This window comes from Streptomyces nogalater (assembly GCF_039532885.1).
In the GTDB taxonomy this organism is placed as follows: Bacteria; Actinomycetota; Actinomycetes; order Streptomycetales; family Streptomycetaceae; genus Streptomyces; species Streptomyces nogalater.
This window is the reverse complement of sequence record NZ_BAAASM010000036.1, coordinates 281,448-328,776: the sequence shown is the minus strand read 5'-3', so window position 1 is coordinate 328,776 and position 47,329 is coordinate 281,448. Positions and strand designations below refer to the sequence as shown.

The 47,329-nt window shown below is 71.2% G+C and carries 41 protein-coding genes and 1 tRNA gene (1 of these 42 running past the window's edge); 8 read left to right on the top strand and 34 right to left on the bottom strand.

The genetic code is table 11. The features are described from left to right. Positions 1–224: 224 nt before the first annotated feature. The 6 genes from ABD350_RS24910 to ABD350_RS24885 form a co-directional block, all read right to left on the bottom strand. Positions 225–1,064: a shikimate dehydrogenase gene (locus ABD350_RS24910; RefSeq protein WP_344350549.1), complete on the bottom strand. Its 840-nt coding sequence runs from the start codon at positions 1,062–1,064 to the stop codon at positions 225–227. Continuing rightward, positions 1,045–2,700 (bottom strand): endolytic transglycosylase MltG, encoded by a 1,656-nt coding sequence (gene mltG, locus ABD350_RS24905; protein ID WP_344350548.1) that lies wholly within the window; start codon positions 2,698–2,700, stop codon positions 1,045–1,047. Before mltG ends, ABD350_RS24910 begins: the two co-directional genes overlap by 20 nt. A 122-nt stretch (positions 2,701–2,822) precedes the next feature. After that, positions 2,823–3,287, bottom strand: coding sequence for a Holliday junction resolvase RuvX (gene ruvX, locus ABD350_RS24900; RefSeq protein WP_344350547.1), 465 nt, complete (start codon positions 3,285–3,287; stop codon positions 2,823–2,825). 16 nt (positions 3,288–3,303) lie between these two features. Then, positions 3,304–5,976: an alanine--tRNA ligase gene (gene alaS / locus ABD350_RS24895; RefSeq protein ID WP_344350546.1), complete on the bottom strand. Its 2,673-nt coding sequence runs from the start codon at positions 5,974–5,976 to the stop codon at positions 3,304–3,306. Next, positions 5,976–6,335 (bottom strand): hypothetical protein, encoded by a 360-nt coding sequence (locus ABD350_RS24890; RefSeq protein WP_344350545.1) that lies wholly within the window; start codon positions 6,333–6,335, stop codon positions 5,976–5,978. The genes alaS and ABD350_RS24890 overlap by 1 nt, the downstream gene beginning before the upstream one ends. Positions 6,336–6,351: 16 nt before the next feature. After that, entirely contained in the window at positions 6,352–6,789 is a 438-nt protein-coding gene (locus ABD350_RS24885; RefSeq protein ID WP_106980632.1) for a DUF948 domain-containing protein, read from the bottom strand. 153 nt (positions 6,790–6,942) lie between these two features. Between ABD350_RS24885 and ABD350_RS24880 the strand changes: the two genes are divergently transcribed. Continuing rightward, complete coding sequence (locus ABD350_RS24880) at positions 6,943–9,117, top strand: ATP-binding protein (RefSeq protein ID WP_344350544.1); 2,175 nt, start codon at positions 6,943–6,945, stop codon at positions 9,115–9,117. 20 nt (positions 9,118–9,137) lie between these two features. On the opposite strand, the gene rpsD is transcribed toward ABD350_RS24880, so the two are convergent. From rpsD to ABD350_RS24855, 5 genes are all read right to left on the bottom strand, one after another. Beyond that, complete coding sequence (gene rpsD, locus ABD350_RS24875) at positions 9,138–9,752, bottom strand: 30S ribosomal protein S4 (RefSeq protein WP_344350542.1); 615 nt, start codon at positions 9,750–9,752, stop codon at positions 9,138–9,140. 303 nt (positions 9,753–10,055) lie between these two features. Next, entirely contained in the window at positions 10,056–11,411 is a 1,356-nt protein-coding gene (locus ABD350_RS24870) for a replication-associated recombination protein A (RefSeq protein ID WP_344350540.1), read from the bottom strand. A gap of 43 nt (positions 11,412–11,454) precedes the next feature. Further along, complete coding sequence (locus tag ABD350_RS24865) at positions 11,455–12,111, bottom strand: vitamin K epoxide reductase family protein (protein WP_344350539.1); 657 nt, start codon at positions 12,109–12,111, stop codon at positions 11,455–11,457. 203 nt (positions 12,112–12,314) lie between these two features. After that, positions 12,315–13,577 (bottom strand): histidine--tRNA ligase, encoded by a 1,263-nt coding sequence (hisS, locus tag ABD350_RS24860; RefSeq protein ID WP_344350538.1) that lies wholly within the window; start codon positions 13,575–13,577, stop codon positions 12,315–12,317. A 13-nt stretch (positions 13,578–13,590) separates the two neighbouring features. Beyond that, on the bottom strand, positions 13,591–14,298 hold the full coding sequence (locus ABD350_RS24855; protein ID WP_344350537.1) for an MBL fold metallo-hydrolase: 708 nt from the start codon (positions 14,296–14,298) through the stop codon (positions 13,591–13,593). A gap of 169 nt (positions 14,299–14,467) precedes the next feature. Between ABD350_RS24855 and ABD350_RS24850 the strand changes: the two genes are divergently transcribed. From ABD350_RS24850 to ABD350_RS24835, 4 genes are all read left to right on the top strand, one after another. Continuing rightward, a complete protein-coding gene (locus tag ABD350_RS24850) occupies positions 14,468–15,319 on the top strand; it encodes a peptidylprolyl isomerase (RefSeq protein ID WP_344350536.1) in 852 nt (283 codons plus the stop codon). Between the two features lie 155 nt (positions 15,320–15,474). After that, positions 15,475–16,704: a DUF349 domain-containing protein gene (locus ABD350_RS24845; RefSeq protein WP_344350535.1), complete on the top strand. Its 1,230-nt coding sequence runs from the start codon at positions 15,475–15,477 to the stop codon at positions 16,702–16,704. 202 nt (positions 16,705–16,906) lie between these two features. Next, entirely contained in the window at positions 16,907–17,392 is a 486-nt protein-coding gene (locus ABD350_RS24840) for a hypothetical protein (RefSeq protein WP_344350534.1), read from the top strand. Positions 17,393–17,418: 26 nt separating this feature from the next. Beyond that, positions 17,419–17,604: a hypothetical protein gene (locus ABD350_RS24835; protein WP_344350533.1), complete on the top strand. Its 186-nt coding sequence runs from the start codon at positions 17,419–17,421 to the stop codon at positions 17,602–17,604. Between the two features lie 92 nt (positions 17,605–17,696). Here the strand turns inward: ABD350_RS24835 and relA are convergent, their stop codons facing one another. The 15 genes from relA to pgsA all read right to left on the bottom strand — a co-directional run bounded on the left by relA (position 17,697) and on the right by pgsA (position 33,178). Next, complete coding sequence (gene relA, locus ABD350_RS24830) at positions 17,697–20,234, bottom strand: GTP pyrophosphokinase (protein ID WP_344350532.1); 2,538 nt, start codon at positions 20,232–20,234, stop codon at positions 17,697–17,699. A 358-nt stretch (positions 20,235–20,592) separates the two neighbouring features. Then, positions 20,593–21,132: an adenine phosphoribosyltransferase gene (locus ABD350_RS24825; protein ID WP_344350531.1), complete on the bottom strand. Its 540-nt coding sequence runs from the start codon at positions 21,130–21,132 to the stop codon at positions 20,593–20,595. Continuing rightward, positions 21,129–22,235 (bottom strand): protein translocase subunit SecF, encoded by a 1,107-nt coding sequence (gene secF, locus ABD350_RS24820; protein WP_344350530.1) that lies wholly within the window; start codon positions 22,233–22,235, stop codon positions 21,129–21,131. The genes ABD350_RS24825 and secF overlap by 4 nt, the downstream gene beginning before the upstream one ends. Positions 22,236–22,238: 3 nt before the next feature. Then, the gene (gene secD / locus ABD350_RS24815; RefSeq protein WP_344350529.1) at positions 22,239–24,053 is read right to left on the bottom strand and encodes a protein translocase subunit SecD; all 1,815 of its coding nucleotides are present in this window, start codon (positions 24,051–24,053) and stop codon (positions 22,239–22,241) included. Between the two features lie 143 nt (positions 24,054–24,196). Further along, positions 24,197–24,673 (bottom strand): preprotein translocase subunit YajC, encoded by a 477-nt coding sequence (gene yajC, locus ABD350_RS24810; RefSeq protein WP_344350528.1) that lies wholly within the window; start codon positions 24,671–24,673, stop codon positions 24,197–24,199. A gap of 177 nt (positions 24,674–24,850) precedes the next feature. Continuing rightward, entirely contained in the window at positions 24,851–25,921 is a 1,071-nt protein-coding gene (gene ruvB, locus ABD350_RS24805; protein ID WP_344350526.1) for a Holliday junction branch migration DNA helicase RuvB, read from the bottom strand. 27 nt (positions 25,922–25,948) lie between these two features. Further along, the gene (ruvA, locus tag ABD350_RS24800) at positions 25,949–26,554 is read right to left on the bottom strand and encodes a Holliday junction branch migration protein RuvA (RefSeq protein ID WP_344350525.1); all 606 of its coding nucleotides are present in this window, start codon (positions 26,552–26,554) and stop codon (positions 25,949–25,951) included. Then, positions 26,551–27,090 carry a crossover junction endodeoxyribonuclease RuvC gene (gene ruvC / locus ABD350_RS24795; RefSeq protein ID WP_344350524.1) on the bottom strand — a complete coding sequence of 180 codons (540 nt, stop codon included), beginning with the start codon at positions 27,088–27,090 and terminating at the stop codon, positions 26,551–26,553. The genes ruvA and ruvC overlap by 4 nt, the downstream gene beginning before the upstream one ends. Before the next feature lie 122 nt (positions 27,091–27,212). Then, positions 27,213–27,965, bottom strand: a complete 753-nt coding sequence (locus ABD350_RS24790; RefSeq protein ID WP_344350522.1) for a YebC/PmpR family DNA-binding transcriptional regulator — start codon at positions 27,963–27,965, stop codon at positions 27,213–27,215. A 75-nt stretch (positions 27,966–28,040) separates the two neighbouring features. Beyond that, positions 28,041–28,646 carry a pyridoxal 5'-phosphate synthase glutaminase subunit PdxT gene (pdxT, locus tag ABD350_RS24785; protein WP_344350521.1) on the bottom strand — a complete coding sequence of 202 codons (606 nt, stop codon included), beginning with the start codon at positions 28,644–28,646 and terminating at the stop codon, positions 28,041–28,043. Positions 28,647–28,668: 22 nt separating this feature from the next. Further along, positions 28,669–29,574, bottom strand: a complete 906-nt coding sequence (pdxS, locus tag ABD350_RS24780; RefSeq protein WP_344350520.1) for a pyridoxal 5'-phosphate synthase lyase subunit PdxS — start codon at positions 29,572–29,574, stop codon at positions 28,669–28,671. 114 nt (positions 29,575–29,688) lie between these two features. Then, positions 29,689–30,231: a LemA family protein gene (locus tag ABD350_RS24775; protein WP_344350519.1), complete on the bottom strand. Its 543-nt coding sequence runs from the start codon at positions 30,229–30,231 to the stop codon at positions 29,689–29,691. 216 nt (positions 30,232–30,447) lie between these two features. Further along, on the bottom strand, positions 30,448–31,611 hold the full coding sequence (locus ABD350_RS24770; protein ID WP_344350518.1) for a glycosyltransferase family 4 protein: 1,164 nt from the start codon (positions 31,609–31,611) through the stop codon (positions 30,448–30,450). Then, complete coding sequence (locus ABD350_RS24765; RefSeq protein ID WP_344350517.1) at positions 31,608–32,516, bottom strand: phosphatidylinositol mannoside acyltransferase; 909 nt, start codon at positions 32,514–32,516, stop codon at positions 31,608–31,610. Before ABD350_RS24765 ends, ABD350_RS24770 begins: the two co-directional genes overlap by 4 nt. After that, positions 32,513–33,178, bottom strand: coding sequence for a phosphatidylinositol phosphate synthase (pgsA, locus tag ABD350_RS24760; RefSeq protein ID WP_382466903.1), 666 nt, complete (start codon positions 33,176–33,178; stop codon positions 32,513–32,515). Before pgsA ends, ABD350_RS24765 begins: the two co-directional genes overlap by 4 nt. A gap of 307 nt (positions 33,179–33,485) precedes the next feature. Here pgsA and ABD350_RS24755 point away from each other — a divergent pair, with 307 nt between their 5' ends. Together ABD350_RS24755 and ABD350_RS24750 are read left to right on the top strand one after the other, a co-directional pair. Next, positions 33,486–35,687 carry an elongation factor G-like protein EF-G2 gene (locus ABD350_RS24755; RefSeq protein WP_344350516.1) on the top strand — a complete coding sequence of 734 codons (2,202 nt, stop codon included), beginning with the start codon at positions 33,486–33,488 and terminating at the stop codon, positions 35,685–35,687. A 200-nt stretch (positions 35,688–35,887) separates the two neighbouring features. After that, on the top strand, positions 35,888–37,534 hold the full coding sequence (locus tag ABD350_RS24750; protein WP_344350515.1) for a hypothetical protein: 1,647 nt from the start codon (positions 35,888–35,890) through the stop codon (positions 37,532–37,534). 42 nt (positions 37,535–37,576) lie between these two features. On the opposite strand, the gene ABD350_RS24745 is transcribed toward ABD350_RS24750, so the two are convergent. Both ABD350_RS24745 and thrS read right to left on the bottom strand, forming a co-directional pair. After that, the gene (locus tag ABD350_RS24745) at positions 37,577–38,134 is read right to left on the bottom strand and encodes an HIT family protein (RefSeq protein ID WP_344350514.1); all 558 of its coding nucleotides are present in this window, start codon (positions 38,132–38,134) and stop codon (positions 37,577–37,579) included. 107 nt (positions 38,135–38,241) lie between these two features. Continuing rightward, complete coding sequence (gene thrS, locus ABD350_RS24740) at positions 38,242–40,218, bottom strand: threonine--tRNA ligase (protein ID WP_344350513.1); 1,977 nt, start codon at positions 40,216–40,218, stop codon at positions 38,242–38,244. Between the two features lie 452 nt (positions 40,219–40,670). On the opposite strand from thrS, the gene ABD350_RS24735 reads away from it, so the two are divergent. Beyond that, the gene (locus ABD350_RS24735; protein ID WP_344350511.1) at positions 40,671–41,396 is read left to right on the top strand and encodes a 3'-5' exonuclease; all 726 of its coding nucleotides are present in this window, start codon (positions 40,671–40,673) and stop codon (positions 41,394–41,396) included. 90 nt (positions 41,397–41,486) lie between these two features. Here ABD350_RS24735 and ABD350_RS24730 read toward each other — a convergent pair. The 6 genes from ABD350_RS24730 to ABD350_RS24705 all read right to left on the bottom strand — a co-directional run. Then, positions 41,487–41,558: transfer RNA gene (locus ABD350_RS24730), tRNA-Val, on the bottom strand. A gap of 39 nt (positions 41,559–41,597) precedes the next feature. Continuing rightward, complete coding sequence (locus ABD350_RS24725) at positions 41,598–42,044, bottom strand: SRPBCC family protein (RefSeq protein WP_344350510.1); 447 nt, start codon at positions 42,042–42,044, stop codon at positions 41,598–41,600. Positions 42,045–42,171: 127 nt separating this feature from the next. Continuing rightward, positions 42,172–44,907 carry an exo-rhamnogalacturonan lyase family protein gene (locus ABD350_RS24720; RefSeq protein ID WP_344350509.1) on the bottom strand — a complete coding sequence of 912 codons (2,736 nt, stop codon included), beginning with the start codon at positions 44,905–44,907 and terminating at the stop codon, positions 42,172–42,174. Between the two features lie 402 nt (positions 44,908–45,309). Continuing rightward, positions 45,310–45,900: a hypothetical protein gene (locus ABD350_RS24715; protein ID WP_344350508.1), complete on the bottom strand. Its 591-nt coding sequence runs from the start codon at positions 45,898–45,900 to the stop codon at positions 45,310–45,312. Between the two features lie 3 nt (positions 45,901–45,903). After that, a complete protein-coding gene (locus ABD350_RS24710; RefSeq protein ID WP_344350507.1) occupies positions 45,904–46,803 on the bottom strand; it encodes a carbohydrate ABC transporter permease in 900 nt (299 codons plus the stop codon). Next, positions 46,800–47,329: the 3' portion of a carbohydrate ABC transporter permease gene (locus tag ABD350_RS24705; protein ID WP_382466904.1), read on the bottom strand. 442 nt of this gene lie beyond the right edge of the window; the window shows 530 of its 972 coding nt (coding positions 443–972); its start codon lies beyond the right edge, outside the window; it ends in the stop codon at positions 46,800–46,802. Before ABD350_RS24705 ends, ABD350_RS24710 begins: the two co-directional genes overlap by 4 nt.

Here is a 47,329-nt window from a genome sequence, read left to right as displayed (position 1 = left end):
AGCGTCGCGACAAGTGCGGGACCGTGCGATTCCCCCGCGGTCAGCCAACGCAGCCTGCTCAACGATGCTCCTCAGTGCTCGCGCCCGGTACTGCCCGGCGTACGCGTCCTCGCGCACGGCGACGGCGTCACCGGGTGCGCGACCCCGGCACGCCACCTCCGATCCTCCCACGTCCGCGGGGTCGTGCGGCCGCCGGTCCAGCAGACGGACGCCCCGCGGGAGCGTCAGCGGCCGGCGAGTGCCTTCTCCCCGGCCTGCCGCATGGCGTCCAGCGGGCCCGGGGTCTGCCCGGTCATCTGCTCGAACTGGAGCACGGCCTGGTGCACCAGCAGGTCGAGGCCGCCGACCACGGCGCCGCCGAACATGGACCAGCGGGCCGCCAGTTCGGTGGGCCAGGGGTCGTAGAGTACGTCGAAGAGGACGGCGGGGCGTTCGGGTACGGCGGTGGCGAGGGCGTCGGTCGTCCCGGCGGGCGTGGTGGCGATCACCAGCGGGGCGCTCAGCGCCTGGGCGGCGTCGGCCCAGTCCGCCGTGCGGACGTCCATGCCGAGCCGTTCGCCCCACTGCCGCATCTCGGCGGCGCGGGCCTCGCTGCGGACGTAGGCGACGACCTCCCCGGTGCAGATCCGGGCCAGCGCGGCGAGCGCGGAGGAGGCGGTGGCACCGGCGCCCAGGATCGCGGCGGAGCCGACCTCCTCGATGCCGTGCTCGCCCAGGGCGGCCACCATGCCCGGGATGTCGGTGTTGTCGCCGACCCGGCGTCCGTCCTCGGTGAAGACCAGCGTGTTGACCGCGTCGACCGAGGCCGCGGTGTCACTGACCTCGTCCAGCAGCCCGATGACGGCCCGCTTCAGCGGCATGGTCAGCGACAGCCCGGCCCACTCGGGCCCGAGCCGGTCCAGGAAGCCGGGCAGCGCGGCCTCGTCGACGTCGAAACTGTCGTACGACCAGCCGGTGAGCCCGGCCGCTTCGTACGCCGCCCGGTGCAGCACCGGGGAGAGGGAGTGGGCGATCGGAGAGCCGAGCACGGCGGCGCGGCGGCCGTCAGTTGCCCGTGTTGGCATTGAACTTGTCCTTGAGCTCTAGGAATTCCGCGTACGTCTTGGCGAACTCGGTGTTGCTCATGCCGTCGGTCGCCACGAAGTAGACCCAGCCGTCGTGCGTCGGGTTCAGCATCGCCTTCAGCGCGTCCTCGCCGGGGTTGCCGATCGGGCCGGGCGGAAGCCCCGGGTGCTTGTACGTGTTGTACGGGCTCGGGTTGCTGTTGATCTCCTCCTCGGAGATGTGGATGTTGCTCTTGCCGAGGAGGTAGTTGTACGTCGAGTCGAACTGCAGCTTGCGGTTGGTCTCGGTGTTGTCGGGCTTGAGGCGGTTGTAGACCACCTCGGCCATCTTGCGGAAGTCGTCGTGGGTCTTGCCCTCGGCCTGGACCAGGCTCGCGACCGTGACCAGCTCGTACGCGCTGCCCAGGTCGAATTCCCTGGCCTTCTCGTTCAGGCCGTAGGCGGCGTACTTCTGCTTGGCCTGGCTGACCATCTGCTGCAGGATGGCCTCCGGCTTCATGCCCTTGGCGGCCGGATAGGTGCCGGGGAAGAGGAAGCCCTCCAGCGGGTCCTTGACGTCGGCGTGGTTCTGCGCCCACGCCGGCAGGCCGAAGTCCTTGTACTGCTTCTCGGCGACCTTCTTGGTCGTGCCCGAGGACAGTTCCAGCTTCTTGTCGATGGCCGCGTAGACGCCCGAGTTGCGCTCACCGGGGGTGACGACCACGTTGTTCTGGCTGCGCGGGTCCAGCATCAGCCGGACGGCGCTGGCGGCGGACATCTCCTTCTTCAGGAGATAGGCACCGGCCTGGATGCCGTCGGCGCCCGGGGTGTTGGTCTGGGCGTGGACGAACGCCTCGGCGCTCTTGACCACCCCGGCCTCCTTCAGGCGGCGGCCGATCTCCCAGCCGCCCGCGCCCTTGGGGATCTCGACGGTGACCGTCTCGCCGCTGCCGTCGCCCGCGTAGTCCGGAGCCGTGCCGAAACGATTTTGGTAGAACTGGTACCCGAAATACCCGACTCCGCCGAGGCCGCCGCCGAACACCAGGACGACGACCATGCAGGCGCAGCCGGTGCGCCGCTTCTTGCTCTTGGCCGGTCCCCGGCCCTTGCCGCGCCGCTCCCGCCGGCTCGGGAGCCCGTGCTCCCCGTCGTCGCCCGCGCCGCCGCCGGCCACCGCCGGGGCGTGCTCCTCGTCGTCGGCCGCCTCCGCTTCCGGGCCGGGCTCGGGGCGTCTGCGGCCGGGCGGCTCCGGCGGCGGGTAGGCGTCCTCGGTGCCGTAGAGGTCGGGCTGCTCCCCGCCGTAGGCCACGGGCTGCTGACCGTAGGGATCGCCGGGGTCGGCGGCGTAGGGCACCTGGCCGTGGGTGCCGGTCGCGTCCCAGCCGCCCTGGTGGAACTGGTGCTGAGTGTGGCCGGCGAGCTGCTGGTCGTACGGCCGGCCGTCGTGGTGCGGGTGCTGCTGTCCCTCGTGTCCGGGCTGCTGCGGCTCCTGGCTCCAGTCGCCGTACTGCGGCGCCTGCGGATGGTGCTGCGGCCGGCCGCCGTACGGCGACTGCGAGCCCTCCTGGGCCTGCTGTCCGCCCCATCCGCCGTCCCCGTACAACGGGTCCTCCGGATTCCACGGTTCGGAGCCTTGGCCCCGGCCATACTCAGTCATCGATCCCCTAGAGCCGCGAGGCCTACGGTCCCGCGGCCCGTCGGCCGGATCCCGTTCCGCCTCTTGCTGTGCCCCGGCTGTTCGAACACCGGCGCATCGCGCGGAACGTTACCGTATCGCGATCAGATGACCACCTCGACGCCCTCACCGGGTGGTTTACCTGACACCCGTTCGGATTCCAGGGCCTGCTGCAGGATGATGACGGCCGCCGCCTGGTCGATGACCGAACGGCCCTTCTTGGACTTCACGCCGGAGGCGCGCAGTCCCTGGCCGGCCGTCACGGTCGTCATCCGCTCGTCCAGCAGGCGCACCGGCACCGGCTGGATCCCCCTGGCCAGTTCCTGCGCGAAGGCGCGGACCTTGACCGCGGCCGGGCCCTCGCCCCCCTTGAGGGAGCGAGGGAGGCCGACGACGACCTCGATCGGTTCGTACTCCTCCACCAGTTGACCAAGGCGGCGGTGGGCGGCGGGGACGTCCCGGCCGGGGACGGTCTCCACCGGGGTGGCGAGGATCCCGTCGGGGTCGCACGAGGCGACCCCGATCCGGGCGTCCCCGACGTCGATCGCGAGCCGACGTCCTCTGCGCATCTGCTTCGACCGTTCCCTACTTGGCGGTCTCGGCGACGAGCCGCTCGACGGCCTCGACGGCCTCGCCGACGGCGGCCGGGTTCTGACCGCCGCCCTGGGCCACGTCCGGCTTGCCGCCACCGCCGCCGCCGAGGGTCTTGGCGGCCGTACGGACCAGGTCACCGGCCTTGAGGCCGCGGTCGCGGGCGGCGTCGTTGGTGGCGATGACCGTCAGCGGCTTGCCGTTGTTGACGGTGAACAGCGCCACCACGGCGGCCCGGCCGCCCTGGATGCGGCCACGCACGTCCAGGACCAGCTTGCGCAGGTCGTCGGGCGTCGTGCCGTCCGGCACCTGACCGGTGACCACGGCGACACCGCGCACGTCCTTGGCGGACTCGGCGAGGCCGGCGGCGGCCTGGAGGACCTTCTCGGCGCGGAACCGCTCGATCTCCTTCTCGGCGTCCTTCAGCTTGCCGAGCATGGCGGAGACCTTCTCGGGCAGCTCCTCCGCGCGGCCCTTGAGCAGCTCGGTCAGCTGGTTGACGACCGTGTGCTCACGGGCGAGGAAGGTGTAGGCGTCCACGCCCACCAGGGCCTCGATACGGCGCACACCGGAGCCGATGGAGGACTCGCCGAGCAGCTTCACCAGGCCCAGCTGGGCGGTGTTGTGCACGTGCGTGCCGCCGCACAGCTCCTTGGAGAAGTCGCCGATGGTCACGACGCGCACCCGCTCGCCGTACTTCTCGCCGAACTCGGCGATGGCGCCCTGCTTCTTGGCCTCGTCGATGGCCATGACCTCGGCGTGCACGTCCAGGTCGCGGGCGAGCACCTCGTTGATCTTCTGCTCGACGTCGGTCATCACGGCCGTCGGAACGGCGGACGGGGACCCGAAGTCGAAGCGGAAGCGGCCGGGCTGGTTCTCCGAACCGGCCTGGGCGGCCGTCGGGCCGAGAGCGTCGCGCAGGGCCTGGTGGGTCAGGTGGGTGGCCGAGTGGGCGCGGGCGATGGCCTTGCGGCGGCGGACGTCGATCGAGGCGTGGGCCTTGGCGCCGACGGTCACCTCACCGACCTGGACGACGCCCTTGTGGACGTACACGCCCGGGACCGGCTTCTGGCAGTCGCGGACCTCGATGACGGCACCGGAGTCCACCTTGATGCGGCCGGTGTCGCCGATCTGGCCGCCGCCCTCGGCGTAGAACGGGGTGCGGTCCAGGACGATCTCGACCTCGTCGCCCTCGGTGGCGGCCGGGGAGGAGGCGCCGTCGACCAGGATGCCGACGATCGTGGACTCGCCCTCGGTGTCGGTGTAGCCGATGAAGTCGGTCTCGCCGGCGCTGTCGGCGATCTCGCGGTAGGCGCCCAGGTCGGCGTGGCCGGTCTTCTTGGCCTGGGCGTCGGCCTTGGCGCGCTCCCGCTGCTCCTTCATCAGGCGGCGGAAGCCCTCCTCGTCCACGGTCAGGCCCTGCTCGGCGGCCATCTCCAGGGTGAGGTCGATCGGGAAGCCCCAGGTGTCGTGGAGCAGGAACGCCTTGTCGCCGGAGAGGACGGTGCCGCCGGAGGCCTTGGTCTCGGTGACGGCGGTGTCCAGGATGTTGGTGCCGGCCTTCAGCGTCTTGAGGAAGGCGTTCTCCTCGGCGAGGGCGACCTTCTCGATGCGCTCGCGGTCGGTGATCAGCTCCGGGTACTGCTGCCCCATCATGCCGATCACGGTGTCGATCAGGTCCTTGACGACCGGACCGGTGGCGCCGAGCAGCCGCATGTTGCGGATGGCGCGGCGCATGATGCGGCGCAGGACGTAGCCGCGGCCCTCGTTGCCGGGGGTGACGCCGTCGCCGATGAGCATGGTGGCGGTGCGCATGTGGTCGGTGACCACGCGCAGGGACACGTCCGAGTCGTGGGCGTCGCCGTAGCGCACGCCGGTCAGCTCGGTGGCCTTGTCGATGACGGCCATGGAGGTGTCGATCTCGTACATGTTCTGCACGCCCTGCAGAATCATGGCGAGCCGCTCCAGGCCGAGGCCCGTGTCGATGTTCTTGCTCGGCAGGTCCCCGAGGATCTCGAAGTTGTCCTTGCCGATGCCCTCGCCCCGCTCGTACTGCATGAAGACGAGGTTCCAGATCTCCACGTACCGCTCGTCGTTGACGGCGGGGCCGCCCTCGACGCCGAACTCGGGGCCGCGGTCGTAGTTGATCTCGGAGCAGGGGCCGCACGGGCCGGGCACGCCCATGGACCAGAAGTTGTCCTTCATGCCCAGGCGCTGGATGCGCTCCTTGGGCACGCCGACGACCTCGTGCCAGATCCGCTCCGCCTCGTCGTCGTCCTGGTAGACGGTGATCCACAGGCGCTCGGGGTCGAGGCCGTAACCGCCCTTGTCCCGGGGCGAGGTCAGCAGCTCCCAGGCGAGCTTGATGGCGCCTTCCTTGAAGTAGTCGCCGAAGGAGAAGTTGCCGCACATCTGGAAGAACGTGCCGTGCCGCGTGGTCTTGCCGACCTCTTCGATGTCGGGCGTGCGCACGCACTTCTGCACGCTGGTGGCGCGCGGGAACGGCGGCTTGACCTCACCCAGGAAGTAGGGCTTGAAGGGCACCATGCCGGCGGGGACGAGGAGCAGAGTCGGGTCGTCCGCGATGAGCGACGCCGAAGGGACGACGGTGTGCCCGCGCTCCTCGAAGAAGCTCAGCCAGCGGCGGCGAATCTCGGCCGACTCCATCAGTGGTCCTCATTCCGGTTGTACGAGTACATCGGGGCTTCGATGTACTTCGGTGTGCTGCGGTTGTCGCTGTGGTCGTTCTCGATGGCGGTGTACCGCCGGGGCGCGGGGAGCTCGGGGTCCTCGTGGATGCCGAGGGCCTCCTCCAGCTCGGCCTCCCGCCGGGCCATGTTGTCGCGGACGTCGAACGCGAAGCCGACCGCGCGGTCCTTCAGGCGCTGACCGGTCTCCAGGGCCTTGTTCGCCGCGGTGGCGGCCAGGCTCTCCGGGGTCAGCTGCCTGATCTTGCGGTTGACCTTGGTGGTGGCCCACACACCGGCGGCGACACCGGTGGAGAACCAGAACGTACGGCGGAACATCGCTCGGTCTCAGTCCTTACTTCCGCTTGCGTCGTGCGGCGGGGACCGTCCGGCCCACGATCACGGTACGCCGGGCCGACTTGGCGGGCACGTCCTCCCCCTTGCGGCCGCCCAGCGCCCGGCGGACGCCGTAGCCGAAGGCCGCGACCTTGACCAGCGGGCCGCCGAAGGTGGAGGCGACGGTGGTCGACAGCGCGGAGGCGTTGGAGGTGACCTCCTGGACGTCGGAGGCGATCGCGTCGACCCGGTCGATCTGGGTCTGCGCGGAGCGCACCGCCTGGGAGGCGTCGGCGAGCAGCGGGACGGCCTGGTCGGTCACGTCCGCGACGAGCTTGGTGGTCGCCTTGAGCGTCTGGGCCAGCCTCGCCAGCGCGACCGCGAGGAAGGAGACCAGGATCGCCCAGAAGACGGCCACCAGGATCCCGGCCACCTCTGTACCGGACACTGTGCGCACCCGCTCCCTGAAACGTGCCTGAGCATCGGAAAAGTCGTGCCCCGAGCCTATCGCGCCGGGGCCGCGGCTCCGTACCGGATTCCCCGGTGGGACGGGCGCACTCGCGCCGGGTGATTGTACGCAGTGAACACGGTTCAGTACGCTCCGTGTCCCATGCGAGATCCTCATGGTCCCGGCCCCTGGGCGGGTGGCGCCCCGCCCCTCGAACTCACCGCTTTCGTCGGGCGCTCGGCGGAGCTGGCCGAGCTGACGGCGGCCCTCGGCCGCGCCCGGCTGGTGACCCTCACCGGGATGGGCGGGGTCGGCAAGTCCCGGCTGGCGGTGCGGGCGGCGGCGCGGTGGGCGGCCGGTGAGCCGGCGGGCGGTGCGGGCTGGGGCCGGGCGGAGCTGGCCGAGGTGCGCGATCCGCAGTTCGTGGAGTACGCGGTGGTGGAGGCGCTGGGGCTGACCGACCACACCACCCGGTTGCCCCGACAGGCGCTGCTGGAGCAGTTGGCGGGCCGGCGGACGCTGCTGGTGCTGGACGGGTTCGAGCATCTGACGGCGTCCTGCGCGCACCTGGTCGCCCGGCTGCTGCGCGGGCTGCCGGAGCTGCGGGTGCTGGCCGTGGGCCGGCGCCCTCTGGGTCTGGCGGGCGAGCGGCTGTTCCCGCTGGCGCCGCTCGGAGCCGAGGAGGCGGTGGAGCTGTTCACCGACCGGGCCCGGGCGCACGGGGTGCCGGTGGCCGACGGCCCCGAGGTCCGGGAGCTGTGCCGCCGGCTGGAGGGGATCCCACTGGCGCTGGAGCTCGCCGCCGGCCGACTGCGCGCGCTGTCCCCGGCGCAGTTGCTGCAACGTCTCGGCGACCGGTTCCGGCTGCTGACCGGCGGTGCCCGCGACGCCCTGCCCCGGCACCGGACGCTGCGCACCGCGATCGGCTGGAGTCACGAGCTGTGCACCCCGGCCGAACGGCTGCTGTGGGCGCGGCTGTCGGTGTTCGCGGGGTCCTTCGACCTGGAGGCGGCCGAGTACGTGTGCGGCGGGGCGGGGCTGCCCGCCGAGGACGTGCTGGACGTGCTGTCGGAGCTGCTGGCCCAGTCGGTCGTAGCCCGCGAGGTGACCCCGGTGGGCCCGCGCTACCGGATGCTGGACACCGTCCGGGAGTACGGCGCCGAGTGGCTGGCGGCGGCCGGGGACGCGGACCGGCTGCGCAGACGGCACCGGGACTGGTACCTGGGCCTGGCCGCCTGGTGCGAGCTGGAGTGGTTCACGCCCCGGCAGCGGGAGGTGGCCGCGCGCGTGGACGTGGAGCTGCCGAATCTGCGGGCCGCGCTGGAGTGCTGTCTGACCGGGCCGGGCGAGGCGCACCTCGGCCAGCAGCTGGCGGGTTCGCTGTGGTTCTGCTGGGTGGGGTGCGGGCGGCTGTCGGAGGGGCGGCGCTGGCTGGAGCGCAGCCTGGAGCCGGAGTCGGGGTACGAGCGGGCCCGGCTGAAGGCGCTGTGGGTGCTGGGCTACGTGGCGGTCCTCCAGGGCGACACCGAGCCGGCGCTGCGCGTGCTGCGGACGTGCCGCGCGCGGGCGGAGCGGGCGGGCGATCCGGTGGCGGTGGCGTACGCCGAGCACCGCATGGGCTGTCTGGCGCTGGTCACGGACGACATGGCCGGTGCGGAAACGCTGCTGCGCTCGGCGCTGGAGCGCTACCAGACGGCCGGCGAGCTGAACAGCAACGTCCTGATGGGCCGGGTCGAGCTGGCGATGGCCCGGGCGTTCCGGGGCGACCTGCCGGACGCGGTGCGGCTGTGCGAGGAGGTGCGCCGGCTCTGCGAGGACCACGGGGAGCGATGGGCGCGCTCGTACGCGCTGTATGTGCTGGCGTACGCGGCCTGGGCCGACGGGGACCCGGCGGGCTCGCGGGAGCTGCTGGCCCGCGCGCTGGCCGACGCGCACGCGTTCCGGGATCTGCTGGGCTCGGTGCTCGTCATCGAGTTGCTGGCGCTGGTGACGGTGGCGCAGGGCGATCCGGTGGAGGCGGCGGTGCTCCAGGGCGCCGCCGGGCGGCTGTGGCCCTCGGTGGGGCTGCCGCTGTTCGGTTCGGCGTACTACAACGCGCCGCACGAGCGGTGCGAGGCCGCCGCGCGGCGGGCGCTCGGCGACGCGCGGTACGCCGAGTGCGTGCGGGAGGGCGCCGGGCTGGACCGGGAGGCGGCGGTGGCCCGGGCGCTGCGGCAGCGGGAGCCGGGGGCGCTGGACGCCCTGCCGGCGCCGCGCGGTCCGCTCCCGGACACCGGCCCCGGACAGCGCGAACCCGCCGCCTCACCCACCCGGAAGGGCGGGGAGACGGCGGGCTGAGGACTGGGCCGCGACCGGGGTCAGCGGGCGTAGTACTCGACGACGAGCTGCTCGTCGCAGATCACCGGGATCTCCTTGCGGTTCGGCTCGCGGTCCAGGCGGAACGCCAGGGCCCTGAGGTTCACCTGGAGGTAGCGCGGGGTCTCGCCGTCGGGGGCGAAGCCACCCTCACGGGCGATCTGGAACAGCGTCTTGTCCTTGGAGCGGTCGCGGACCTGCACGACGTCGTCCGGACGGACACGGAAGGACGGCTTGTCGACCTTCTGGCCGTTGACCTGGATGTGGCCGTGGACGACCATCTGGCGGGCCTGGTAGATCGTGCGGGCGATGCCCGAACGCAGGACCAGCGCGTCGAGGCGGCGCTCCAGCTCCACGATCAGGGCCTCACCGGTCTTGCCCTGGACCTTGGAGGCACGCTCGTAGGCGCGCACCAGCTGGCGCTCGGAGATGTCGTACTGAGCGCGCAGGCGCTGCTTCTCCAGCAGACGGACCTTGTAGTCCGAGTTCTGCTTGCGGCCGCGGCCGTGCTCACCCGGCGGGTAGGGGCGGGCCTCGAAGTACTTGACGGCCTTCGGGGTCAGCGCGATGCCGAGGGCACGCGACTTCTTGACCTTGGGGCGGGACTGGTTCGCCACAGTTATCTCATTTCCTAGATTCCGGCTCGTCAGGATTAGGGAGGTCGCATCCGCAGCCGGGAAAACCCGTCGGGTCCGCGCGGGACCTGCCGGGCAGCCGCTTCCCTGGTCTGGGCACATACGTGCAGCACGCGAGTGGCCCACCGACCGTCCCGGGACTGCACGGGAGGTGGTGGGCTGCCCGCGACACCGTTCGACGGTGCGCGACGCTCCTGGAGCCGGTCCACGGGGAACCGGGTCTCCGGCCGGGTGTCCCGCTCTGACAGCACGGGACTCGGCACTTCGCAGCAGTCTACAGGCTGCTCAGGACCGCTTGCGACCGAGGTGTCTGCGGGTCCACTCGACGGCGTCCGCGTATCTGGCCTCGGCGCCGTGCCGGCCCGGGGTGTAGTACTCGCGGTCCTTCAGGGCGTCCGGGGCGTACTGCTGCTCGGCGATGCCCTCCGGCAGGTCGTGCGGGTAGACGTACCCCTGGGCGTGGCCGAGCTTGGCGGCGCCCTTGTAGTGCCCGTCGCGCAGGTGCGGGGGCACCGGGCCGGACAGGCCCTTGCGCACGTCGTCGAGGGCGGCGCCGATCGCGGTGGTCGCCGAGTTGGACTTGGGGGCGAGGGCCAGGGCGATGGTGGCGTGGCTGAGGGTGAGGGCGGCCTCCGGGAAGCCGATCATGGCGACGGCCTGGGCGGCGGCGACCGCGGTCGGCAGCGCGGTGGGGTCGGCGAGGCCGATGTCCTCGCTGGCGGAGATCATCAGCCGGCGGGCGATGAACCGGGGGTCCTCGCCGGCCTCGATCATGCGGGCCAGGTAGTGCAGGGCGGCGTCGACGTCGGAGCCGCGGATGGACTTGATGAGGGCGCTGGCGACGTCGTAGTGCTGGTCGCCGTCGCGGTCGTACTTCACCGCGGCGCGGTCGACGGTCTGCTCCAGCGTCCGCAGGCCGATCTCGCTCTCGCCCTGGTCCAGGGCGGCGCCGGCGGCGGCCTCCAGGGCGGTCAGGGCGCGCCGGGCGTCGCCGCCGGCGATGCGCAGCAGGTGCTCCTCGGTCTCCGCCGGGAGCGTGACGGCGTTCTTCAGGCCGCGTTCGTCGGCGAGGGCCCGCCGCAGCAGGCCGCGGATGTCGTCGTCGGTGAGGGGTTCGAGGGTGAGCAGCAGGGAGCGGGAGAGCAGCGGGGAGATCACCGAGAAGTAGGGGTTCTCCGTGGTGGCCGCGATCAGGGTCACCCAGCGGTTCTCCACGGCCGGCAGCAGGGAGTCCTGCTGGGCCTTGCTGAAGCGGTGGATCTCGTCCAGGAAGAGGACGGTCTCCTTGCCGTAGCCCCCGGTGGCGCGGCGGGCGCCGTCGATGACCGCGCGGACCTCCTTGACGCCCGCGGTGATCGCGGACAGTTCCACGAACCGCTTGTCGGTCGCCTTGGACACCACGTACGCCAGGGTGGTCTTGCCGGTGCCGGGCGGGCCCCAGAGGATCACCGAGGACGGCCCGGCGGGCCCGCCGGAGCCCTCGCCGACCAGGCGGCGCAGGGGTGAGCCGGGCGCCAGCAGATGCTGCTGGCCCACGACCTCGTCGAGCGAGCGCGGGCGCATGCGCACCGCCAGGGGGCTGCCCGCCGGATCCTTCTCCTGGCGTTCTTCTGCTGCGGCGGTGAACAGGTCGGGTTCCACGCTGAAACCCTAGAACACCGCACCGACAATCCCGTCGGGGCCGTCAGCTGGTCCAGAACTCCCACCAGCGGGTCAGCACCAGCATGCCGACGATGCCGATGTGCGCGACCGGCAGGACCCAGGTGAACTCGCCGAAGAAGGACCGCAGCAGGCGCGGGGCCGGCAGGAAGGCGTTGCGGATGTTGAACGAGGTGACGTACCAGAACATGGTGATCGTGGCGACCCAGGCCAGCGAGCACCACAGGCACAGCGCGTTGATCCGGTACAGGGACTGGAACTGCAGCCAGGTGCAGAAGCCCACACCGAACAGGGTGCCGAAGTTGAACGTGAGCCAGTACCAGCGCGGGAACCGGGCGCGGGCCAGCAGGCTCATGCCGACGCAGACGACGATGCCGTAGGCGACCAGCCCGAGCATCGGGTTGGGGAAGCCGAAGGCGGCGGCCTGCTTGCTCTCCATGACGCTGCCACAGGAGACCACCGGGTTGAGGCTGCATCCGGGGGTGAAGGTCGTGCCCGCGACCTTGGCTTCGAGGATCTTGAACTTGTCGATCGTGATGACCCACGAGGCCAGCAGTCCGGCCGCGCCGGTGATCACCAGCAGGATGGCGAGGGCGCGGCCGGCGCCGGCCGCGCGCGGGGCGTCGGCGGCGCGCTTGGGACCGGGCATTGCGGAGACGTCGTTCACTGTCGTCTTGCTCATCACGCCGATTCCGTCAGTCGAGAGGCGGACCATCTTCGGGCAGGGTCATTGTGCCGCACGTGCCTGGGTGCGCACCGTTCGCTGCGCATAAGGATCTACGTACGACCGGTGCCCCCGCCGGGTTCCGGTCAGCCGGCCGCCCCTTTCGCGGCAAGGCGCCGAACGCCCCTCGTGGAGCGTCCGGCGCCTACGCGCGCGTGCGGCTAGCCGAGCCGGGACTCCAGTTCCGCCACGATCTCGTTGACGCCGATCGCGGTCTGCTCGCCGGACTCCATGTCCTTGAGCTGGACGAGGCCCTCGGCGAGGTCGCGCTCGCCGGCGACGATCGCGTAGCGGGCGCCGGAGCGGTTGGCGTTCTTCATGGCGCCCTTCAGCCCCTTGCCGCCGTAGGCGAAGTCGGCCGCGATGCCCACCTTGCGCAACTCGGTGACCTTGCCGAACAGCACCCGGCGGGCCTCCTCGCCGAGCGGGACGGCGTACACGGACGTCGCGGTCGGCAGGTCCAGCGTCACGCCCTCGGCCTGGAGCGCGAGGACCGTGCGGTCGACGCCCAGGGCCCAGCCGACGGACGGCAGCGCGGGGCCGCCGATCATCTCGGACAGGCCGTCGTACCGGCCGCCGCCGCCCACCGCGGACTGCGAGCCCAGACCGTCGTGCACGAACTCGAAGGTGGTGCGGGTGTAGTAGTCCAGGCCGCGCACCAGCCGGGGGTCGTCCTCGAAGGAGACGCCCGCGGCGGTGATCAGCTCGCGGACCTCCTCGTGGTACGCCTTGCAGGCGTCGCACAGATAGTCCCGCAGCAGCGGGGCGCCGTCGAGCTGCTTGCGGACGGAGTCGCGCTTGTCGTCCAGGACCCGCAGCGGGTTGATGTCGACGCGCCGGCGGGTGTCCTCGTCCAGGTCCAGGCCGCGCAGGAAGTCCTGCAGCGCGGTCCGGTACACCGGGCGGCACTCCTTGTCGCCCAGGCTGTTCAGCAGGATGCGGAAGTTCCTCAGGCCCAGCGAGCGGTACGCCTGGTCGGCCAGGATGATCAGTTCGGCGTCCAGCGCCGGGTCCTCGGCGCCGATCGCCTCGGCGCCCACCTGGGAGAAGTGGCGGTAACGGCCCTTCTGGGGGCGCTCGTAGCGGTAGTAGGAGCCGGAGTACCAGAGCTTGACCGGGAGGTTGCCCGTCTTGTGCAGGTTGGCCTCCAGGGCCGCCCGCAGCACGGACGCGGTGCCCTCGGGGCGCAGGGCGAGCCGGTCGCCGCCCTTGGTCTCGAAGGCGTACATCTCCTTGGTGACGATGTCGGTGGACTCGCCGACACCGCGCGCGAACAGTTCGACGTTCTCGAAGCCGGGGGTCTCGATGTAGCCGTAGCCGGAGTTGCGCAGCGGGGCGGCGATGGCCTCGCGGACCGCCAGGTAGGCGGCCGAGTCCGGCGGGATCAGGTCGTAGGTGCCCTTGGGGGCCTGAAAAGTGCTCAACGTAGGTCTCTCGTCACATTCCTCGTCGGGGAGCGTCCACGCTTCCCGGGCCGGCGGCCACCTGCCGCAGATAGGGGTTGGTGGCGCGCTCCCGGCCGATGGTCGTCTGGGGGCCGTGGCCGGACAGCACCACGGTGGAGTCGTCGAGCGGCAGGCACACGCGGGCCAGCGACTGGAGCATGTCCGCCATGGATCCGCCCGGCAGGTCGGTGCGTCCGATGGAGCCGGCGAACAGCAGATCCCCGGAGAAGAACACCGACGGGACGTCGGCGCTCTCGGGCATCCGGAAGGTCACCGACCCCTTGGTATGGCCCGGCGCGTGCGCGACGGAGAACGTGAGACCGGCCAGCTCCAGGGCCGTGCCGTCCGTCAGCTCCCTGACGTCGTCCGGCTCGCCCACGGTCAGCTCGCCCATCAGCGGCATGCCGATGGAACGGCCGAGCGCCTTCTCCGGGTCGCTCATCATGTACCGGTCGTCGGGGTGGATCCAGGCCGGTACCTCGTGCGCGCCGCAGACGGGGACGACCGAGGCCACGTGGTCGATGTGGCCGTGGGTGAGGACGACGGCGACGGGCTTGAGCCGATGCTTCTTCAGCGTTTCCTCGACGCCTTCGGCGGCCTGGTGGCCGGGGTCGATGATCACGCACTCCTCACCGGCGGCGGGGGCGACGAGGTAGCAGTTCGTCCCCCAGGCCCCGGCGGGGAACCCGGCAATGAGCACGATCGTCCTTCGTTGTGTCGGTTACAGGCGGCTTCAGCTGCTCCCAGAGCCTACCGGCGCTGCCGTTTCCTCAGCGAACCCATATACGGTACGGGGCTACACGCAGCCGTCGGAGCACGAGGACGCACGCGTACCGCCCGACACACGACAGGCATGAGGAGAGAACCCGGTGGTCAGCCAGGAGCAGCGGCGGCGTCAGCTCGCCCGGGAGAAGTTCTTGCGGCAGCAGCAGCGGCGCACCGAGGCGCGGCGCAAGGCCCGCCTGCGCAACTCCGTGATCGCGTCGGTCCTGGGCGTGGTCGTGATCGGCAGTGTCGCCCTGTACACGACCGATGTGCTCAAGGGCGACGACGACAAGAAGACGAACGCGGGCGGCGAGGTCAGCCCGAGCGCCGCGCCGACCAGCAAGGCGTCGGACCCCTGCGCGAAGCCGGCGGCCGGCTCGGTGAAGAAGCTCAGCTGGAAGAAGGAGCCGGCGATGGCCATCGACACGTCGGCGAAGTACACGATGAAGCTGGCGACGACGTGCGGTGACATCGACATCGCGCTGAAGGCGTCGGCGGCGCCGCACACGGTCAACTCGTTCGACTTCCTGGCGGGCAAGGGGTTCTTCGACCACACCAAGTGCCACCGCCTGGTCACCAGCGGGATCTACGTGCTCCAGTGCGGCGACCCGACGGGCACCGGGACGGGCGGGCCGGGCTACACCATCCCGGACGAGAACCTGAAGGACAAGAGCCTGAAGGGCGACACGTATCCGGCGGGGACCGTGGCGATGGCCAACCAGTACAACGCGCAGACCAAGCAGGGCCGCAACAGCGGCAGCAGCCAGTTCTTCCTGGTGTACCAGGACAGCCCGCTGCCGCCCGACTACACGCCGTTCGGTACCGTCTCGGAGGCGGGGATGAAGGTGCTGAAGAAGATCGCCGCCGCCGGTGCGCAGCCGATGGACCCGGCCACGGGCAACACCGCACCGAACGCGACCGTGGTGATCGACAAGGCGACGGTGACGAAGTCCTGACGCCGGCCCGGGGTCCGCGGCGGCCGACCTCGCAATTTCGGTCGTGCTGGATGCGGACAGGCCACCCGCCGGTCGCCTATGTTGGCCGTGACGAAACTGTGGACGATGCCCGGGGGTGCTGCGGCCCCCCGCAGGCATCATGTGGAGGAGGCGCTGTGAGCAGCGACCCGTGGGGCCGCGTCGACGAGACGGGGACCGTGTACGTGCGTACGGCCGACGGCGAGAAGGTCGTCGGTTCCTGGCAGGCCGGCTCCCCCGAGGAGGCGCTGGCCTACTTCGAACGCAAGTACGAGGGCCTGGTTGTCGAGATCGGCCTCCTCGAAAAGCGCGTGCGGACCACCGACCTGTCGGCGAAGGACGCCCAGGCCGCCATCGACCACCTGCGCGAACAGGTGGACGCGCACCACGCGGTCGGCGATCTGGACGCCTTGCGCAAGCGGCTGGACAAGCTCGTCGCGACCGTCGATGCGCGCCGCGAGGAGCGCAAGGCGCAGCGGGCCAGGCAGTCCGACGAGGCCCGCAAGGCCAAGGAGGACCTGGTCGCCGAGGCCGAGCAGCTGGCGCAGTCCGACCAGTGGCGGGCCGCCGGTGAGCGGCTGCGGGCGCTGGTGGACACCTGGAAGGGGCTGCCGCGGCTGGACCGCAAGTCCGACGACGAGCTGTGGCACCGCTTCTCGCACGCCCGGTCGGCGTTCTCCAAGCGCCGCAAGGCGCACTTCGCGCAGCTGGACGCGCAGCGCGAGGAGGCTCGGCGGGTCAAGGAGCGGCTGGTCGCCGAGGCGGAGGCGCTGTCCGGTTCGACGGACTGGGGTCCGACGGCCGCCCGGTACCGCGAGCTGATGGCGGAGTGGAAGGCCGCGGGCCGCGCCCAGCGCGAGCACGAGGACGACCTGTGGAACCGCTTCCGCGGCGCCCAGGACGTGTTCTTCGCCGCCCGCAGCTCGGTGTTCGCCGAGCGGGACGCCGAGCAGTCGGAGAACCTGAAGCTGAAGGAGGAGCTGGCCGAGGAGGCCGAGAAGCTCCTGCCGATCACCGACCTGAAGACCGCGCGGGCCGCCTTCCGCTCGATCAACGAGCGCTGGGAGGCCATCGGGCACGTCCCGCGGGACGCCCGGCCGAGGGTCGAGGGCCGGATGCACACCGTGGAGCGGGCGATCCAGGAGGCCGAGGAGGCCGAGTGGCGCCGCACGAACCCGGAGGCACGCGCGCGTGCCGAGGGCCTGACCGGTCAGCTCCAGGCCGCCGTGGACAAGCTGCGGGCGCAGATCGACCAGGCGCGCGCCCAGGGCAACAACGCCAAGGCGGACAAGCTGCAGAGGGAGCTGGAGGGCCGTCAGGCGCTCCTGGAGCAGGCGCTGAAGGGCCTCCAGGAGTTCGGCGGCTGAGCAGCCTCACCGAAGACACTGTGGTGCCGGCCCCGGTCCGTTCGGACCGGGGCCGGTTCGCGTGCGGTCACCCCGCACACGCCCCGGGACGCGAAGTTGATCAAGAAGCGACTCGCCCTTTAGGGTCGGTGCAGCGGCTTTGACCAGGCCGCGCCGAACAGCACCGGCCATCGAGCCGGGCTGCATAAAGAAATAGGGGAACATGCATATCCGCAGGGGTATAACCGCCGCCGCACTGGCCGCCGTCACCGCCACCAGTGGAGTCGTCCTCACGGCTCCGGCCGCATACGCCGCGAACACGACGAGCAGCAAGCTCTACAAGTTTTATCCCGGGGGTGGTTACAAGTCGACCCGGACCGGAGAAATCGACTTCGTGGTCACCACCGTGCGCGACCGCAAGGGCAACCTCGTCAGCGCGTCGGGAACTTTGTCCGGCCACAACAACGTGCAGGGACAGGCCCTCGGCATCAACATGGCCTTCACCCAGCCGTACGCGAACGGAAACGGGGCCGGCTACACCCTGACCGGCAAGGTCGTACTGCAGTCCTGCATCGCCAAGAAGCTCCCCGTCTGCGGCCCGAGCGGTACGATCACCTTCACCAACAGGGTGGTCAAGTACGGTCCGCAGACCCCTGCCACGGCCAAGTCCAGCAATCCGAAGCTGTGGCCCGTCTTCAGCACTCCGTAAAGAGAACCGACCGGAGGAGAGTCGCCGTGAAGTCTCTCTGGGCTAATTTCTCGGGCCTCGCCCTGGGTATCCTGCTGGCTCTGGCCGGCATCGGATATCTCTCTTCGGAGCCGGGGAAATCGGGATGGATCATCGCCTTGGGGGCGCTGCTCATCGGGTCCGGTCTTTTCCTGGCCGTCACCTACACGGTACGCCTTCGGCGAATGCGCTGAACGCGCGCGCAGCCGCACACGCGAAACGCTCGGCCGGATATCCCGGCCGAGCGTTTTCCTTGGGAATCGCCGTGCACCCCGCCGGGGCGCGGCTAGGAGCGGCTGCGTCCCGAGGTCACCCGGTACACGTCGTACACGCCCTCCACGCCCCGGACCGCCTTCAGGACGTGGCCGAGGTGCTTGGGGTCGCCCATCTCGAAGGTGAAGCGTGAGGTGGCCACCCGGTCCCGGGAGGTCTGCACGGCCGCCGACAGGATGTTGACGTGCTGGTCGGACAGCACCCGGGTGACGTCCGACAGCAGCCGGGACCGGTCCAGCGCCTCCACCTGGATGGCGACCAGGAAGACCGAGGACTGGGTCGGCGCCCACTCGACGTCGAGGATGCGCTCCGGCTCCCGGGACAGCGAATCGACGTTGACGCAGTCGCTGCGGTGAACCGATACGCCACTGCCCCGGGTGACGAAGCCGATGATCGGGTCTCCCGGCACCGGCGTACAGCAGCGGGCCAGCTTGACCCACACGTCCTCGACGCCCTTGACGACGACGCCGGGGTCGGCGCTGGAGCGCCGCTTGCGCCCGCGCCCGCGGGACGGCGGGACCGTCTCGTCGATCTCCTCGGTGGCGGCCTCCTCGCCGCCGAGCGCCTGGACGAGCTTCTGCACGATGTTCTGCGCGGAGACATGGCCCTCGCCGATCGCCGCGTACAGCGCGGAGATGTCCGAATAGCGCATCTCGTGCGCGAGGGTGACCAGCGAGTCGCCGGTGAGGATCCGCTGGATCGGCAGGTTCTGCTTGCGCATGGCCCGCACGATGGCGTCCTTGCCCTGCTCGATCGCCTCGTCCCGGCGCTCCTTGGAGAACCAGGCGCGGATCTTGTTGCGGGCCCGCGGCGACTTGACGAAGCCGAGCCAGTCCCGGGACGGGCCGGCGCCGGGTGCCTTGGAGGTGAACACCTCGACCAGGTCGCCGTTGTCCAGGGTGGATTCCAGCGGGACCAGCCGCCCGTTGACCCGCGCCCCTATGGTGCGGTGGCCGACCTCGGTGTGCACGGCGTACGCGAAGTCCACCGGGGTGGCGCCGGCCGGCAGCGCGATGACATCGCCCTTGGGCGTGAAGACGAAGACCTCGTTGCGGGACAGGTCGAAGCGCAGGGACTCCAGGAACTCGCCCGGGTCCTCGGTCTCCTTCTGCCAGTCCAGCAGCTGCCGCAGCCACGCCATGTCGTTGATGGCGTCCTTGTCCTTCGCCGACGTCTTCGGCGCGTCGGTGCGGACCTTGGAGGCGCCGGCGACGGCCTCCTGCTTGTACTTCCAGTGCGCGGCGATGCCGTACTCGGCGCGGCGGTGCATGTCGAACGTGCGGATCTGGAGTTCGACCGGCTTGCCGTTGGGGCCGATGACCGTCGTGTGCAGCGACTGGTACATGTTGAACTTGGGCATCGCGATGTAGTCCTTGAACCGGCCGGGGACCGGGTTCCATCGCGCGTGCACCGTGCCGAGGGCGGCGTAGCAGTCGCGGACCGTGTCGACGAGGACGCGGATGCCCACCAGGTCGTAGATCTCGGCGAAGTCGCGGCCGCGCACGATCATCTTCTGGTAGACGCTGTAGTAGTGCTTGGGGCGGCCGGTGACCGTGGCCTTGATCCGGGCGGCGCGCAGGTCGGACTGGACCTCGTCGGTCACTATGGCCAGGTACTCGTCGCGCTTCGGCGCCCGCTCGGCCACCAGCCGTACGATCTCGTCGTACATCTTGGGGTAGAGGATCGCGAACGCGAGGTCCTCCAGCTCCCACTTGATGGTGTTCATGCCGAGGCGGTGGGCGAGCGGAGCGTAGATCTCCAGCGTCTCGCGCGCCTTCTTCTCCTGCTTCTCGCGCTTGAGGTAGCGCATGGTGCGCATGTTGTGCAGCCGGTCGGCGAGCTTGATGACCAGGACCCGCGGGTCCTTCGCCATGGCCACGACCATCTTGCGCACGGTCTCGGCCTGCGCGGCCTCGCCGAACTTGACCTTGTCCAGCTTGGTGACGCCGTCGACGAGCAGGGCGACGACATCGCCGAAGTCGCGGCGCAGGTCCTCCAGGCCGTACTCGGTGTCCTCGACGGTGTCGTGCAGCAGCCCCGCCATCAGGGTGGCCGGATCCATGCCCAGCTCGGCGAGGATGGTGGTGACGGCGAGCGGGTGCGTGATGTACGGGTCGCCGCTCTTGCGCTTCTGGCCGCGGTGCCAGCGTTCGGCGACCTGGTAGGCGCGCTCGATCTGGCGCAGCGTGGAGTTCTCGATCTTGGGGTCGTTGCTGCGCACTATCCGCAGCAACGGCTCCAGGACCGGGTTGTAGGGGTTCGCGCGCTGCACGCCGAGGCGGGCGAGGCGGGCCCGGACCCGGTTGGAGGAGGCGGTACGGGTGGGCTGCGCGGCCGGCTGGCGGACCACCGGGGGCTGCGCCGGGCGCTCGGCCGGGGCCTGCTTGGGACGCGCGGACTCGGCGCTCTTCTCCACGGGCGCGGAGTGGGCGTGCTCGACCGCCCCGCGGGTGTCGTTCTTCACCTGGGAAGCGCTCGGGGCGGGCTTCGCCGCGGCGGCCGAGGCGGGCTCGGGCTTGGCGGCGGTCAGTGGCTGGGCCTCGTCTGGCAAGAGGACTCCTCGTGCGCGATCCGGGTCCCCCGGTCAGGCTCCGGAGACCCCATGGTAGCGATCCTGCGCCCGGTCATCGCCTTCAGGCGGCTGTGAGGACCGTCTACCCCTGCAACGCGGAAGGCTGCCACGCGATTCCGGACGGCCGGTCGCGCGGCCCCCGCGCCGTCGCCGACGGCGGGTCGGCGGACCCGGGCGGACCTCGCGAAACGCCGGCCGGGGCATGCGGCGCACCGGCTGCGGATCCGGTGATCCGGTGGAACGCGGACGGCCGCCCCGGCTCGTGTGTGCCGGGGCGGCCGTCTCACGGCGACGCGTTCAGAGGTGTGCAGACGCGTCCAGACGTGTCCAGACGCTTTCAGACCTGGAGCAGCGCCTGGAGCGGAGCCCCGTCCAGCGCGGCCTCCAGCCGGGCCCGGCCGCCCAGGAAGCCCAGTTCCATCAGTACCGCGAGCCCGGACACCCGGGCGCCGGCGCGCTGGATCAGCTGGATCGCCGCCTCGGCCGTACCGCCTGTGGCCAGGACGTCGTCCACGATCAGCACGCGGTCGCCGGCGGCCAGGTCCTCGGCGTGCACCTCGATCTCCGCCGAGCCGTACTCCAGGTCGTAGGCCTGGCGCAGGGTGGCCCCGGGCAGCTTGCCGGCCTTGCGGACCGGGATGAAGCCCAGACCGGCCCGGACGGCGACCGGGGCACCGAGGATGAAGCCCCGGGCCTCCAGGCCGACGACCTTGGTCGCACCGGTGTCGGCGGCGATCCGGGCCAGCGTGTCGGTGAGCGCGGTGAAGGCCGCCGGGTCGGCCAGGAGCGGGGTGATGTCCTTGAACATCACGCCCGGCTCCGGGTAGTCGGCCACATCGCGGATGCGGCTCAGCAGCAGTTCCTGGATGTCGGTCATCGGCGCTTTCCGGAGGTACGGCCGCGGCCCCGGCCGCGTGCGGGCTGGTTGCGCGGGCCCACGACGGCGGGGGCGCCGTCGTCGCCGTCGTCACCGGCGGTGGAGCGGACCTCCGCGAGGTCCTCCCCCGCGGCGGCCTGGGCGCGCTTGGCCAGGACCCGCTTGGTGAGGGTCTTCATCGCCGGCTCGCGCTCCTTGAGGTCGGCGACGAGCGGGGTGGCGATGAAGATCGAGGAGTAGGCACCGGCCGCGAGGCCCACGAACAGCGACAGCGAGATGTCGTTGAGCGTGCCCGCGCCGAGGAAGCCGCCGCCGATGAAGAGCAGACCGGCGACCGGCAGCAGCGCGACGACCGTGGTGTTGATGGAGCGCACCAGCGTGCCGTTGATCGAACGGTTGGCGATCTCGCTGTAGGTGAACCGGGTCTGCTTGGTGAGGTCCTTCGTCTGCTCCTTGAGGCTGTCGAAGACGACGACCGTGTCATAGAGCGAGTAACCGAGGATGGTCAGCAGACCGATGACCGTGCCGGGCGTGACCTCGAAGCCGACCAGGGCGTAGATACCGGTCGTGATGGTGATGTCGTGGATCAGCGCGATCAGCGCGGCCACGGCCATGCGCCACTCGAAGGCGATCGCCAGGTAGATCACCACGAGGACCATGAAGATCGCCAGGCCCTGCCAGGCCTTGTTGGCGATCTGCTCGCCCCAGCTCGGGCCGACCAGGTCGGCGGCCAGCTTCTCGGGGTCGAGCTTCAGGTCCTCGGCCAGCTCCTGCTTGATCCGGTCCGACTGACCGGTGTCGATGCCGGCGATCTGGATGCGCAGGCTGCCGTTGCCCAGCTTCTGCACGATGGCCTGGTGGCCGGAGGCCTTGTTGGCGTAGTCCTCCGCCTGGGCCACCGAGGTGCTCATCTTCGTGGGCGTCGTGAAGACCGCGCCGCCCTCGAACTCGATGCCCATGTTCAGGCCGCGCACCGCCAGGCCGACGATGGCCGTGATGGTGATCAGGATCGAGATGCCGTACCAGATCTTCCGCTTGCCGATGAAGTCGTACGCGATCTCGCCGCGGTGCAGGCGGGCGCCGATGGTGCCGAGTTTCGACATCGCTCAGGCCTCCTTCGGGTCGACGGGGCCGGCGGCGGGACCGGCGGGACGGCGGGTACGGCGCAGCGGGGGCTTGGCACCCAGGCTCTTGGGGTCGAGGCCGGACCACTTGTGGCCGTCCGCGAAGAACCTGCGACGGGCGAGGAGCGTCATCAGCGGCTTGGTGAAGAGGAAGACGACGACCACGTCCAGCAGGGTGGTCAGACCCAGCGTGAAGGCGAAGCCCTGCACCTTGCCGACGGTGACGACGAACAGCACGGCGGCGGCCAGGAACGACACGAAGTCGGAGACCAGGATGGTGCGCCGGGCGCGCGGCCAGGCCCGCTCCACGGCGGGGCGCAGCGTACGGCCCTCGCGGATCTCGTCCCTTATGCGCTCGAAGTACACGATGAACGAGTCCGCGGTGATACCGATGGCGACGATGGCACCGCACACGGCCGGCAGGTTCAGCGCGAAGCCGATGGCCGGGCCGAGCAGCGACATGATCACGTAGGTGAGGATCGCGGAGACCACCAGCGAGGCCATGGCCACGATGGACAGGCCGCGGTAGTACACCACCAGGTAGATCACGACCAGGGCCAGACCGATGGCGCCCGCGAGCAGACCGGCGTGCAGCTGCTCGCCGCCGAGCGCGGCGGTGACGGTGGTGACGGACTGCTCCTGGAAGGAGAGCGGCAGGGCGCCGTACGACAGCATGTTGGCGAGGCCCTGCGCCTCGTCCTGCTGGAAGCTGCCGGAGATCTCCGCCTTGCCGCCGGTGATGGACTGCTGCACATACGGGCTGGAGACGACCTCGCCGTCCAGGACGATGCCGAACTCGTTCTGCGGCTGCGGCTTCTTGGCCAGCTCGCCGGTGATGTCGGCGAACTTCTTGGCCCCGCTGTTGGTGAAGGTCATCTGGACCTGCCAGCCGGCGGCGCCCTGGGTGTCGAAGACGGCCTGCGCCTTCTTCACCTCGGTGCCGTCCACGGCGGCCGGGCCGAGCAGGTACTTGTACCAGGCGTCGTCGATCTGGCCGCAGGCCACGGTGGACTGGCCGGGCTTGGCGTTCTTGCCGGCGTTCGCCCGGTCGGTGGGCTTGGTGCAGTCCAGGGCCGCGTACTGCGCCTGGAGCTTGGCGTCCGAGCCGGAGCCGCTGTCGGCCGGGGCCGACGGCGTGGCCGGGGCCTTGGTGCCGCCGGAGGCGGAGCCGCTCGGGGAGGGGGTGGGGTCGGCCTTCAGGGCGTCGGTGAGCGCGCGGCCCTGGGTCGTGGCCGAGGCCGAGGGGGACGCGGAACCGGTCGCCGTGCCCTCGTCGGAGCCGGATGCCTTGTCCTTGTCCGTGGCCGAGGCGGACGCCGACGGGCTGCCGCCCGGGTTCGGGGAGGAGCCGCCCTTGGAGGAGGCGCTCGGCGAGGGGCTCTTCGTGGCGGGGCCGCTGGGCTCGCTCGCCAGGACCGGCCGGAAGTACAGCTTGGCGGTGGTGCCTACCTGCTCCTGGGCCTCCTCGGAGTTGGTGCCCTTGGGGATGTTGACGATGATGTTGTCGGTCCCCTGGGTCTGCACCTCCGCCTCGGAGACACCCAGGCCGTTGACCCGGCGGTTCATGATGTCGACCGCGGTGTCCATGTTGGCCTTGTTGATCGCGGACCCCTGATCGGCCTTCGCCTTGAGCGTGATGCTCGTACCACCGGCGAGGTCGATGCCGAGACGCGGAGTGGTGTGCCCGGAGGCGAACATCCCTCCGGCGAGCGCCACGATGGCGATCAGGATGAGGGCCAGCGAGCGCCCTGGCTTGCTCGGGGCGCTCGCGCTTCGGCCCCTCTTAGGTGCTGCCACCTTCTCGTACTCCCTCTCGGGCCGCCCCGCGCCCGGTCGGCGCGGTCGGCCATGACATGGTGTCGGGCTCCCGTGCGGGAAACAGACGCGCCCGGGACACGCGGGGCGCCCATCATGCCGCCGCCGCGTATCCCGGGGAGTGACTACTTCGCGTCGGAGTCGCCGTCGGTCTTCTTCGGCTGGTCGTCCGCGCCGGTCTCGGCGGCGTCCTTCTTACCGAGGTCGATCTTGTCGTCCGAGGCGGCGGCAGCGTCGGCGGAACCGTCGGTCTCGTCGGTCTCGGTGAGGGAGGAGGCGTCGTCGGGGACGAGGCCGGTGTCGGACTTCAGGTCGTGCTCGATGCCGTGGACGATGCGGTTGTACTCGTCGTCGGAGAGGACGGCGCCGATGGCGTTCTTGGCGAAGAGGAGGTCGACGCCCGGCCCGGCGTCGAGGAGGACCGTGTCCTCGTTGACCTCCTTGACCGTCGCGTACATCCCCCCGATCGTGCGGACTCCGGATCCGGGCTGCATCTGGTTCCGCATGTCGGCGGCCTGCTGCTGCTTCTTCTTGGCCGAACGCGTCATCAGGAACATGGCCGCGATGAGCACGATGAACGGGAGAAGGGTATAGGCATTCACGGGACGGAATTTCCTTCGCGCGACCGCGCGGGTGAGCGGCCTGTTGGATGGGGGTGTGGTCGGCGCCGCCCGCAAGGGCGGCATCGGCGGAGTCTAAGCGAGTCCGCTCTCATGGAACAACGCTCAGCATGGCACCTGGGTTCCGGCCGGGCCATCGTCCTCGCCGCTCGGCCGCCCTCACGCCCCGAACAAGTCCTGTTGTCCGTTTCCCGTGGCCGGCGCGTGCGGCGGGGTCAGCCCGAGGTGCGCCCAGGCGGCGGGGGTGGCGACCCGGCCGCGCGGGGTACGGGCGAGCAGTCCCTCGCGGACCAGGAACGGCTCGGCGACCTCCTCCACGGTCTCGCGCTCCTCCCCCACCGCGACGGCGAGGGTGGACAGGCCCACCGGTCCGCCGCCGAACAGCTTCAGCAGGGCCTGAAGGACGGCGCGGTCCAGCCGGTCCAGGCCGCGCCCGTCGACCTCGTAGACGGCGAGCGCGGCGGCGGCGATCTCCTGGGTGATCACCCCGTCGGCCTTGACCTGCGCGTAGTCGCGGACGCGACGCAGCAGGCGGTTGGCGATACGGGGCGTGCCCCGGGAACGGCCGGCGATCTCGGCGGCGCCGTCCGCATCGATCCGCACGTTGAGCAGGCTCGCCGAGCGGTGCACCACGCGCTCCAGCTCGTGCGGGGAGTAGAACTCCATGTGCGCGGTGAAGCCGAAGCGGTCGCGCAGGGGCGGCGGCAGCAGGCCCGCCCGCGTGGTGGCGCCGACCAGGGTGAACGGCGGCAGCTCCAGCGGGATCGCGGTGGCGCCGGGGCCCTTGCCCACGATGACGTCGACGCGGAAGTCCTCCATCGCCATGTAGAGCATCTCTTCGGCGGGCCGGGACATGCGGTGGATCTCGTCGAGGAAGAGCACCTCGCCCTCCTGGAGCGAGGACAGGATCGAGGCGAGGTCGCCGGCGTGCTGGATGGCGGGGCCGGAGGTGATGCGGATGGGGGCGCCCATCTCCGCCGCGATGATCATCGACAGGGTGGTCTTGCCGAGGCCGGGCGCCCCGGAGAGCAGCACATGGTCGGCGGTGGCGCCGCGCGCGCGGGCGGCGCGCAGCACCAGGTCGAGCTGTTCGCGGACCTTCTCCTGGCCGATGAACTCGCCGAGGTCCTTGGGGCGCAGGGCGGCCTCGACGGCCTGGTCCTCCCGGTCGGCGGACGCACCGACGAGCCGCTCCTCGGCGGGGGTGGGGGTGGTGTCGTCCCGGTTCACGAAGTTCTCCTAGCGGGGTGGCACAGGTCAGCGGGCGCGGTTCAGGGTCTGCAGGGCGGCCTTCAGCAGCTGCCCCACCTGCGGGGTGCCGTCCGCGGCCTCGGCCTGGGGCGCCACGGCGGCCACCGCCTCGTCGGCCTCCCGGGTGGCGTAGCCGAGACCGATCAGGGCCGCGTGCAGCTGGTCGCGCCAGCCCTGGGTGACGGGCGCGCCGACGGCCGGGGCGCCGACGGGCTCGCCGAGCCGGTCCTTCAGCTCCAACAGCAGCTTCTGGGCGCCCTTCTTGCCGATGCCGGGGACGGCGGTGAGGGCCTTGTCGTCACCGGTGGCGACCGCGCGGCGCAGCGCGTCGGGGGTGTGCACGGCCAGCATGGCCTGGGCGAGGCGCGGGCCGACACCGTTCGCGGTCTGGAGCAGCTCGAAGACCTGGCGTTCGTCGTCGTCCGCGAAGCCGTACAGAGTGAGCGAGTCCTCCCGGACGACCAGGGAGGTGTGCAGCCGGGCGGGCCGGCCGACGCGCAGTGTCGACAGGGTGTTCGGCGTGCACTGGACGGCCATGCCGACGCCCCCGACCTCGACGACCGCGGAGTCCGGGGCGAGCGCGGCGATCGTGCCGCTGACGAAGGCGATCATGCCATGGGGCCTTTCGTTGCGTGGACGGCATGCCGGGCGACGGCCTGCTGGAGCCTGCTTTGGGCGGGGGCCCGCCAGATGTGGCAGATGGCGAGCGCGAGGGCGTCGGCGGCGTCGGCGGGCTTCGGGGGCGCGGCCAGTCGCAGCAGGCGGGTGACCATGGCACCCACCTGGGCCTTCTCGGCGCGTCCGGAGCCGGTGACGGCGGCCTTGACCTCGCTGGGGGTGTGCAGGGCGACCGGGATGCCGCGCCGGGCGGCGCACAGCATGGCCACGGCGCTGGCCTGGGCGGTGCCCATGACCGTCCGCACGTTGTGCTGGCTGAAGACGCGCTCCACGGCGACGAACTCGGGCCGGTGCTCGTCCAGCCACTCCTCGATGCCCTGCTCGACGGCGAGCAGCCGGTGGCTGAGGTCGGCGTCGGCCGGGGTCCGCACGACTCCGACGCCGAGCATGGTCAGCGGGCGGCCCGCGACGCCCTCGACCACACCGATCCCGCACCGGGTCAGGCCGGGGTCCACCCCCAGAACACGCACGCCCGCCTCCCTTCGTCGCCCGTTCGCATGTTCGTGCAGGCTATCGGGTGCCACCGACAACGCCGTACAACGCGACGGGCCGACGGGGGGTGTCCCGTCGGCCCGGTCGTCAGCCGTACGCGTTACGCGTCGACCTTCTCCATGATCTCGTCGCTCACGTCGAAGTTCGCGAAGACGTTCTGCACGTCGTCGCTGTCCTCCAGCGCGTCGATGAGCTTGAAGATCTTCTTGGCGCCCTCCTCGTCCAGCTCGACCTGCATGGTCGGGACGAAGTTGGCCTCGGCGGAGTCGTAGTCGATGCCGGCGTCCTGCAGGGCGGTGCGCACGGCGACCAGGTCGGTGGCCTCGCTGATGACCTCGAAGGTCTCACCGAGGTCGTTGACCTCTTCGGCACCGGCGTCCAGGACGGCACCGAGGACGTCGTCCTCGCTCAGCTCGCCCTTGGGGACGATGACGACGCCCTTGCGGTTGAACAGGTACGACACCGAACCCGGGTCGGCCATGGAGCCGCCGTTGCGGGTCATGGCGACACGGACCTCGGAGGCGGCGCGGTTGCGGTTGTCGGTGAGGCACTCGATGAGCACCGCGACACCGTTCGGGCCGTAACCCTCGTACATGATCGTCTCGTAGTCGGCGCCGCCGGCCTCCAGGCCCGCGCCGCGCTTGACCGCGGAGTCGATGTTCTTGTTCGGGACCGACGACTTCTTCGCCTTCTGGATGGCGTCGTACAGCGTCGGGTTGCCCTCGGGGTCCGCGCCGCCCATGCGCGCCGCGACCTCGATGTTCTTGATCAGCTTCGCGAAGAGCTTGCCGCGCTTGGCGTCGATCACGGCCTTCTTGTGCTTCGTCGTGGCCCATTTAGAGTGGCCGGACATCTGCCTGTCTCCTTCGCGTAACCCATCCTGTACGAACGCCCCTCGGTCGAAAGGCCGGGGGGACCCCCGGAGATCCTACAAGGACTCCGCCGCCCCGTTGGCGCGCACCATGTCGACGAACAGCGCGTGCACGCGGTGGTCGCCGGTCAGCTCCGGGTGGAAGGAGGTGGCGAGCGCGTTGCCCTGGCGGACGGCGACGATGTGGCCGTCGTGCTCGGCGAGCACCTCGGCCCCGGCGCCCACGGACTCCACCCAGGGGGCGCGGATGAAGACGCCCTCCACGGGCTCGCCCGTGATGCCCTTGACGTCGACCGACGCCTCGAACGACTCGTTCTGCCGGCCGAAGGCGTTGCGGCGCACGATCATGTCGATGCCGCCGATGGTCTCCTGGCCCGAGCGCGGGTCGAGGATCTTGTCGGCGAGCATGATCAGGCCGGCGCAGGTGCCGTAGACGGGCATGCCGTCGCGCACGCGCGCGCGGAGGGGCTCCATCACGCCGAAGAGGACGGCCAGCTTGGAGATGGTGGTGGACTCGCCGCCGGGCAGGACGAGGCCGTCCACCTCGGCGAGTTCCTCGGGGCGCCGCACCGGCCTGGCCACGGCGTCGGCCGCGGCCAGGGCGATGAGGTGCTCCCGTACGTCGCCCTGGAGGGCCAGGACGCCTATGACAGGAGTGTTCATGGGGTGCCGTTACCTGTGTGGGTTACCAGCCGCGGTTCGCGTACCGCTCGGTCTCGGGGAGGGTGTCGCAGTTGATGCCGACCATGGCCTCGCCGAGGTTGCGCGACGCGTCCGCGATGATCTTCGGGTCGTCGTAGAAGGTGGTGGCCTTCACGATGGCGGCGGCGCGCTTGGCCGGGTCGCCGGACTTGAAGATGCCGGAGCCGACGAACACGCCCTCGGCGCCGAGCTGGCGCATCAGGGCCGCGTCGGCCGGGGTGGCCACACCGCCGGCGGAGAACAGCACCACCGGGAGCTTGCCCAGCTCGGCGACCTCCTTGACCAGCTCGTACGGGGCGCGCAGCTCCTTGGCGGCGGCGTACAGCTCGTGGTTGTCCAGGCCGCGCAGGCGGGCGATGTCGCCCTTGATCTGGCGCAGGTGGCGGACGGCCTCGACCACGTTACCGGTGCCGGCCTCGCCCTTGGAGCGGATCATCGCGGCGCCCTCGGCGATGCGGCGCAGGGCCTCGCCCAGGTTGGTGGCACCGCACACGAACGGGGTGGTGAAGGACCACTTGTCGGAGTGGTTGACCTCGTCGGCCGGGGTGAGCACCTCGGACTCGTCGATGTAGTCCACGCCGAGGGACTGCAGCACCTGGGCCTCGACGAAGTGGCCGATGCGGGACTTGGCCATCACCGGGATGGAGACCGCGTCGATGATGCCCTCGATCATGTCCGGGTCGGACATACGGGCCACGCCGCCGTCCTTGCGGATGTCGGCCGGGACTCGCTCCAGGGCCATGACGGCGACGGCGCCCGCGTCCTCGGCGATCTTCGCCTGCTCCGGCGTGACGACGTCCATGATCACGCCGCCCTTGAGCTGCTCGGCCATGCCGCGCTTCACACGGGCGGTGCCGGTCTCGGGAGCCTGGTTGTCGGTGGTGGACACGGGTGACCTCACTGATGGGAAAGAGGGTTTCTGCACCCCCGAGGAAACGTGAACGGACCAGGCCACAGCAAGGGCCAATGGCAAGCCGGTGGCTCCTTTTGGTTCACCCGCGCTTCAGGAGACCCGCTCGACCAGGGCCGCCGGCGGCTCGTCGTCCATCTCGAAGGCCAGCGGGAAGGGGGCGTGGCCGGCCAGCCGGAACCAGCGGACCTTGCGGTGCTGGCGGAGTCTGCGGGCGGCCCCCACGGCGTCGTTGTGGAAGCGGCGGGCCATCGGCACCCGGCGGACGGCCTCGGCCAGTTCGCGGGCCGCCGCGTCGCCGCCGGGTGCCTCGCGCACCGCCTCCACCTGGGCCGCGTCCTCGAAGACCGCCCGCAGTGCCTGGCTCAGCTCGCTCTCGGCGACCTCCCGCTGCTCCTCCTCTGCCTGCCGGGCCGCGTGCGCGGCCTCGTAGAGCACGATCGAGGCGGCCGGGTCCAGCACGCCGGAGGTCGCCAGTTCCTGGGCCACCGAGGCGCGCCGCAGCAGCTGGGCGTCCAGCGCGGCCCGGGCGGCGTCCATCCGCACGTGCAGCCGGTCCAGCCGCCCGGCCGTCCAGCTGAGGTACACGCCGATGGCGACGAGCGCGACGAGGATCCAGATGAGGGTTGCGGTCACGCCCGAAGGCTATCGGCCGCCGGAAAGCCCCCTACAGGCCGCTCGCCCCGCCGCCGGGAACCGCCGACACCGCCACCCACGCCACCGGACCCGACCGGATCCGGACCGGTCCGGCAGACCACCGAGCGGCCCCGGACGAACGCCGGGACCGGTTCCCCACGGACCGAACCGGGCCGGGACCGGGCGTGGTCCCGCTCGGGCCCGAACGCGTCCGGGTCAGTCCCGGGCCAGGCCGAAGCGGGCCCACAGTCCCGTCGCGCGTTCGTCCGTGGCGACCGCCGCCGCGCCCGCCGTCACCGTCTCGTAGACGGACAGGATGTCCGCGCCGACCGTCGACCAGTCGAAGCGCCGCACATGGGCGCTGCCCCGCGCGCGCAGCTCGGCCAGGCGGGCCGGATCGCCGAGCAGGCGTACGGCGGCCTCGGACAGCGCGTCGGCGTCCTCGTTGGCGAACACCTCGCCGGCCTCGCCCTGGTCCAGGACCTGTACGAACGCGTCCAGGTCGGAGGCGAGCACGGGCGCGCCCGCCGACATCGCCTCGACCAGGATGATGCCGAAGCTCTCCCCGCCGGTGTTGGGCGCCACGTAGAGGTCGACGCTGCGCAGCAGACGGGCCTTGTCCTCGTCGCTGATCATGCCGAGGAACTCCACGCGCGGGCGCAGCTCCGCGGGCAGGTCGGCGACCGCCGCCTGCTCGTCGCCCCGGCCGGCCACCAGCAGCCGGGTGTCCGGGCGGGCCGCCAGGATCCCCGGCAGCGCCCGCATCAGGACGGGCAGTCCCTTGCGCGGCTCGTCGATCCGGCCGATGAACCCGATGGTCCCGCCCTGCCACTCGGGCCTCGGCTCGGCCTTGGCGAAGAAGTCCACGTCGACGCCGTTGGGGATGACCACCGCGTCCCCGCCGAGATGCTCCACCAGCGTGCGCCGGGCGTACTCGCTGACCGCGATCCGCGCGCTGATCTTCTCCAGCGCGGCCTGGAGGATCGCGTAGGCGGCGATCATCGCGCGCGAGCGCGGGTTGGAGGTGTGGAAGGTAGCCACGATCGGGCCGGACGCCGCCCAGCAGGTCAGCAGGCCCAGCGAGGGCGAGGTCGGCTCGTGGATGTGCACCACGTCGAAGGCGCCCTCGTGCAGCCAGCGCCGTACCCGCGCGGCCGACAGGAAGCCGAAGTTCAGCCGGGCCACCGAGCCGTTGTACGGCACCGGGACCGCGCGGCCGGCGGAGACGACGTACGGCGGCAGCGGGGTGTCGTCGTCGGCCGGGGCGAGGACGGAGACATGGTGGCCGAGGCGGAGGAAGTACTCGGCGAGGTCACGGATGTGGAACTGGACGCCACCGGGCACGTCCCAGGAGTACGGGCAGACGATCCCGATTCTCACGAGGGTCCCTTCGAGGGGTCGAGGTCGGCGAGCCACAGGCGCTGGAGCATGTGCCAGTCCTCCGGATGCTCGGCGATCCCGGTGGCGAAGGCGTCGGCCAGCGCCTGTGTCATGACAGACGTCTTCTCCGCGCGCGTACCCGACCCGGGTACCTCGACCGGCGGATGGACCCGGCCCTTCATGACGGGCGAGTCGTCGTACCACAGGGTGACCGGCAGCAGCAGCGCGCCCGTGTGCTGGGCGAGCAGGGCCGGACCGGCCGGCATGCGGGCCCGCTCCCCGAAGAAGTCGACCTCGACCCCGGAGGCGGACAGATCACGGTCGGCGACCAGGCAGACCAGGCCGCCGTCGCGCAGCCGCCGGGCCAGGGTGCCGAAGGCCGCGCCCCCGCTGTGCGGCAGCACCTCCATGCCCAGACCCTCGCGGTAGGCCACGAAACGGTCGTAGAGCGACTCCGGCTTCAGACGCTCGGCGACCGTAGTGAACGGCGTTTCCAGCTTGGTGGTGACCCACGCCCCGGCCAGGTCCCAGTTGGCCAGGTGCGGCAGGGCGAGCACCACGCCCCGGCCGGCGGCCAGTCCCTCGGTCAGATGGTGCAGGTCCTGCCCGGCGAAGCCGGACTTCACGCGCTCGGCGCTCCAGGCCGGCAGCCGGAAGGACTCCATCCAGTACCGCAGGTACGAGCGCATGCCCGCGCGGGACAGCTCCGCCAACCGCTCCGGGGACGCGTCGGGCACCACGCGCGCGTAGTTCGCCTCAAGGCGCCGTACACCCTTGCCGCGCCGCTTCCAGGCGGCGTCGGCGATGGTCCGGCCGAGGCGCGCGGCGACCGGCTCGGGGAGCTTCTTCACGGTGCTCCAGCCGAGGCCGTACAGCGCGTCGGCGAACCGGTCGGCGACGCTCACCGCGCGGCCCCGCCGGCCTGCGGTCCGGCCGCCGCCTCGGCCTCCGCGGACTCGCGGCGGACGGTGACCACCCGCTGCACCAGGGTGACCAGGCTGCCCGCCGCGACGATCCACAGCGCGATCGGCAGCAGCCACTGGATGCCCGGCACACCGAACTTGTGCAGTCCCGCGAAACCGGCCGCGACCAGCGAGATCACCAGCCGCTCGGCGCGTTCGACGAGCCCGTTGACGGCGACCGGCAGCCCGATCGACTCGCCGCGCGCCTTGGTGTACGACACCACCTGGCCGCTGGCCAGGCAGAAGATCGACACCGCGCACAGCACGTTGTCGTCGCCGCGGCCCGCGTACCACAGCGCGAAACCGCCGAAGATCGCGCCGTCGGCGACCCGGTCCAGGGTGGAGTCCAGGAAGGCGCCCCAGCGGCTGGAGCGGCCCAGCTGGCGGGCCATGTTGCCGTCGACCAGGTCGGAGAAGACGAACAAGGTGATCACGACCGTGCCCCAGAAGAACTCCCCCCTGGGGTAGAAGACCAGCGCCCCCGCGACCACCCCGGCCGTGCCGATGAGGGTCACCGTGTCAGGGCTCACCCCCCGCCGGATGAGAAACGCGGCGAACGGTGTGAGGACACGCGTGAAGAATGCACGCGCGTACTTGTTCAGCATGGCCTTCCCGACGGTCGGTGACGCCGCGGCCCCTGCTGGCCGCCGGCTGGCCCATCGTAGCCACGCGCGCGCGTGGCCGACGGGCGGGCACCCGCCGCCGGAGCCCGCGAGCGGTGCGCACGGCGCCCCACGAGGCGGGCGTGACGGAAACGGACACCGGTGCGCACTCTTCGTAGTCCTTCGTATGGACGCAACGTGACGGGAGTGGAAAGCTCGAATAACCGCGGGCGTCGCCGGAGCCGCCAGAGCACGCGGATCCCGCGTGTCCGCGCCCACAGTGACCTCACCGTGCACGGGAGGCAGGATCATGGGCGACAAGGCACAGACACACCACCCCGGAGCCGCCGGCAGGGCTCTCACGGCCGACCGGCCCGCCTCCGTACGGAACGTGGTGCTGGTCGGCCACACCGGCTCGGGAAAGACGACCCTGGTGGAGGCCCTCGCGCTGACCGCGGGGGCGGTGAACCGGGCGGGCCGCGTGGAGGACGGCGGCACCGTCTCCGACTACGACGACATCGAGCACCGCCAGCAGCGCTCGGTCCAGCTCTCCCTGGTACCGGTCGCATGGGACGGCATCAAGGTCAACCTGCTCGACACCCCCGGGTACGCCGACTTCGTCGGGGAACTGCGGGCCGGGCTGCGCGCCGCGGACGCGGCCCTCTTCGTCGTCTCGGCCTCGGACGGGGTCGACGGCTCCACCCGGATGGTGTGGGAGGAGTGCGCGGCCGTCGGCATGCCCCGCGCGATCGTGATCACCCACCTGGAGGCCGCCCGCGCGGACTTCGAGGAGATGACCCGGATCTGCGCGGAGGCCTTCGGCGGCGACGACCCCGACGCCGTCCTGCCGCTGTACCTGCCGCTGCGCGGACCCGAGGGCCCCGACGGGCACGCACCGGTCACCGGCCTGGTCGGCCTGCTGTCACGGAAGCTGTTCGACTACTCGACCGGGGAGCGCAAGGAGTCCGAGCCCGGCGAGGACCAGCTGCCCGGCATCGAGGACGCCCGCAACCGGCTGATCGAGGGGATCATCGCCGAGAGCGAGGACGAGACCCTCATGGACCGCTACCTGGGCGGCGAGCAGGTCGACGTCAAGACCCTCGTCCAGGACCTGGAGCGGGCCGTGGCGCGCGGCTCCTTCTTCCCCGTGCTGGCCGCCGCCCCCGCCGCCGAGGGCGCCCGGCAGGGCCTCGGCACGGTGGAGCTGCTGGAACTGGTCACCGGCGGCTTCCCCACCCCCTTCGAACACCCCATGCCCCAGGTCACCACCCTCGACGGCAGGCCGCGCGAGCTGAAACCCTGCGACACCGAGGGCCCGCTGGTCGCCGAGGTCGTCAAGACCTCCTCCGACCCCTATGTGGGCCGTCTCTCGCTGGTGCGCGTGTTCTCCGGCACCCTCCGCCCGGACCAGACGGTGCACGTCTCCGGGCACGGCCTCGCCGACCGCGGCCACGAGGACCACGACGTGGACGAGAAGGTCGGCACTTTGTCCATGCCCTTCGGCAAACAGCAGCGCCCCGTCACCCACGCCGTCGCCGGCGACCTGGTGTGCGTGGCCAAGCTGGGCCGCGCCGAGACCGGCGACACCCTCTCCGCCAAGGACGACCCGCTCCTGATGGAGCCCTGGCAGATGCCCGACCCGCTGCTGCCGCTCGCCATCCGGGCGCACAGCAAGGCCGACGAGGACAAGCTCTCCCAGGGCCTGGCCCGGCTGGTCGCCGAGGACCCGACGATGCGCCTGGAGCAGAACCAGGACACCCACCAGGTCGTCCTGTGGTGCCTGGGCGAGGCGCACGCCGACGTCGCCCTGGAACGGCTGCGCAGCCGCTACGGCGTCCAGGTCGACGTCGTCCCGCACAAGGTGTCCCTCCGGGAGACGTTCGCCACCCGGGCCACCGGACGCGGCCGGCACGTCAAGCAGTCCGGCGGGCACGGCCAGTACGCCATCTGCGAGATCGAGGTGGAACCGCTGCCGGGCGGCTCGGGCATCGAGTTCGTGGACAAGGTGGTCGGCGGCGCGGTGCCCCGGCAGTTCATCCCGTCCGTCGAGAAGGGCGTCCGCGCCCAGGCCGCCAAGGGCGTCGCCGCCGGCTACCCCCTCGTCGACGTCCGGGTCACGCTGCTGGACGGCAAGGCCCACTCGGTGGACTCCTCCGACGCCGCCTTCCAGACGGCGGGCGCGCTCGCGCTGCGCGAGGCCGCGGCGGAGGCCAGGATCCATCTGCTGGAGCCGGTCGCCGAGGTGACCGTGCTCGTCGGCGACGCGTACGTGGGCGCCGTGATGAGCGACCTCTCCGGCCGCCGCGGCCGGCTGCTCGGCACCGAACAGGTGGGCTCCGGACGGACCCTGATCCGCGCCGAGGTGCCCGAGTTCGAGATCGGCCGGTACGCCGTCGACCTGCGCTCGCTCTCGCACGGCACCGCCCGCTTCGACCGCGCCTACGCCCGGCACGAACCGATGCCCGCGCAGATCGCCGAACGCCTCCGCGCACAGGCCGGCGACGAGGGGTAGCACGGAAGCACCGGACCGGCGCACGGGCGGGCGGCTTCGGCCGTCCGCCCCCGGCTGTCGGTGCCGGCCGATACGCTGATCACCGGATGACGTCGTGCCGCCGCCGTCCCGGCAGCGGGCCGGCGACCGGTCCAACAGGTGTGCGGAGCAAGGAAGTCGGGAAGGCCGCAGGCACGGCACCGGCGGCGATAGGGGCGGGAATGTCGATAGGAACGGAGTGGGACGGGCCCCAGGTGCCCGTCTCGGTCGGCGAGGGACAGGCGGCGACCGCCGCGCTGGCCTCCGCGGCGTACCGGGACAGCCCGATCGAGGAGATCAAGAAGGCCGACAACGAGTGGCACCAGTCGACCGTCAAGGCCGGCCGGATCAAGATGTTCCGGCCCAATCTGGGTGAGGCGTTCTCCCGGGCCCTCGTGGACCGGATGCTGTCCCCCGGCCGCAAACCGCTGATCCAGTCCTTCGGCACCGAACCGCAGTTCGTGGTCGAACACGCCCTGGCCGCCAACAATATCCGCCGGGAGCGGGACAACCGCCTGACGGTCATCACCGTCGTCTGCGGCCTGGTCTTCCTGCCCGGCATGCTCGGCTGGCTGCTCGTCTTCCTGCTGCGCTCCTTCGTCGCCCGCCGCGACGACAAGCGGGCCGGGACGCTGGCCACCACGCTGCTGCTGGGCTTCGGCCTGCTCGCCGCGCTGTTCCTGGTCAAGATGCCGTTCTCCGGCTTCTGGGCCTGGTACGCCCGCGCGGCCGTCGTCGCCCCCGTGATCGGCTGGTACCTGGCCAAGCAGCTGTGCGAACGCACCGCCAAGGATCTGCGCGCGCGCTGGGACGGCCTGCTCTCCGGGACCAGCGTCGGCGCCAAGATCCCGGAGGCCGTGCCACGCGGCCCCGGCCAGACCGCCGCCGAGGAACTGCGCCAGTCCCTGGCCCGGCTGAGCGCCGAGCAGCAGTCCAACTCGGTCTTCTACGCCGGCCCCAAGGGCATACTCGGCATGGGCACCCGCTGGGGTGCCTGGCAGCTCGCCGAGGACCTGGTGCCCGCCGACCCCGGCCGGGAGATCCACCCCTTCCGCAGCTGGGACGTGATACGCGCGATCCACGACAAACTGACGCTCCTGGAACGTGGCCCGCTGCACACCGGCGGCTTCCCCAAGCCCTCCATACGGCACTGGATCGTCACGCCGATCGGCGAGAAGGCCACGGCGGTGTCCCGGCCCGACGGCGCGGATGTCGAGGCGTTCCAGGTCAAGCCGCACGCCATACAGGAGATCTGCAACAAACAGCAGTTCGGCAGCGGCGACCGGCACTACCTGGGCGTGCAGTGGACCCTGTGGGACGGACAGCTGGTCATCACGATGCTGATCACCGTCACCGTGCTGCACCAGACCCTGCGCATCGAGGTCACCGGGCACGCGCTGGGGCCGGTGAACTCGCTGTTCACCAGCAAGCCCGAGGCGCCGACCAAGGAGGTCGCCAAGTCCCTCAAGCCCTGGGAGAACCGCACGATCAAGCTGCCGCTGGTCACCACCGACGAGGTCGTACGGCTCGCCGTCCGCGCCCCGCTCACCTGGTACCCGCCGCTGCTGAACTGGCTCGGCGGCTCCCTCGGCCTGCCCGAGCCGTTCGGTCTGCGGCACGCCTGGGCCGACCAGCCGTGGCGCCATCGTTTCATGGCCGACGACGCGCTGCGCGCGGCCACGCCGGTGCTGCGAGTGGTGCACTCGGCGGCGATCAAGGTGCTGGAGGAGAACGGTGTGGACACCGAGAAGTTCGGCGCCCGCTCGTCGTTCCTGAGCGGCAACGTCCAGGACCCGATGCCGAGGAAGGCCGATCTCTACGACGCGTGACCGGGTGCCCTCACCGGAGGGCACCCCGCCGTGCGGCCGGCCCTAGGCCGGCCAGGCCTCCGCGAGCATCTTCCGGGTGTCGGCCAGCAACTGCGGCAGCACCCTTGTGTGGCCCACCACCGGCATGAAGTTCGTGTCCCCGCCCCAGCGCGGCACGATGTGCTGGTGCAGATGCGCGGCGATGCCGGCGCCCGCGACCGAGCCCTGGTTCATGCCGATGTTGAAGCCGTGCGCGCCGGACGCGGTACGCAGGGCCGTCATCGCCTGCTTGGTCAGCTCCGCCAGCTCGGCGGTCTCCGGCCCGGTCAGCTCGGTGTAGTCGGCCACATGCCGGTAGGGCACGGTCATCAGATGGCCGCCGTTGTACGGGTACAGGTTGAGCACGGCGTACACCTGCTCACCACGCCGCACGATCAGCCCGTCCTCGTCCGACTTGGCCGGGATCGCGCAGAAGGGGCAGCCGTCGTCCGCTCCCGGACCGGTCGGCTTGTTCTCGCCCTGGATGTAGGCCATCCGGTGGGGCGTCCACAGGCGCTGGAACGCGTCCTGCGTCCCCACTCCGATCTGCTGCTCCGGCTCACTCGTCATGCTAGGCAGCATATGGCGTCACCCCGGCCCACCGTGCGGCCGGGGCGGACTCGGGGCGCTGCCGCGCACGAGCGGGCCCCCGGGACGCCGGGTCCCGGGGGCCTGGAAGCCGGTGCGGATCAGACCTGGGTCCGCTCCTGCACGATGTGCGCGATCTTCGCGATGGCCTCGTCGAACGGGATGCCGTTCTCCTGCGAGCCGTCGCGGTAGCGGAAGGACACCGAGCCGTTGGACATGTCCTCGTCGCCGGCGATGACCATGAACGGCACCTTCTGCTTCTGCGCGTTCCTGATCTTCTTCTGCATGCGGTCCGAGGAGGAGTCCACCTCGACGCGCAGGCCCTTCCTCCTGGCCGCGGTCGCGAACTTCTGGAGGTACTCCACGTGCGCGTCGCCGATCGGGATGCCGATCGCCTGGACCGGGGCCAGCCACGCCGGGAAGGCGCCCGCGTAGTGCTCCAGCAGGACGGCGAAGAACCGCTCGATGGAGCCGAACAGCGCGCGGTGGATCATGACCGGACGCTGCTTTGAACCGTCCGGGCCGGTGTACTCCAGGTTGAACCGCTCGGGCAGGTTGAAGTCGAGCTGGATGGTCGACATCTGCCAGGTCCGGCCGATGGCGTCCTTCGCCTGGACGGAGATCTTCGGACCGTAGAAGGCCGCGCCGCCCGGGTCGGGAACCAGGGGCAGGCCCTGCTTCTCGGCGACCTGGCGCAGGGTCTCGGTCGCTTCCTCCCAGACCTCGTCGGAGCCGACGAACTTCTCGGGATCCTTGGTCGACAGCTCCAGGTAGAAGTCGGTCAGGCCGTAGTCCCGCAGCAGGCCGAGGACGAAGGTGAGCGTCTTGTCCAGCTCCTCGGACATCTGCTCACGGGTGCAGTAGATGTGCGCGTCGTCCTGCGTGAAGCCCCGCGCGCGGGTCAGGCCGTGCACGACGCCCGACTTCTCGTACCGGTACACGGTCCCGAACTCGAACAGGCGCAGCGGCAGCTCGCGGTACGACCGGCCGCGCGCGTCGAAGATCAGGTTGTGCATCGGGCAGTTCATGGGCTTGAGGTAGTAGTCCACGCCCTCGTCGAGCTGCATGGGCGGGTACATGCCCTCGGCGTACCAGTCCAGGTGCCCGGACGTCTCGAAGAGCTTCCCCTTCGTGGCGTGCGGGGTGTAGACGAACTCGTAGCCCTCTTCCTCGTGGCGGCGGCGCGAGTAGTCCTCCATCACCCGGCGGACGATGCCGCCCTTGGGGTGGAAGACGGCCAGGCCGGAGCCGATCTGCTCGGGGATCGAGAACAGGTCCAGCTCGGTGCCGAGCTTGCGGTGGTCGCGCTTCTCGGCCTCGGCGAGGAAGTCCAGGTACGCCTTCAGCTCGTCCTTGGACGGCCAGGCGGTGCCGTAGATGCGCTGGAGCATCGGGTTCTTCTCGCTGCCGCGCCAGTAGGCGGCGGCGTTGCGCATCAGCTTGAACGCCGGGATGAGCCGGGTCGAGGGCAGGTGCGGACCGCGGCACAGGTCCTTCCAGCACAGCTCGCCGGTCTTGGCGTCCAGATTGTCGTAGATCGTCAGCTCGCCGGCGCCGACCTCGACGTCCGCGCCGTCGTCGTGCGACGCCGAGCCCTTGAGACCGATCAGCTCCAGCTTGTACGGCTCGTCCGCCAGCTCCTCGCGGGCCGCCTCGTCGGTGACGACACGGCGGGCGAACTTCTGCCCGCGCTTCTGGATCTCCTGCATCTTCTTCTCGATGGCCTTGAGATCCTCGGGCGTGAACGGCTTCTCGACGTCGAAGTCGTAGTAGAAGCCGTCCTTGACGGGCGGGCCGATGCCCAGCTTGGCCTCGGGGAACAGCTCCTGCACGGCCTGCGCCATGACGTGCGCGGTGGAGTGGCGCAGGATGTTCAGGCCGTCCTCGGACGAGATCTCGACGCCCTCGACCTCGTCGCCGTCGGACAGTTCGTACGCGAGGTCCTTCAGCTCGCCGCCCACGCGTGCGGCGATGATCGAGCGCTCGCCCGCGAAGAGGTCGGCGGCCGTAGTGCCCGTCGTCACCACGCGTTCTTCCCGCTCGGAATCGCGTTGGATGATCACACGGACGTCTGACACCGGTCTCTCCTGACTGAAGGTGGGGTGCGGCGCCATACCAGGAGCGCGCGCACTGGCGATCGTACCGACCCGACGGCACCGACCGCGAAACGGCCACTCTCCGCGCTCGTCCGACTACGCGCCCCCGCGGATCTCCTCAGGAAGGTCGAGGTCCTCCTGGAGGGACTTCGGCAGCCGGCCCCGCAGCGGCGCCAGGACGGAGGGAGTGGTCGTACCGGTGTGCGTGGGGGCGGTTCGTCACGGTCTGCCTCCGGTCCCGACCCGCGTCGATGCCGTTGTGCCATGACCGCGCCCTGCTGTCTGCCGTCACCTGAGTTGTCCCGCTGCGGGCCGCTGAACTGCGCGGACCCGTACTCCCGTTGTCTTCTGGCGGCGTACGGCTCAAACGGTCCGGGTATCACCCAACGGCAGAAGACGGGACGTCAGCTGCCCTGGGTGAGCGAGGAGTTGGGATGACGAGCTGGTACGAGGGGCCGCTGGCCGCCTTCGACACGGAGACGACGGGCGTGGACGTCGAGACCGACCGGATCGTGTCGGCCGCCGTCGTCGTCCAGGACGCGCCGGGCACCCGGCCCCGGGTGTCGCGCTGGCTGGTGCATCCGGGGGTGCCGGTGCCGGCGGAGGCGACGGCGGTGCACGGGCTGACGGAGGAGCACCTCCAGCACAACGGGCGCTGGCCGGCGCCGGTGATGTACGAGATAGCGGAGCAGCTGGCGGAGCACGCGACGCTGGGCCGCCCGCTGGTGGTGATGAACGCGCCGTTCGATCTGACGCTGCTGGACCGGGAGTTGCGCCGGCACCGGGCGTCGTCGCTGGCGCGCTGGTTCGACTCGGTGCCGCTGAAGGTGCTGGATCCGCGGGTGCTCGACCGGCAGCTGGACCGGTATCGCAAGGGCCGCCGCACGCTGGGCGACCTGTGCGCGCACTACGGCGTGACGTTGCAGGGCGCGCACGACGCGGCGACGGACGCGCTGGCCGCGCTGGAGGTCGTACGGGCGCTGGGGCGGCGTTTCGCGACCCGGCTGGAGCGGCTGTCGCCGGCCGAGTTGCACGCGCTCCAGGTGGAGTGGCACGCGGCGCACGCGCGTGGGTTGCAGGCGCGGTTCGCGCGCAGCGGTTCGGAGGAGACGGTGTGCACGGAGTGGCCGCTGCGGCCGGAGGTGCCGGCTGCGGCGTGAGCGGGGCGTCGGCACGGACGCGGCATGACGGGGTGCATGTCGGCGTGCATGAAGAAGGCCGGTCCGCTGAGGCGGACCGGCCTTTCCCGGTGGGCGATACTGGGTTCGAACCAGTGACCTCTTCGGTGTGAACGAAGCGCTCTCCCACTGAGCTAATCGCCCGGGAACGCACTGAACAATACAGGTCCCGGCGCCCTTCGTTCAAACCGCCCGCAGTCGGCGCAGCAGCCCGCGCCGCCCGGCCCGCATCATCAGGCGGTGGTTGAGGCGGAACAGGGGCCGTCCGGGCACGGCGAGCCGTCTGAGCAGGGGCCGGCCCACGCAGACCTCCTGGTCGTAGCGGGCGAGGGTGCCGGGCCCGCCGGCCGTGACCGTCCAGCGGGCCCAGCCCTGGAGGTCTCCGGAGAGGGTGGCCTCCAGGACGCCGGCGGCCGGGTCGCGGCGGGTCTGCCTCAGGGTGGAGGTGAGGGCGAGGGGCAGCGCGGACCGGATGACGATCAGGCCGGTGTGCTCGGCGAGGCGGGTCGCCGAGCGCACCTGGGGCCACCACCGGGGGTAGTCCTCGGCCCGCTCCAGCACCGCGTAGACGGCGGCCGGCGGGGCCGGCAGGGGCCACAGGCTGTGGAAGCGGTAGTGGTAGGGGTCCATGGGGCGAGTGTGACGGGATGGGCGCATAAATCTGAGTACGCGTACTCATGTGCCCCGCCGTGGGCCGGGTCACACTCGGAGGGCGAGCGCCGCCGCCCGTGCCGCGGCGCTCCCCAGTCGGTCCCGGCTAGGCCGGCATCCGGTCCCCGAGGAGGGCGAGGTTCTCGATGGCGGCCAGGCCGTAGAGGGCGGTGTCGTTGGTGGACACCCAGGCCGCCTCCCGGCCCTCGACCAGGGCGGCCGGTCCGGTCAGCTTCTCGGTCGTCCAGGGGGAGGACTCGGTGTAGCCGTCGGAGTGGTAGAACCTGGCCCAGGCGCGCCGGGCGAGGGCCGTGTCGCCGGTCTGTACGGCGGCGTAGGCGTCGAGGCGCGAGTGGCCCTGGAAGAGCAGCAGGTTGCCGAAGTGGGTGCCGTAGCGTGCGGCCTGTTCGGCCTTGGTGGCGTTGAAGTAGCGGCAGTAGTCCAGGTAGGCCTCCTTGAACGCCGGCATGTCGACGAGGTGGATGAGTTCGGCGCACAGTTCGTTGAGTCCGAAGACGGCCGAGAGGTGGGAGACGGAGACGGCCGGCTTGTCGGCGACGGCGAACTCACCGGTGTCGAGGTCGTAGAGCCCGCTGCCCTGGACGAAGCCGTTGGGCTGGGCGGCGATGCCGGCCATCGTGGACAGCACGCGTGCCTTGGCCTTCTCCCACTGGGGACCCTTGCGTTCCCACTCGGTGAGCCAGGCCGACACCAGGCCGCTCCAGTCGGTGCCGAAGCCGATGGACAGGGCGTGCCGGTCGGGGGTGTAGGGGTCGGTGCGGACCTTGCGCTGGGGGTCGAGGACGAGGAAGGTCTCGTCGGAGTCGACGTTGGCGTGCATGAGGTCGCCGACGCGTTCGTCCGCGGTGAGGAAGTAGTAGAAGCGCCGGTAGGTGGTGTTGGCGATGCGCTGCTGTTTGGCGCTGTCGGCGAAGTGCTGGACGCCGTGCCGGGTACCGAGGCCCGCCCATGTGCCGAGGTGGTAGACGTCGACCTCGCCGGTGTGCCGGGTCATGGCCTCGGCGAAGCGGAAGATGTCGGAGCGGCCGCTCCTGAGGTAGGCGTACCAGAGCCACAGGTCGGGTGAGAGTTCGGAGTTGTCCCAGGCATAGCCGCCGATGTCGTAGCGCCATACGTGCCGGGCGGAGTCGTAGGTGTGCATGATGTCGCCGTAGTCCCAGAAGCCGTACCAGCGGCGTGTCTCCACCTGGTCCTTGTAGTAGGTGAAGAGGAAGTCGAGGTGGTCCTCGATCTTCGCCTTGGCGGGGGTGGAGCGGTCGGGCTCGGAGTACAGGCCGGGGCCGAAGACCCTGGCCTTGATGAGCTGCCCGGGCGGGGCGGCGAGCTGGGGCGGGACCCGTACGGCCCGGGCCTGGCGGGCGAGGGTGTCGGCGGTGGGGGTGGAGGCGTTGGCCCAGAAGAAGAGTTCGGAGGTACGGGCGATGCCGTAGGGGGTGCCGAATCCGGGCTCGTAGTCCTCGTAGGTGATGTTGAGGCCTTCGAGCTGTTCGGTGTAGGTGTCCTGGTCCATCCCGTCGTGGTAGAAGCGCAGGTCCATGGGCTGGGCCTCGGGTGACCAGAGCCAGAGGGTGACGGTGGCCTGGTCGGTGTGGGCGTCACGGATGTCGAGCTGGGCGGGGAACTTCTCCCAGAAGTCGCGCAGGCCGAAGGAGAGGCCGCCGCTCGCGCCGCCGACGTAGCCGAAGCCGGAGGCGCGCCGGCCGCCGCCTGCGGTGATCCAGCCGTGGCCCTTCTTGGTGCGCTTGCGGACGGTGAAACCGTCGGCGGAGAGCTGGGCGAGGGTGTAGTCGCCCCAGTGCGGGATGTACCGCAGCCGGGTGGTGACCCGCTGGTCCCAGGTGGCGGGGTCGGGCAGCTTCCTCCCCTCGTACTGGGCGGCCTGGACGGCGGCGCCGGGGTCGCGGCGCAGTCCGGTGACACCCTGGACGGCCTCGCGGAGCAGGCCGGTGCCCTCACCGCCGATGCGGATATGCCGGTCGTAGGCCGCGTCGCGCATCGGCACGGTGAAGCGGACGCCGAGGCCGCGGATGAAGTCGCCGCTCGCCTTGCCGGGCTCCTGCTTCCCGTCGTAGGTGATGGTGTGCACCATGCGGAAGGAGTCGGAGCCGGCGTAGAAGTACAGGCGGAGGGAGAACGGCAGCCACTCCCGGGCGCCCTTGCGGTGCTTGCCTTCGACGCGGACGACGGCCCGGACCGGTCCGTCCTGTTCCACGGTGACGGCCGAGACGGCGCCGTCGAAGCGTTCGGTCCTGACCGTGCCCTGGTCCTCGTCCTCGATCTCGGGCTGGCGGAGGAGGACGAGCCGGCCGTTCCGGGCGATCTCGGTGGAGCCGCGGGTGACGGACTTGATCAGCGTGGAGCCGTGTGTGCCGATCTTCGCGGTGATGACGCCGGTGGAGACGTCGATGGTGCCGCCGCCGCGGTCGACGGTGACCTTCTGCGCGGGCGCGGCGGGGGTGCCCGGGGCGAGGGTGAGCTTGCCGGTGCCGGTGCCGACGGCGTGGGCGGTCCACTTCAGGGAGCCGTCGGGCCAGTAGGCGAGCGGCCAGGTCTGCACGGGGACGGGCCTGCCGTCGGCGTCGGTGATCGCGAAGGACCGGTCCTCCCGGTGGGCGCCCATCGGCCAGGGCACGCCGACGGTGGCCCCGGGCGCGGCACCGAGGCCGCCGTCCTCCAGCCAGTCCAGGGTCACCGGGTCGGCGCCGGCGGCGGCAGCGGGAGCGGCCTCGGCGTCCCGGGTGCCCAGGACCCAGCCGGCCTGGGCGGCCGCTCCGGCGACGGCGGCGGCCTTGAGGAGGGACCTGCGGGGGATGGGGGGCATGAGCGTTCCTTCCATGGGCGGGATGCGGTCAGGGGCATGACAGGAGTGGCTACGGTGTTCAGGGCGCGTGTCCGGGGAAGGGGCGCGGAGGTTTTGCACGGTGCCCGGCTGCCGGGGCCGGGCCGTTCAGTACCGCCCGGGTCAGAAAACCGCCCGTTCAGTGCGGCCCTGCACCCGGCAGACCGCCCGTTCGGCGGAGCGGGTCCGGGGCCGGGGGCTCCAGGGCGTCGGTCTTCGGCGGCCGCTGGTTCCGGCGGCTCCGGAGTGCGGGGGGTTGCCGGTTTCCGGGTGCCGCCACGCCCTGCGGGCCGCCGCCTCCCGGCCCGTCCGGCGCCGGACGGGGCACCGTCGGTCGCAGCAGTGGCCGGCCTCGGCGGTGGCCGGCCTCGGCGGGGCCGGGGGTCAGCGGCGGCGGTAGCGTTCCTCGACGGCGACGGCCGCCGCGGCCACGACGCCCAGCACGGGGACCGCCAGCGGGGCTATGAGCAGGGCGGAAGAGCAGGTCAGGACGGCTCCGCCGACCAGCAGGAAGGAACCCGCGGGGTCCCGTACGGTACGGCGCCCGGCGTCGGCGAGCAGGATCCGCCAGCGCTCCCCCGGCGCCCACACCGCCGTCGCCCGCAGCCCGGCCACCGCGAGCCCGAGCAGCGCGAGCAGTCCCACGGCCCCGGCCAGGGGCCCGCCGGGCAGTCCGGCGTGTACCGCCCGGACGTCCAGCCAGGCGATCCCCAGGGCGGCCCAGCCGGCGGTGCCGACGGCCCATCCCCCGCGCAGCGCCGCGCGGAAGTCGGCCGTGAACTCCCGCCACCCGCCGCCCTGGTGGGCGGTACGCCGGCGCAGGTGCCGGGCGCCGGCGGCGAACGCGGCCGGGTAGGTGACCACACCGAGGCAGGCCACCGCGATCCACACCCCGGTCAGCAGGGACTCGGCGAAGACGCCGTACCGCTCCGCGAACCCGGACTCCCGGCGCGGCCGCACCCGAGCTTGGGACATGGTTCAGCCCTTCAGTCCGGAGGTCGCCATGCCGTCGATCAGATAGCGCTGGAAGGCGAGGAAGAACAGCAGCACCGGCAGCAGCGCGACCAGCGACATGGCGATCATGCCGCCGTAGTTGGCGGCCACGCCGTCGGAATCGCGGAACATCATCAGCCCCAGGGAGACGGTGTACTTGCCGGGCTCGTTGAGGTAGATCAGTGGGCCCATGAAGTCGTTCCAGGCGTTGATGAAGGTGAAGATGGCGCTGGTGATGAGCGCGGGCCGGCACAGCGGCAGCACGATCGACCAGTAGGTGCGCAGGTGTCCGCAGCCGTCGAGGCGGGCGGCCTCGTCCAGTTCCCGGGGCAGGTTCCGCATGAACTGCACCATGAGGAAGACGAAGAAGGCCTCGGTGGCGAGGTACTTGCCGATCAGCAGCGGGACGTAGGTGTTGACCAGCTCCAGCTTCTGGAACATCACGTACTGCGGGATCAGCAGCACGTGATATGGCAGCAGGAGCGTGCCGATCATGAGGGAGAACAGCAGGTTGCGGCCGGCGAACCTGATGCGCGCGAAGGCGTAGGCGGTCAGCGAGCAGGAGACCAGGACGCCGACGACCGCGCCGCCCGCGTAGAGGAGGGAGTTCTGGAAGAACGTCCAGATCCTGATGTCCGCTATGCCGTCGGCGAGGCCCTTGAAGTTGGACAGGATGGGGTGGGACGGGAACAGCGTCAGGCTGTTGATGATGTCCTTGCTGGGTTTGAACGAGGCGCCGATCACCCAGACGACCGGGTAGAGGATGACGGCCAGGATCAGCAGGGCGCCGAGGTGCCAGGCGAGGGAGCCGGCCCGCCGGCGGCCCGGCCCCGCCGTCCTGGTGCCGGCCGCGCGCACCGGGGCCTTGGTGGTGGTGGCGCTCATCGGGCGTCCTCCTCGTAGTGCACCCACTTCTTCTGCGACCAGAAGAGGACGGCCGTCACCAGGGCCACGGCGAGCAGCAGCATCCAGGCCATGGCGGAGGCGAAGCCCATCTGGGCGTTCTTGAAGCCCTGCTGGTAGAGGTAGCAGGTGTAGACGAGCGTGGCGTCGGCCGGTCCGCAGGCGGTGTTGGAGACGACGTAGGCCGAGCCGAAGATCTGGAACGAGTGGATGGTCTCCAGCAGCACGTTGAAGAACAGCACCGGGGAGATCATCGGCAGGGTGATGTTCCAGAACCTGCGGAAGGGTCCGGCGCCGTCCATCTCGGCAGCCTCGTACAGCTCCCTGGGGACCTGCTTGAGCCCGGCCAGGAAGATGACCATGGGCGCCCCGAACTGCCAGACGGTCAGCGCGACCAGGCAGTACATCACCCAGTCGGCGTTGCCGACCCAGCCGCCGACGGGGAAGCCGAGGAAGGTCTGCGCACGGTCCACGATGGCACCGTCCGAGAACAGCGAGCGCCAGACGA

Excerpts from the sequence above, each read along its gene's own strand:
- ABD350_RS24790 (WP_344350522.1), bottom strand. The coding sequence starts at position 27,965 with ATGTCCGGCCACTCTAAATGGGCCACGACGAAGCACAAGAAGGCCGTG.
- ABD350_RS24750 (WP_344350515.1), top strand. The coding sequence starts at position 35,888 with ATGTCGATAGGAACGGAGTGGGACGGGCCCCAGGTGCCCGTCTCGGTC.
- ABD350_RS24890 (WP_344350545.1), bottom strand. The coding sequence starts at position 6,335 with ATGTTCCGCCGTACGTTCTGGTTCTCCACCGGTGTCGCCGCCGGTGTG.
- ABD350_RS24825 (WP_344350531.1), bottom strand. The coding sequence starts at position 21,132 with ATGACCGACATCCAGGAACTGCTGCTGAGCCGCATCCGCGATGTGGCC.
- ABD350_RS24880 (WP_344350544.1), top strand. The coding sequence starts at position 6,943 with ATGCGAGATCCTCATGGTCCCGGCCCCTGGGCGGGTGGCGCCCCGCCC.
- ABD350_RS24910 (WP_344350549.1), bottom strand. The coding sequence starts at position 1,064 with ATGCCAACACGGGCAACTGACGGCCGCCGCGCCGCCGTGCTCGGCTCT.
- ABD350_RS24725 (WP_344350510.1), bottom strand. The coding sequence starts at position 42,044 with ATGGACCCCTACCACTACCGCTTCCACAGCCTGTGGCCCCTGCCGGCC.
- ABD350_RS24735 (WP_344350511.1), top strand. The coding sequence starts at position 40,671 with ATGACGAGCTGGTACGAGGGGCCGCTGGCCGCCTTCGACACGGAGACG.
- ABD350_RS24755 (WP_344350516.1), top strand. The coding sequence starts at position 33,486 with ATGGGCGACAAGGCACAGACACACCACCCCGGAGCCGCCGGCAGGGCT.
- ruvX (WP_344350547.1), bottom strand. The coding sequence starts at position 3,287 with ATGCGCAGAGGACGTCGGCTCGCGATCGACGTCGGGGACGCCCGGATC.
- ABD350_RS24865 (WP_344350539.1), bottom strand. The coding sequence starts at position 12,111 with ATGAGCAAGACGACAGTGAACGACGTCTCCGCAATGCCCGGTCCCAAG.
- mltG (WP_344350548.1), bottom strand. The coding sequence starts at position 2,700 with ATGACTGAGTATGGCCGGGGCCAAGGCTCCGAACCGTGGAATCCGGAG.
- ruvA (WP_344350525.1), bottom strand. The coding sequence starts at position 26,554 with ATGATCGCCTTCGTCAGCGGCACGATCGCCGCGCTCGCCCCGGACTCC.
- alaS (WP_344350546.1), bottom strand. The coding sequence starts at position 5,976 with ATGGAGTCGGCCGAGATTCGCCGCCGCTGGCTGAGCTTCTTCGAGGAG.
- pgsA (WP_382466903.1), bottom strand. The coding sequence starts at position 33,178 with ATGCTGAACAAGTACGCGCGTGCATTCTTCACGCGTGTCCTCACACCG.
- ABD350_RS24720 (WP_344350509.1), bottom strand. The coding sequence starts at position 44,907 with ATGCCCCCCATCCCCCGCAGGTCCCTCCTCAAGGCCGCCGCCGTCGCC.
- pdxT (WP_344350521.1), bottom strand. The coding sequence starts at position 28,646 with ATGAACACTCCTGTCATAGGCGTCCTGGCCCTCCAGGGCGACGTACGG.
- ABD350_RS24715 (WP_344350508.1), bottom strand. The coding sequence starts at position 45,900 with ATGTCCCAAGCTCGGGTGCGGCCGCGCCGGGAGTCCGGGTTCGCGGAG.
- ABD350_RS24745 (WP_344350514.1), bottom strand. The coding sequence starts at position 38,134 with ATGCTGCCTAGCATGACGAGTGAGCCGGAGCAGCAGATCGGAGTGGGG.
- ABD350_RS24840 (WP_344350534.1), top strand. The coding sequence starts at position 16,907 with ATGCATATCCGCAGGGGTATAACCGCCGCCGCACTGGCCGCCGTCACC.
- ABD350_RS24710 (WP_344350507.1), bottom strand. The coding sequence starts at position 46,803 with ATGAGCGCCACCACCACCAAGGCCCCGGTGCGCGCGGCCGGCACCAGG.
- secF (WP_344350530.1), bottom strand. The coding sequence starts at position 22,235 with ATGTCGAAACTCGGCACCATCGGCGCCCGCCTGCACCGCGGCGAGATC.